Consider the following 55,810-nt stretch of genomic DNA (forward strand, 5'->3'; position numbering starts at 1 on the left):
TGCTCGTTGAGATAGTACTCGCGCTGGGTCTTCTCCATTTGTCGTTTGACACGAGAACGGATGCGCTTCTCGACCTGCAGCACCGAGATCTCGCTCTCCATCAGACCCAGCACCTTCTCCAGGCGCGTGGTGACCGACAGCGTCTCCAGTATGCCCTGGCGATCTGCGATCTTGACCGCGAGATGCGAGGCGACCGTATCGGCGAGCTTGGCGAAATCGGTGATCGCCTGCACGACGCCGACGACCTCGGCCGAGATCTTCTTGTTGAGCTTCACATAGCTCTCGAAGTCGGACACGACCGAGCGCGCCAACGCTTCCGCCTCGACCGATTTCGCGTCGGTGTCCGCAAGCGCGACGGCGGTCGCCTCATAATAGTCGGCGCGGTCGGTGTACTTCGCCACGCGCGCACGCTCGAGCCCTTCGACCAGCACCTTCACGGTGCCATCGGGAAGCTTCAGGAGCTGCAGCACGCTGGCAAGCGTACCGGTCTCGTAAATCGCATCGGGCGCCGGATCATCGTCGGACGCGTTCTTCTGCGTCGCGAGCATGATCAGCGCGTCGTTCTTCATCACCTCTTCGAGTGCGCGGATCGACTTCTCGCGACCGACGAAGAGCGGAACGATCATGTGCGGGAAGACGACGATGTCGCGCAGCGGCAGCACGGGATAGGCGTGTGCTTCGCCATGAACGATTGTTGGCCGGGGTTTTGGATTGGTCATGGCCTTTTCCTTTTGCTTTGCCCCCTTGCACGCAGCCCGCGATCATGCGCAACCGCCACAAGGTGCCGAGGTGATCCGCAGAACCGGTCGGTCCTCTACAAGTTGGACCGGCTCGCCGGAACGGAACTGAGGCGAATCTTGAAGAGAATTTTCGCTCGCCGCCGACATTAGGTGGCTATCGACCCGGGGGGTGTCAAGTCATTGAAAAACGCGCGCCATCAGGCGCTTACGCAACGCGGCAAGCGACGCAACACCGGCTGCGGAACCACGGCTCCGCAGCCAACTCGAGGAGACGATTGGAGCTTTCCAGCGCCGTCAGATCAGGCGCTGGCGTTCTCGACGGCACGATCGGACCGATCGGCATAGATGTAGAGCGGACGCGCCGTGCCTTCCACGACTTCGCGGGAAATCACGACTTCTTCCACACCTTCCAGGCCCGGCAGGTCGAACATGGTCTCGAGCAGGATCGCCTCGAGGATCGAACGCAGGCCTCGCGCGCCGGTCTTGCGCTCGATCGCCTTGCGGGCGACCGCGCCAAGCGCCTCGTCGGCGAAGGTCAGCTCGATGTTCTCCATCTCGAACAGCCGCTGGTACTGTTTCACCAGCGCGTTCTTCGGCTCCGTCAGGATCTTCTTCAGCGAGGTCTCGTCGAGATCCTCGAGCGTCGCCACGACCGGCAGACGACCGACGAACTCGGGGATGAGGCCGTACTTCAGGAGGTCCTCAGGCTCGACGTGACGGAAGATCTCGCCGGTCCGGCGATCCTCCGGCGCGAGCACCTGGGCGCCGAAGCCGATCGAGGTCGACCGACCGCGCGCCGAGATGATCTTCTCGAGGCCGGCAAAGGCGCCGCCGCAGATGAACAGGATGTTGGTGGTATCCACCTGCAGGAACTCCTGCTGCGGATGCTTGCGGCCGCCCTGCGGCGGGACCGAAGCCACCGTGCCTTCCATGATCTTGAGCAGCGCCTGCTGCACGCCCTCACCCGACACGTCGCGCGTGATCGAGGGGTTGTCGGACTTGCGGCTGATCTTGTCGATTTCGTCGATGTAGACGATGCCGCGCTGGGCGCGCTCGACGTTGTAGTCGGCGGCCTGGAGCAGCTTCAGGATGATGTTCTCGACGTCCTCGCCGACATAGCCGGCTTCGGTCAGCGTCGTCGCATCGGCCATCGTGAACGGCACGTCCAGGATGCGGGCGAGCGTCTGCGCGAGCAGCGTCTTGCCCGAGCCGGTCGGACCGATCAGCAGGATGTTCGACTTCGCGAGCTCGACGTCGTTGTGCTTGGTCTGATGGTTGAGGCGCTTGTAGTGGTTGTGCACCGCGACCGACAGGACCTTCTTCGCATGGCTCTGGCCGATGACGTAATCGTCCAGCACCTTGCAGATTTCCTTCGGCGTCGGAATACCGTCGCGCGACTTGACCAGCGAGGATTTGTTCTCCTCGCGGATGATGTCCATGCAGAGCTCGACGCACTCGTCGCAGATGAAGACCGTGGGACCCGCGATCAGTTTGCGGACTTCGTGCTGGCTCTTGCCGCAGAACGAGCAATATAGCGTGTTCTTGGAGTCGCTCGTGCCGACCTTACTCATTCATATCTCCGTCCGCGGTTCGATCCCGTTCCGCTCGATCGCTCCATTCCGACACGATGGTCGGCATGAAGCTTAAGTAGAGCAAATTCCGTACCAAAAAAGATCCTACGCTTTACTACATTCCGTGCGAATCACGGTGGCTCGATTCTCCCGCGATCATAGCCGATCAATCGTAGCCAACCATGCTGTCACCCGACTATCAAGAATTCGCTAATCGGGGGTCGCCGGCTACCCGTGACAATACCGTGATTTCCGGTCTTGGCACGGGCGAAGTGATGGAAAACACCCCGGCGTTGCTGGATTGCCACGAAAAACAAGCACGAAAGCGGAACTTTCTGCTTGTCGCAGGGCGCAAAACCGCGTTTTGCGCCGTGCGCACGCGCACCTAACGTGAACGCTGCCCTGAGGGGTCCACGGCAAACCGAGGGCTCGTCGTGACGCTTCAGTAGTGCTACGGGGCCTTCGCCGGCGCCGGCTCCTCGGCGCGCTTATCGATCACCTTGTCGACCAAGCCGAACTCCTTGGCGTCGTTCGCAGTGAGGAACTTATCGCGTTCCAGCGCATCCTCGATCGACTTGTAGGTCTGGCCGGTGTGCTTGACGTAGATCTCGTTGAGCCGCTTCTTCAGGTTCAGGATCTCCTGGGCGTGCAGCATGATGTCGGTTGCCTGGCCCTGGAAGCCGCCGGAGGGCTGGTGCACCATGATGCGCGCGTTCGGCAGCGAGAAGCGCATGTCCTTCTCGCCGGCGCAAAGCAGCAGCGAGCCCATCGAAGCCGCCTGACCGGTGCACAGGGTCGAGACCGGCGGGCGGATGAACTGCATGGTGTCGTAGATCGCAAGGCCCGACGTCACCACGCCGCCCGGCGAGTTGATGTACATCGAGATTTCCTTCTTCGGATTTTCCGCCTCGAGGAACAAGAGCTGCGCGACGATCAGCGTCGACATGCCGTCCTCGACCGGGCCGGTCACGAAGATGATGCGCTCCTTCAAGAGGCGCGAGAAAATGTCGTAGGCGCGCTCGCCACGGTTGGTCTGCTCGACCACCATGGGCACGAGGTTCATGTAGGTTTCAACCGGATCGCGCATGAGTCACCTAGGGTTTCGGAGACGGACATCGCCGGGCAGGCTTGCCAGCTTGGCTGGATTTGCCGGAAGGCGAATGGACGTCCTGTGATGCAGGAACTTGGGTAAGAAGTAGAAAGGCGTAGCGACAGATATAGCCCATTTCGCTTCTGACAAGTGCGCAGCGCATTAAGGCTTAATCCGTGACGGCAGTTGAAGCTGATTCGCACAAAGAGGCCCAGCCGGCCACCTGGCTAGCTGGGCCTCTTCGCTCATCATCCTTAATAGCGGGCTATCCCAAACCCTTCAGGCCGCGGTCTTTTCCGCGTCGTCGTCCTTGTAGAGGTCCTCGCGCGAAACCTTCTTCTCGGTCACGTTGGCGAGCTCGAGGATGAAGTCGACCACCTTGTCCTCGTAGATCGGCGCACGAAGCTGGGCCAACGCCTGGGCATTGTTGCGGTAGAAGTCCCAGACCTCCTTTTCGCGGCCGGGCATCGAGCGCGCGCGCTCGATCACGGCGCGGCCGACCTCGTCATCGGTCACGGTGATCTTGTTCTTCTCGCCGATCTCGGAGAGCACCAGGCCAAGCCGCACGCGGCGATCGGCGATCTTGCGATACTCCTCCTTCGCCTTGTCCTCGGTGGTGTCCTCGTCGGCAAAGGTCTTGCCGGCGGAGTCCATCTCGGCCTTGACCGAGTTCCACATCAGATTGAACTCCTCGTCCACCAGCGAGGGCGGCGCCTCGAAGCGATGCGCCTCGTCGAGGCGGTCGAGCAGCGCGCGCTTGACGCGCTGGCGCGTGGCGGTGGCGAACTCGGCAACGAGGCGCTCGCGCGCGGCCTCTTTGAGCTTGTCCAGCGATTCCAGGCCGAGCGACTTGGCGAACTCGTCGTCGATCGCAAGGTCCTGCGGCGCCTCGATCAGGGTCGCGGTGGTCTCGAACTCCGCCGGCTGGCCGGCGAGCTTGTCGTTCATGTAGTTCTTCGGGAACGACACCTTCAGCGTGCGCGTCTCACCCGCGCCGATGCCGATGAGCTGCTCCTCGAAGCCCGGAATGAAGGTGTTGGAGCCGATCAGGACCTGGATGCCCTCGCCGGTGCCGCCTTCGAAGATTTCGCCGTTGATGCGGCCCGTGAAGTTGATGGTAACGCGGTCGCCCGACTCAGCCTTGGTGCCCTCGCCCTTGGCGGCATAGGTGCGGTTGGAATCGGCGATGCGCTTGATCGCCTCGTCGACATCGGCGTCGGTGACATCAGCAACTGGCTTCTCGACCTGGAAGCTCTTGAAGTCGGCGAGCGCGATCGCCGGCACTACTTCGATGGCGACCGTGTAGGTCAAATCCGTCTTGCCGCTCAGCAGTTCCTCGACCTCGGCCTGTTCGCTCGGCATGGTGATTTTCGGCTCGGTCGCAAGGCGAAAGCCGCGCTCGGAGAACAGCTGCGTGTTGGTGTCGCGGATGGTCTGGTCGATGGTCTCGGCCATGACCGAGCGACCATAGACCTTCTTCAGGTGCGCGACCGGCACCTTGCCCGGACGGAAGCCGTTGATACGGACCTTGTCCTTGAGGTCGACGAGCTTGGCGCCGGCCTTGGCGTCGAGATCAGACGCGGGAACGCTGATCTTGAACTCGTGCTTCAAACCTTCCGAGAGGGTTTCTGTGACCTGCATGGCGTCCAATCTTCTTTTCGTTCGGCCCCGGCACGTCGCGCGTCGGGACGCTGTCGTTAATCGATCCGGCGCGAGGCAAACGCCTCCACGCCGGTGGTTCATCGGACCCGCTCCAGGCGGATGATCATCCGCGCGGAAGCAGGCCTCGTAATCCGTGCAAACGCGATAAGCGCTTGGTGCGGGCGGAGGGACTCGAACCCCCACAACTTTCGTCACTGGAACCTAAATCCAGCGCGTCTACCAGTTCCGCCACGCCCGCGTGAATTCGCATCAAGACCGGCCGCGATGCCGCGGGCGGCCGGGCTTATAGCATGTGCCTGACTGTTCGCAGCAAAAAAATGGCCTGATGGAGGCAAGCTTCAAGTAGGCACTGCGGCTGGACTTATCCAGCACGGCGTGGTCCGGATCGTGCCATGACAACGCGGATCCATGCTCCCCATCGGCGCGAGGTTTTGGCCGGCTTAGGGGCCTCGGCAGCCGGGCTGATCGTGGGCGGTGCAGGCCCATCCGTCACGGCCCAGCTCGCGCTGCAGGCGAGACCGGCAACGCTGGCTTTGAGACCGGGTCAGCCGGCTACACCAATCTGGGAGCTGGCCACCGTAAGCCACCTCAGAGACGTGCGTCTCAAGCGTTTCGACCGCTGCCAGGTGGTCTTCAGCAACAACCTCCCTGTGCCGATTGCGCCAGTCTGGTACAGCCTCCACGCGCCGATGGCCGCCGACCCGCTCCGCGGCCGCGCCCCGGCAGCGCCGGATGCGACAGAAACATCAATTATTTCAGTGCCTAATGCAGGCACCCTGCTGGCCGACTTCCGCCTCTTCGAGCACCGCCTGCAGCAGCCCGCACGCGCGCTTCCGATCATCGTGGCCGAAACCGGCCCGGTCGCCGTCGATCGTGATGAGCTCCTGCTGATCCAGGAATGGCGCCTGCGGCCGGATGGCACCGCGGTCCCGCCGGGCCAGGACCCGAAGGACACGACGCCGCTTTACACAATCAACGGCAAGACTTCATTCGAACTCTCAGCTTCGGCGGGCGAGCGGCTGCGGCTACGCTTCATCAACGGCTCGCAACGCTCTGTTCTCGCAATCAAATTGGAAAACCACGAAGTCCGTGTGATGGCCCTCGACGGCCAGCCGGCCGAGCCGTTCCCCGCGCGCAACGGCGCGTTGGTGCTGGCCCCGGGTGCGCGGGCCGACGCTTTCGTGGATGCGGCCAGTTCGGCCCCGTTTATGCTGCATGACGGCAAGGCGGTGCGCCAGGTCGGACACCTGACTGTCTCCGGGAAGCTGGAGCGCGCTCCGCTGCCGCCGCCGCAGCCGCTCCCGCCGAATGATCTGCCCGAGAAGCTCGATCTACGAGCCGCCCTGCGGTTCGATGTCGCGCTCGGTACGGCCGATGCCGGCTGGGCACGGCCCGCGACCTTCTCCACCGCCTCCGCCCCTGCCTTCCGCGCCAAGACCGGCCGCACCGTGGTGCTGGCGCTGCAGAACCCCGCCCCGGTCACCACCGTGTTTCACCTGCACGGCCACCATTTCCGGCTGCTCGACAAGCTCGACGACGGCTGGAAGCCCTATTGGCTCGACACGCTCGCGATCGAGCCTGGCCAGACCCAGCGCATCGCGTTCGCCGCGACCTCGCCCGGACGCTGGCTGATCGAATCCGTCGTGACCGACTGGGCCGCGCCGCGGCTGGTGCGCTGGTACGGGGTGGAGTGAACGTTCAGTATTCGATGCCCAGCGCGTCATAGATCCGCCGGTGCACGGCCGGCAGCGTCTCGGTCAGATCCTCCGCGATCAGACCCGGCCCAGCTTCGCTTCCCGCCTCGCCGTGCATCCAGACGCCGATGCTGGCGGCCTCGAACGCCGGCACGCCTTGCGCCAGGAGCCCGGCGATTATCCCGGACAGCACGTCGCCGGCGCCGGCCGTGGCGAGCCAGGGTGGCGCATTGGCGGCGATGGTGGCGCGGCCGTCGGGGGCGGCGATTGTGGTGTCCGGGCCCTTCAGCAGCACGACGGCGCCGCAGCGCTCGGCGGCGGCGCGGACGCGCTCGAGCTTGGAGCGGCCGGGATGCTTGTTGCTGAGGTCGGAGAACAGGCGCGGAAACTCGCCTTCGTGCGGGGTCAGCACCACCGCATTGTCCTGCGAGGACTTGATCGATTCGAACAGGCGCTCGGGGGTTGCGGCAAAGCTGGTCAGCGCATCCGCATCGAGCACCAGATGCCGCTGCGCGGTAAGCGCGGTGTGGACGAGATCGCAGGTGCGCTCACCGATGCCCGCACCGGGGCCGATGATGCAGGTGTTGTAGCGTTTGTCGCCGAGCAGCTCGCCGAACTCGACCGCGGTATCGACGGGGCGCACCATCACCGCGGTGAGCGCGGCAGCATTGATCGCGAGCGCATCGCGCGGGCTCGCCAGCGTCACGAGGCCCGCGCCGGCGCGCAGCGCGCCGCGCGCGGCGAGCCGTGCCGCGCCGGTCGCGGCTGCATCGCCCGAGACCGCGAGCACGTGACCGCGCGCAAATTTGTGGCCATCGATGCGCGGCACCGGAAAGGCCGCGCCCCAGAGATCCGGATCGTTCTCGAAGGTCTGCGGCGCGATCTCCTCCAGCACCTGCGCATCGATGCCGATGTCGGCAACGCGCACGCGGCCGCAATGCATGCGCCCGGGCAACAGCAGATGCGCCGGCTTCTTGCGGAAGAAGGTGACGCTCTCGGTGGCGTTCACCGCCACGCCCATCACGGCCGCGCTGGTGCCGTTGATGCCGCTCGGCAGGTCGACCGCCAGCACCGGGGCACCGTTGGCGTTGATCGCCTCGATCATGGCGCGCGCTTCGCCATCCACGGTGCGGCTGAGGCCGGCGCCGAACAGCGCATCGATGATCAGCGCAGGCCTGCCGATCGCCTGCGGGTTGAACGGCAGCACCGGGTGCTTCCAGCCGCGCGCGGCCGAGGCGGCATCGCCCTGGAGCTGGTCCCGCTCGCACATCAGGATCACCGAGACCTCGCGCCCCTGCGCGGCGAGCTCGGCCGCGGCCACGAAACCGTCCCCGCCATTGTTGCCGGGGCCGGCGACGATCAGGATCGGCCCCTCCTCCACCAGCGCATGGGCGGCCTCGGCGACCGCCTGGCCGGCGCTGAGCATCAGCTTGAAACCGGGCGTGCCGGCCGCGATGGCAAGCTGGTCGGCTCGCTGCATTTCGGCGTTGGTCAGAACTTCCATGCCACTTCCTAGTACAAACGCCTCTTGAACAGGCATCTTTTGCGCCGATCCGGCGGTGGGAACGTCGAAATGCACATATATTGAACCGTTTGCCTATTTTGCGGTCTTCGGTATTTTGTGCAGGTCGGCACCATCACTCAGAGATGCTCGTTAAAAGGCTGATAACGCTCCGATAATCAGGGCATTTGCAACTTGGCATAGACCCTGCTTTCGAGGAAGCCGCTTCGGTTCGTCGTGCTCACTGACATCTTGAAGGGCGTGGCCGGCCGTTGTTGCCGGACGGGTCAGGGATCCCGGCACAGAGAAGACAAGATCGTGCGTTGAGAAATGCGCGTCCTGACGAAGACGTTGCTATTGGATCGAAAGGCCGGGAGTCGCGCAGTGAAGAAAATCGAAGCCATCATCAAGCCATTCAAGCTCGACGAGGTGAAGGAAGCGCTTCAAGAAGTCGGTCTGCAGGGCATCACCGTCACCGAGGCCAAGGGCTTTGGCCGGCAGAAGGGTCACGCCGAACTTTACCGCGGCGCAGAATACATCGTCGACTTCCTGCCGAAGGTCAAAATCGAGATCGTGATCGGCGACGATCTGGTCGAGCGGGCCATCGACGCGATCCGCCGCGCCGCGCAGACCGGCCGCATCGGCGACGGCAAGATTTTCGTCTCCAACATCGAAGAGGCGATCCGCATCCGAACCGGCGAATCCGGGCTGGACGCTATCTGAACCGGGTGCTATCCCGCATTTTGCGACACTCTGACAAGAAATAAGGCTGCTTCGGCGGCCTGATTTCGTTTGTGCGGTCGCGCGCGAACTCGCCAAAAGCGAGAACAATCTTGCTCACCTGGAAACCGACCCGCAGAGCCATAAGGGGTATGCATGAAGACCGCCAAAGACGTCCTGAAATCGATCAAGGACAACGACGTGAAGTACGTCGACCTGCGCTTCACCGATCCGCGCGGCAAGTGGCAGCACGTCACGTTCGACGTCAGCATGATCGATGAAGACATCTTCGCCGAAGGGACGATGTTCGACGGCTCCTCGATTGCCGGCTGGAAGGCGATCAACGAGTCCGACATGTGCCTGATGCCCGATCCGGTGACCGCGACGATCGACCCGTTCTTCGCCGAGACCACCATGGTCATCACCTGCGACGTGCTCGAGCCGACCACCGGCGAGCCCTATAACCGCGACCCCCGCGGCATCGCCAAGAAGGCCGAGGCGATGGTGAAGTCGATGGGCGTGGGCGACGCCGTGTTCGTCGGCCCCGAAGCCGAGTTCTTCGTGTTCGACGACGTGCGCTTCTCCTCCACCCCCTACAACACCGGTTTCCGCCTCGACTCCTCGGAGTTGCCGACCAACTCCGACACCGAATATGAAGGCGGCAATCTCGGCCACCGCGTCCGCACCAAGGGCGGCTATTTCCCGGTTCCGCCGCAGGACTCCGTGCAGGACATGCGCTCGGAAATGCTCGGCGCCATGGCCAAGATGGGCGTCAAGGTCGAGAAGCATCACCACGAGGTCGCTTCCGCCCAGCACGAGCTCGGCATGAAGTTCGACACGCTGACGCTGATGGCCGACCACATCCAGATCTACAAATACTGCATCCACCAGGTCGCGCACATCTACGGCAAGACCGCCACCTTCATGCCGAAGCCGGTCTACGGCGACAACGGCTCGGGCATGCACGTGCACCAGTCGATCTGGAAGGACGGCAAGCCGGTGTTCGCCGGCAACAAGTACGCCGACCTGTCGGAGACCTGCCTCCACTATATCGGCGGCATCATCAAGCACGCCAAGGCGATCAACGCCTTCACCAACCCGTCGACCAACTCCTACAAGCGTCTGGTCCCGGGCTATGAAGCCCCCGTGCTGCTCGCCTATTCCGCGCGCAACCGCTCGGCGTCGTGCCGCATCCCCTACACCGCTTCGCCGAAGGCCAAGCGCGTCGAGGTGCGCTTCCCCGATCCGCTCGCCAATCCCTATCTCGGTTTCGCCGCGATGCTGATGGCCGGCCTCGACGGCATCAAGAACAAGATGGATCCGGGTCCGGCGATGGACAAGGACCTCTACGATTTGCCGAAGGAAGAGCTGAAGCAGATCCCGACCGTGTGCGGCTCGCTTCGCGAGGCGCTCGAAAACCTCGACAAGGACCGCGCCTTCCTCAAGGCCGGCGGCGTGTTCGACGATGACTTCATCGACGCCTATATCGAGCTGAAGATGACCGAGGTCGAGCGCTTCGAGATGACCCCGCACCCGGTCGAGTTCGACATGTACTATTCGGGCTGATCGGCCTGAACCATCCGCGACATGCAAAAGGCGCTTCCGGAAGGAGGCGCCTTTTCGTTTGAGGAGGCTCGACAGCTACCACGTCGCCGTGAACGCCCGCTGCAGCTCGGCCGGAGCCGTGGCGCCCGCTCGCGATCAGCACCTCGCCGCTTTCTGTTACGGGTTGTCAGGTCGCGGCATCAAATGGTCGAGCAGGCCGGTGGGGAGCGGAAACACCACGGTTGACGAGCGTTCACCGGCGATGTCGTGCAGAGCTGCGAAGTAACGCAGCTGCATTGCCTGAGGCTCTTGCGCCAGGGTCCGGCCGGCTTCGACGAGCTTTTCGGCGGCCTGCTGCTCGCCCATCGCATTGATCACCTTGGCTCGCCGCAAGCGCTCCGCCTCGGCCTGTTTGGCGATCGCGCGAACCATGGTTTCGTTGATATCGACGTCCTTGATCTCTATGCCGGTGACCTTGATGCCCCAGACGTCAGTCTGCTTGTCGAGGATCTCCTGGATATCGGCGTTCAACCTGTCGCGCTCGGCAAGCATCTCGTCGAGCTCATGCTTGCCGAGCACCGAACGCAACGTGGTCTGGGCGAGCTGGCTGGTCGCCGCCATGTAGTCGCCGACCTTGATGATGGCGCGCTCGGGGTCGACGATGCGGAAGTACAGGACGGCGTTGACCTTGACGGAGACGTTGTCCCGCGAAATCACGTCCTGCGGCGGCACCACCTGCACCATCACCCGCAGATCGACCTTGACGAGTTGCTGCACGATCGGGATGAGGAGTATCAGGCCCGGGCCCTTCACACCGGTAAAGCGGCCGAGCGTGAAGACGACGCCGCGCTCGTATTCGCGCAGGATTCGAATGGCCTGCGATAGAAACACGATGACAAGCAGCGCAAGCGCCGCATACGTCAGATATTCCAGCGTCATGATGTACCTCCCTCGCCTGTCCGGGCGGGTGTGCGGCGTATCAGCAGCGTCAGGTCGACGACATTGGCGACCTCCACCGTCTCTCCGGGCTTGAAGGTTTCGGCGCCGCGCGCCTGCCAGCGCTCACCATGGGCGAAGACATGACCTTCGTTCCCGTTCCAGTCGAGAACCTCGGCGGGCAAGCCGCGCATGGCCTGTGCGCCGACCAGCGCAGGAGCTTTGCGGACGCGCCGAAGCGAGCCGAGCACGATCAGAGCAAAGCCGCTGAACACGACCGCAGCGGTGCCGATCACCCACCAGGACAGTTGGTATCCAGGCGCCTCGCTCCTGAAGAGCATCATTGCTCCCAGCACGAAAGCGATGATCCCGCCGAAGCCGACCACCACGGTCGGGTTGAAGGCTTCGACGGTGAGAAGCACGAGTCCCACCAGCATCAGGGCGAGGCCGGCATAGTTGATCGGCAGCAAATTGAGCGCGTAGAGGCCGATCAGCAGGCAGATCGCGCCGATAACTCCGGGGGCGACGGCTCCGGGAGACATGAACTCGAAGATCAGGCCGTAGATGCCGACCATCAGGAGAATGAACGCCACGTTCGGGTTGGTGATGACCGCCAGGAACCGGGATATCCGTCCGGGCTCGATGGCTTCGACGACAGCATCCTTTGTTGCGAGGCGTCGCGTCCTGCCGCCTGCGAGCTCCACCACACGGCCATCAACCTGCCGCAGCAATTCAGCCTGATCGCGCGCGACGAGATCGATGGCATGTGCCTCCAGCGCGCCGTTGGCGGAGAGTGTTGCGGCCTCGCGGACCGCCCTCTCCGCCCACTCCGCATTGCGGTTGCGCAGCTCGGCGAGGCTTCGGATGAAGGCGACGGCATCGTTCGTGGCCTTCGCCGTCATCGCGTCCTTCGGCTCATCCTTCTTGTCTTTGCCATCCTTGTCGGGTGTGCCGCTCGGCAGGCCCGGCAGCGGCCCGCCAATCTGGACCGGCGTCGCTGCACCGATGTTGGTACCTGGTGCCATCGCCGCGATGTGGGTCGCGTAAAGGATATAGGTCCCCGCACTCGCCGCGTGGGCGCCGGAGGGAGCGACGTAGCCAATGACAGGGACGGGCGAGGCGAGCACATCCGCGATGATCTCGCGCATGCTGGAATTGAGCCCGCCGGGCGTGTTCATCCTCAGAAGCACGACCTCGGCGCGCCGTTCGCTCGCCGTGGCCAAAGCCTCCCGGACGTAGCTGGCTGACGCCGGGCCAATCGCCCCGTCGATCGAAACAACAAGGGCTACGCGCTTGCTCTCCTCCGCTGAGCTGGGAAGGAGGCAGCAGATCAAAGCCACGACGGTGATCGCCGCAACGAGGGCCGCCTTCATGGTCTGCACGGCACGGGCTCCCTTGCAGAGCATATGGTAATTCTTCTCATGAACCTCAATGCTGCGCGTGGAGATCAACGTTGCGATTGTGCAACGCAATGGGAATGCCCATGCAGGATTGCCGATGCGCTCGGCCTCGGCGAGCGTACGTTGAACCGAAAATTCCAGGACTCACGCACGAGCCGCCGCAATCCTTCATCATGCGCAGCCGTGTCGAGCACGCGCGCACCCTGCTGGAATCGACGACGCAGCCGATCAAGACGATCGCGCGCGCTGCCGGCTATGAGGATGAGAGCAGCTTCCGCAAGCTGACACTGATGTCACGCAATCCTATCGTGCGCGACGGATGGAGCGGGCGGTGTGAGGCTGGTGCCGGTGGCATGACCGATGGACGCAGTCCGGTCGCGGCGCTCTCGCTGGGCACAGCCTGAGCGCATCTACGATTTAACACGGTAGAGAAATCCTGCGCCACGGAGCGGCCATCAGCTTTCGTTCTGCATCTGACTCCAATTCGTTCTCGAAGAACAAATCAGAGCCGCAAAAACCAGGGCGGAGCAATTCCTACTGATTGGTTTACTCCGTCGGAAATTCGGGATGCACCTTGGATAAACAGTCCTCGTAGGGCGGATTAGCCGAAGGCGTAATCCGCCTACTGCGTGCGACGCTCACGCACGTTCGCCAAAGTTACCATCCGCGTTGCTATCTCCTGCCAATCCGCCGGAAACAGTCCGGCCTCGACATCTCGGTGAAATGACGAATGCGGCCAATCCAACACGCGGGTCACATATCCGTGCTTGACTGGGTTGATGTAGCAATACTCGATATGGCGTGCATAGTCGGTTTCGTCGCGGATGAGGTGCTCCCAGAACCGGTTCTGCCATACGCCACGCTCCCGTCTTGCGATCTGTACAGCGGTTAAAGGCTCTGTCTTCGGCAGGGACTTCGCGAAGCGCATTTTGATCAATCTCCACCGCATCGAAAAGTCGGCATCGCCGCGGGGAAGCGTCCAGACCGCATGAAGGTGGTCCGGAAGCACGACAAACGCATCGATAGTGAACGAATAGTCCCGACGGGTCGCTGCAACGGCCGCGCGCAGCGCTGCGATGTTCTCGACGAGCAGCCGCTGCCTACGATCATGAAGATTGACCGTGAAGAACCAGCAGCCACCTGGAATAAATGCACGGCGGCATTGCAGCTGCCCCATGAACTAAAGATGGCGGATTACGCCTTCGGCTAATCCGCCCTACTCAGTCCAAGCCGAGTGCGCAACGTGGCAGAAGCTGGATTCCCGGCTCTACGCCGCAACGCTCCGCGTTGCAGCTGGTCCGGGACACGACCGCGGCTACGCCTCCGCCTTCTGCCTTGTCACCAGCGCCTCGCCAAAGGCCTCGAACAGCTTGCGGTTGATCGGATTGTGCTGCGGGTCGTACTCCGCGTGCCATTGCACGCCGAGGGCAAAGCTCGGGGCTTCCGCGATGCGGATCGCCTCGATGGTGCCGTCCTCGGCGATGCCTTCGATCAGCACGCGCTTGCCGGGATCGAGAATGCCCTGTCCGTGCAGCGAATTGACCCGGATCTTCTCGCAGCCGAGAATCGTGGCGAAGGCGCCGCCGGGCGTCAGCTCGACGTCGTGACGGTCGGCGAACACCACGGTCGGATCGGGATGGATCTCGCCGTTCTCGAGCCGGGGCATGCGGTGGTTCATGCGGCCGGGGATCTCGCGGATCTCGGGATGCAGCGAGCCGCCGAAGGCGACGTTCATCTCCTGCAGGCCGCGGCAAATGCCGAACAGCGGAATGCCGCGGGCGACGCAGGCGACCGAAAGGGCCAGCGCGACCTCGTCGCGGTGGATGTCGTAGGGCTCGTGCTTCTCGCAGGGATCGACGTTGAAGCGGGTCGGGTGAACGTTGGCCCGGGCCCCTGTGAGGATGATGCCGTCGACGGTATCGAGCAGCGCCGGGATATCCGTGATGTCGGGGGCTCCAGCGAACATCAACGGCAAGCCGCCGGAGACTTCGGCCACGGCGCGCAGGTTTCGCTCGCCAACCATCTGGACCTGAAATCGATTCTCGACGCGATAGGAATTCCCGATCACGCCGACGACCGGCTTTCTCATCTGTCGTTCCGCGCCTCCCGATAAGAAGATTCCCCAAACATGCCCCTCCGATGGAACAAATTCAACAGAGGGGATCGCGGGACGGCAATGCTATTTTCGCGCAAATGCCTCCCGAGCGTCCAACCCGCCCTCCACGGGCAGACCCGCGGCCCTCAGCGCAATTGCCGCTGTCTCGCCCGGCGCGGTCAGCCAGGGAAGCTTGGCCTCGATTCCGCGCGTCACGGGCTCCCCGAGCACGCCTCCGAAGTCGATCGGCCAGAACCCGTTGGGCACCACCTCGGCGGAGAAGCCGCGGATCGCATAGCCCTCGCCCAGGATTGCCTCTGCCTTGTCGCTGGCGACAAGGCGCGCGGTGTTGGGATCCCTGAGATCGCCAAAGCTCACGAGCACGGGGATGAGCTCTCCTTGCACCGGGACAATGCCGGTCTGCCGGCTCATGTCCTTGAACGACACCCGGCTGCCGCGCGCGGCGCCATAGGCGCGGAGCGCCACATAGTTGATGTCGTCGAGGTCGAGCTTGGCGCCCTGCTGGTGTGCCAGCAAGACCACGATGTTCTTGCCTTGGCCGAGATCGACGAACACGGCCTCCCCGCGCGTCGTGGTGCGGCCGCTGCGGTTATAGTTGCGATCGGGCACGACAGCGAGAATGGCCGACCCGGTCTTGATCCCGGCGGGCGTCGTCACCTCGACCGTTAGGCGGTATTTGTGGTCCGGCCGGTTGATCCGGATCTGGTCGCCGCCTACGAGCAAAGCCAACAGCCCGAGCAGACCGGCCCACTTGCTGATAACGCCCAAGCGCCCCTCACTTCCTTTTCGCCACCGCTCTGCACCGTTCGCGCGGCAGCGTCAAACCGGCGCGTTGCCGCTCTTGATCGCGGGGCTATCGCATTTGAGGGGCTTTTCCCTGCAGTCATCCTTCGAGACGCCCGCTTTAGGCGGGCTCCTCAGGATGAGGGCGGAGTGCGTGGCTACAGTTTCAACAGGCACTGATCCAGATTAGCCTCATCCTGAGGAGGCGCGTAAGCGCCGTCTCGAAGGACGAGGCGTGCGCGCAGGCCGCCGCCAAAAGTGATCTGCGATAGCCCTGCTCTTGATCGGAAGCGTGTTTGTCGAAAGAGTGCCCCATTGCAGCCACCAAAGACAGGATACGATGTGACCTTTCCCGCAGATGAACGATCCCGCTCCCGTGCCGACCTCGCGCGGGATCAGGCCTGGGCGATCGCGGCCGGAGGCATCGGCGTCGTTCTGTTCACCGCGCTGCTCGCCTTCACCTGGTATTTTGCCGCCACCCTGCTGCTGATCTTCACCGGCATGCTGCTCGGCCTCGGTCTCAACGCTCTGGTCAATGCGCTCGGCCGCCGGGTCCAGCTGCCTCACACGATCCGGCTTGCAATCGTCTGCGTTGCGCTCGCTTTGCTGCTCGCGGGCGTCGCCTATCTCGGCGGCGCCACCATTGCCGAACAGGCCTCGCTGCTGAGCAAGACCATCAAGTCGCAGATCACCAATGTCAGGTCCCTGCTCGAGAGCCACGGCATCGACACCAGCTTCTTCGACCTCGGCAACGCTGCCTCGGACCCCGCCGCCAACACCTCCTCGGAGGCAACGCCCGCGCCGGCAACGCCTTCGCGCGCTCCGCTGCCCAGTGCCGGCACGCTCGCCTCCAGCGGCGGGGCGATCGTGAGCCAGACCCTCAAGCTGCTGCTCGGCACCATTCACGGCGTCGGCAACATCTTCATCGTGCTGTTCCTGGGCCTGGCCTTCGCCGCCCAGCCCAGCGTCTATCATGACGGCCTGCTGTTCCTGGCACCGGCGCGGCACCGTACCCGTTTCGCCATCGTCATCGACCGTATCGCTGAAACGCTCGAGCGCTGGCTGATCGCCCAGATCATCGTCATGATCGCGGTCGGTGTCGTAACCTGGATCGGACTTGCCGTCATCGGCATCCCCGGCGCGTTCATCCTAGGAATCCAGGCGGGCCTGCTCGCCTTCATCCCCACGGTGGGAGCCATCATCGCCGGCGTCATCGTGGTGTTGGCGAGCCTCGCCTCCGGCTGGATCCCCGCTTTGTCGGCATTTCTGCTGTTCATGGGCGTGCACGCCATGGAAAGCTACGTGCTGACGCCGATCCTGCAGCGCCAGGCACTCGACATCCCGCCGGCCACGCTGTTCGCGTTCCAGATCCTGCTGGGCGTCGTGTTCGGCATCTGGGGCCTGGCGCTGGCGCTCCCGCTGGTCGCGATCGCCAAGGTCATGATCGACCATGTCAAGACCTACGAGGCGTCGCCTCTCGCGGAGGCGGCCTAGAGCATGATCCGGACCCGGAGGACCGCGTTAGCGCAAAGTGTGGAGCGGTTTCCGATAAGATCATGCTCCCGAGATAAAGCCTCAGGTCGTCAGCACGGTCTCGGTGTGCTCGACCTCGGGAGGCGCGGCAAAATACTGGCCGACCAGGCCGCGCCATTCCGTGAAATTCTCTGAGCCGCGGAAGTCCACAGTGTGGTTCTCCAGCGTCGCCCATTTCACCATCAGCCGGTAACGCTGCGGCTTCTCGATCGACTTGTGCAGCTCGAAGCCGTGAAAGCCCTTGGAGCGGCCGAAAGCGGCCTTGGCCTTGGCAACGGCGGCCTCAAAATCCTTCTCGCTGCCCGGCTTGACGTCAATTTGCGCGATCTCGGTGATCATCGGCTTTCCACCCTTTTTGTTGATGGCCGTGTCTACCGCAGATGGCGACAAAGAAAAAGGCGCTGAAGCGGCGCCCTGCCCGGTCTGGAAATGCAGGCCTGTCAGGCGAACAGCAGGACCGTGCCCGCGACGATCAGCGCACAACCCGCGAACAACACGAACGGCCAGTAGCTGCGTTGCTGCGTGTAGCGGCCTTGCGCACGACGCTCGGTGATCAGCGCGCTCTCGTATTCGTCCGCAGTGGAGAACAGACAGGCGAAACCGCCGCGGGCCGAGGCAGCTTCGGCTTCGAGCGACATCAGGGCGGCTTGCGGATTCCGTCGACGGATCGATTCCATGACCACGATGGTAGGGATCGAATGGTAAACAGAGATTTACCGCAAGCCCGCCCTGCATGCTCACGCGGTGACCGGACGCGCCTGCGATGCGCCGGTCCGCGCCGCGCTCTGGCGGCGCCAGTTCTCCAGCGACAGCGGCAGCTCCTCGGCCGCCTCGACGCGGTTGCGGCCGCCGCGCTTGGCCTGGTAGAGCGCGGTGTCCGCCGAGGCCAGCAGCACCTCCAGCTCGGTGCCGGCCGGACCTCCGGCAACGCCGATGCTGACGGTGGTATCGACCGGACCTTCGTCGACCACGACGCCGGAGGTCTCGAACGCCTCGCGCACGCGCTCGGCGACCAGCACGCCCTCCTCCAGTGAGCATGGCAATAGCGCGGCGAACTCCTCGCCGCCGATGCGGCCCGACAGGTCGGAGATGCGCAAATTGCTGACCACGACGGTGGAGAACAGCTTCAGCATCTCGTCGCCGGCGGGATGGCCGAAGCGGTCGTTGATCGATTTGAAATGGTCGATGTCGAAGATCATCACGGTCACCGGCCGCCCGGCCTTGGCCTCGCGCTCGATCACGCGCGCACAGGCCTCCGAGAAGCCGCGCCGGTTGAGCATGCCGGTCAAGGGATCGGTCGACGCCGCCGTCCGGTGCGCGGTGACGGTGCGTTCCGACACCAGCATGAAGATCACGAACACGGTACCGACGGCGTAGAGAATGAGCTCGACCGCGAACACGGTGACCCAGATGCTCGAGGAGAAGCCGGCATCATGCGGGCGCAGGAAGCTGCCGATCAGGATCGGCAGCATCAACACGCAGCCGTGCATCACCGGCATCACGAAGGCGGGCCAGCGCCGTTGCACGCTCTTGCGCCGTTCGGTCCAGAGCTCGCTCGCAGTCAACGCCGCGTACACCGAGACGATGCCAGCACCGACGAGCATGCGCAGCATCGATGCCGTGGGATCGAGCAGCGTCGCAGCAGCGACCCAGGCGAGCGCGCCGAGCACGAGCCCCGGCCAGTTCGGGTTGCGGCCGTGGAAGACGCGCGCCGCGTTCCAGACCATGCCGCAGGCGACGAAACCGACCGCGTTCAATGCAAGGTAAATGTGCGGCCCCAGCCTGTCGCCCGCCGCGGTCCATAGTGCGACGGAGGCGGCACCGAGCAGATAGGCGGTGCCCCACCATTTCAGCGCCGGGCTGTTCTCCTGCTTGCCGAAAAATACCATCATGGCGCCGAGCAGTGCGGCGACCATGGTGGCGACCAAATAGAGCGTGATGCTATCGAGCGACATCATGTCGGCCCCCTCTAGAACATAGCAGTTACGCGATCGGCCCAGCCGATTTGCGCGCCCTTCCGAAGGCGACGCTAGGTCTCGCGGGTTCCATTCAGGTTTTCGCCGGTCCCTAAGTTTTCGGGAAACACGCCATCAATTTGCATACAAACGAACAACAAAAAGGGCGCTGAAATCAGCGCCCTTTTGCATCTCATTGAAGCCGCTTTCGCGGCGAATGCGATAAAAGCGATTAACGCTTCGAGAACTGGAAGGACCGGCGGGCCTTGGCCTTGCCGTACTTCTTGCGCTCGACCACGCGCGAGTCGCGGGTGAGGAAGCCGCCCTTCTTGAGCACGGAGCGCAGCTCAGGCTCGAAATAGGTGAGCGCCTTGGAGATGCCGTGACGGACCGCGCCGGCCTGGCCGGACAGGCCGCCGCCGGCGACGGTGCAGATCACGTCGTACTGGCCCGAACGCTGGGCCACGGAGAACGGCTGCTCGATCATCATGCGCAGCACGGGACGGGCGAAATAGACCTCGACCTCGCGCGAGTTGACGGTGACCTTGCCGGCGCCCGGTTTGATCCAGACGCGGGCGACCGCGTCCTTGCGCTTGCCGGTGGCGTAAGCGCGGTTGAACTTGTCGACCTTCTTCTCGTGCTTGGGCGCCTCGGGCGCGGCCGCCGTCTTGAGCTGCGAGAGCTGGTCGAGCGACTGAATGGATTCGGCCATGTTATGCGGCCCTCGTGTTCTTGCGGTTCAACTTGGCGATATCGATCTTCTCGGGCTGCTGCGCCTCGTGCGGATGATCGGCGCCGCCGTAGACACGGAGGTTGCCCATCTGCACGCGGCCGAGCGGACCACGCGGGATCATGCGCTCGACGGCCTTCTCGAGCACGCGCTCGGGATGACGGCCTTCGAGGATCTGGCGCGCGGTGCGCTCCTTGACGTGGCCGACATAGCCGGTGTGCTTGTAGTAGGTCTTCTGCTCGCGCTTGCGACCGGTGAGGACCGCATGCTGCGCGTTGATGATGATGACGTTGTCGCCGCAATCGACGTGCGGGGTGTAGGTCGGGAGGTGCTTGCCGCGCAGGCGCATGGCGACGATGGTGGCGAGGCGGCCGACGACCAGACCCTTGGCGTCGATCAGCACCCACTTCTTCGTCACCTCAGCCGGCTTTGCCGAAAAGGTTTTCATGTCGGAGTTTCCGTGGACGGGAGATATCGGCGCGAACACCGCACCAGACTGCGCGCGGTTCTAGAGAAGAGCGGCGCAACGGTCAATGCCCCAGAGCCGAAAACAACTAAGCAAACTCAATAACTTAAAAATATGGTGCGATATTACCTGTAAAAAGCTCAAACGTTTGGAATGGAATAGGTCGAGGTGACATGGGCGATCGGATCGGGTGAGGTCCCGGACAAGAGGTTCACCTCCCCGACCGCAAGGCGCTTGCCGAGCTTGAGCAGCCGGGCCTCGGCCAGCACGTCCTGCCCGGGCTGGCCCTTGCGCAGGAAGTTGATGTTGAGATTGGTGGTGACGGCGAGCCCGATCGGCCCGATCGCGGACAGCAGCACCACGTACATCGCGAAATCCGCGAGCGCCATCAGCGTCGGCCCGGACACGGTTCCGCCGGGCCGCAACATCCGTTCGCTGTAGCGCTGGCGCAAGAGGCTGGTCTGGCCGTCCGCGCTCTCGATCGTGATGTCGTCACCGCTGAAGGCCTGGGGAAACTCGTCACGGAGGAACCGCTCGAGCTCCGCCACGCTCATTTTCGCTAACGCCATGCCGTCCCCACCCTCGCTTCGCCTGCCCTGTTACATTAAGTTATCGGTGTCATCCAATTGCAATCATCTAGCGGAAGTCGCGTCAATGTCCGTTCAGGCCGCCCGCGCCCCCTCCCCGCAACCGCCGATCCTGCTGCGCGAGATCGTCGGCAGCGTCGCCGTGCTCACGCTGAACCGACCAGCCGCGCGCAACAGCCTTTCCGAGGCGATGATCGGACAGCTGCATGCGAGCCTCAACGCAATCGCGGAAGACAAGCACATCCGCGCGGCCGTCATCGCGGCCAACGGCCCCGCTTTTTCCGCCGGCCACGACATAAAGGAACTGACCGCGCGCCGCACCGATCCGGATCGGGGTCGGGCTTATTTTGCGCAGATCATGACGGCCTGCAGCGCGATGATGCAGGCGGTCGTGCATCTGCCGAAGCCCGTGGTCGCGGCCGTCCAGGGCATCGCGACCGCTGCCGGCTGCCAGCTCGTCGCCAGCTGCGATCTTGCGATCGCATCGCACGAGGCGAAGTTCGCTACACCCGGCGTCGATATCGGCCTGTTCTGCTCGACCCCGATGGTGGCGCTGTCGCGCAACGTCCCGCGCAAGCAGGCCATGGAGATGCTGCTGACGGGCGAGCCTGTCACGGCCGACCGCGCCCGCGAGATCGGGCTCGTTAACCGTGTCGTTCCCGCCGGCACCGAACTCGGCGCCGCGATCGAGCTCGCGCAACAGGTCGCGTTGAAATCCGCCTACACGATCAAGCTCGGCAAGGAGGCCTTCTACCGCCAGGCCGAGATGAGCCTTGCAGACGCCTATCGCTATGCCGCAGAGGTGATGACCGAGAACATGATGGCGCGCGACGCCGAGGAAGGCATCGGCGCCTTCATCGAGAAGCGCGCGCCGACATGGCGGGATGAATGACCCCCGCCAACAAGAAAAGATAAGTGATGAACCACGACGCCTATCCCGACAATTATATCCGCGGCATCCTCAACAGCGTGAAATCGATCGCGATGGTCGGGGCATCACCGGTCAATGTGCGGCCGAGCTATTTCGCGTTCAAATACCTGATGCAGCGCGGCTACGACATGATCCCGGTCAATCCCGGCCATGTCGGCAAGGAGCTGCTCGGAAAGCCGTTCGTCGCATCACTGTCGGATATCGGCCGCCCCGTCGACATGGTCGACATCTTCCGCAACTCGAGCCACATCATGCCCGTGGTCGAGGAGGCGCTCACGCTCGACCCGCTGCCGAAGGTGATCTGGATGCAGCTCGGCGCGCGCGACGATGCGGCGGCCGCGAAAGCGGAATCAGTCGGGATCAAGGTGGTCATGAACCGCTGCCCCAAGATCGAATATGGCCGCCTGTCGTCAGAAATCTCCTGGATGGGCGTGAATTCGCGCACGCTCAGCTCCAAGCGCGCGCCGGCGCCGACGCAGGGCATGAGGCTGTCCCTCAATCGGATGAGTGTTGGCGGTGGCGACACCGCCGCATCGGATCGCGCTGCGAAGAACAAGAGCGAGCAAAGCTGACGCGATTGCGAAGGCTTCGTTTCGCAAACGCGACAATGCGCAGCACGATCGTTCCCAAAATGATTCCGATGTGACGCCGCGCCTTGACGGCGGGCACGGCGCCGATCAGCATGCCGCGCGAATTTCAGGCCACAAGAACAGGACGCCCAAATGAGCGATCGCCTTCCGGGATTTTCAACGCTCGCCGTGCATGCCGGTGCACAGCCCGACCCCACCACCGGCGCGCGCGCGACTCCGATTTATCAAACGACCTCTTTCGTCTTCAACGATGCCGATCACGCCGCCTCGCTGTTCGGCCTGCAGGCGTTCGGCAACATCTATACCCGCATCGGCAATCCCACCAATGCGGTGCTGGAAGAGCGCGTCGCCGCACTCGAAGGCGGCACGGCCGCGCTCGCGGTCGCTTCCGGCCATGCCGCGCAGGTCGTGGTGCTGCAGCAGCTGCTTCAGCCCGGCGACGAATTCATCGCCGCGCGAAAGCTCTATGGCGGCTCGATCAACCAGTTCACGCACGCCTTCAAGAGCTTTGGCTGGAACGTGGTGTGGGCCGATCCCGACGATATCGCGAGCTTCGAGCGTGCGGTGACGCCGCGCACGAAAGCGATCTTCATCGAGTCCATCGCCAACCCCGCCGGCAGCATCACCGACATCGAGGCGATCTCGACCGTGGCACGCAAGGCGGGCGTGCCGCTGATCGTCGACAACACGCTGGCTTCGCCCTATCTGATCCGTCCGATCGATCATGGCGCTGACATCGTCGTGCACTCGCTGACGAAATTCCTGGGCGGCCACGGCAACTCGCTCGGCGGCATCATCGTCGATGCCGGCACCTTCGACTGGTCCACGGGCGGCAAGTACCCCATGCTCTCGGAGCCGCGCCCGGAATATCACGGCATCCGGCTGCAGGAGACCTTCGGCAATTTCGCCTTCGCGATCGCCTGCCGCGTGCTGGGCCTGCGCGACCTCGGACCGGCGTTGTCGCCCTTCAACGCCTTCATGATCCTGACCGGCATCGAGACTCTGCCGCTGCGCATGCAGAAGCACTGCGACAATGCCAAAGCCGTTGCCGAATACCTCGCGGGACATCCGGCGGTGGCCTCGGTGAGCTATGCCGGGCTGCCGAGCGACAAGTACAATCAGCTCGCGCGCAAATACGCACCAAAGGGCGCCGGCGCGGTGTTCACCTTCAGCCTGAAGGGCGGCTATGACGCCGGCGTCAGCCTGGTGTCGAAGCTGCAGTTGTTCTCGCACCTCGCCAATGTCGGCGACACCCGCTCGCTGGTGATCCATCCGGCCTCGACCACGCACAGCCAGCTCGACGACGCCGCCAAGATCAAGTCCGGCGCCGGCCCGGACGTGGTCCGGATCTCGGTCGGTATCGAGGACAAGGAAGACCTGATCGCGGATCTGGAACAGGCGCTGGGGACGTAGCGCCTGGGAACGACGGCGGCCGTTTTGGCCGCCGTCGGTTAACCCTCATTAACCATATCTGCCTCATACATCGTGCTTGGATCGCCCCTTTGATTCGGAGCCGACGATGCTGCGCTGGATGGTGCCCGCTCTGGCTGTGATGCTGACGGCCTCGGCGGCCATTGCCGCCGATCTGCCGGCGACGCCGAAGCGGCGCGCGGCCGGGCCGCCGCAGGACCCACCTCAGGTCTATGTCGAGACCGATCCGGATGCGCTGATCTCGCCGGCCTACGGCATCGGCAGCTACATCCGCAACCTGCCGGGCACGCCGCTGCTGCCGGGCTCCCACACCTTGCCTGGCTATTACGGCCGCCCCTGGAGCTACGATTATCAGGGCGCCTATTACGGCGGGAAACAGGTCGATTATTTCTGGCGCCTGCCCTATGCGTGCGGCGTCTACGGCTATTGCTGATCAGCCGGGCTGATGGTGATCAGCCGGGCTGACCCACGGGGACCGCGCGCGGCTGCGCCTGCACAGACTGCCGTGACGCCAGCCGCTCCACCTGCATCACTGCCAGCGTCAACACCACGATCGCAACCGCCTGGTGGGTCAGCGCGAGATCGATCGGCACCTGGTTGAGCAGCGTGAGGATGCCGAGCACCGCCTGCATGCTCACCGCTGCGAACAGCCACAACGCGCCGCTCGCGGCCGCACCTGCACGCGAGCGCACCGCGTCGATCGCATGCAGCAGCGCCAGCACGATCAACACGTAGGCGGTCATGCGGTGCTCGAACTGCACCGTCAGCACATTGTCGAACATGTTGCGCCACCACGGCGTCTCGAACCACAGCCGTTCCGCCGAGGGGATGAGCGCCCCATCGATCTCAGGCCAGGTGTTGTAGGCCCGCCCGGCACGCAAGCCCGCGACCAGCGCACCGAAATAGATCTGCACGAAGGTCACCGCGAGCAGCACCGCGCTCGTGAACCGCAGCCGAGCCGGCGCCGCGATCTGCGGCCGCTGCTCGAGCCGCCGCACCGTCCAGACGATCCCCGCGAAAATCAGGAGCGCGAGCGAAAGATGCGTCGCCAGCCGATATTGCGACACCTCGGTGCGTTCCGTCAGGCCCGAGGCCACCATCCACCAGCCGACCGCCCCCTGGAGGCCGCCGAGCGCAAACAGCAGCCACAGCCTGCGCTTCAGCTCACCCGACAGTCCGCCGCGCCAGAGGAAGAACAGGAACGGCAGCAGATAGGCGACGCCGATGAAGCGGCCGAGCAGCCGGTGGCTCCACTCCCACCAGAAGATCGTCTTGAACTCGGACAGGCTCATGCCTGAATTCAGCTCGCGATATTGCGGGATCTTCTTGTAGGCCTCGAACGCCTCGGCCCATGCCGCTTCCGACAGCGGCGGAACACTGCCCGTGACCGGCTTCCATTCGACGATCGATAGGCCCGATTCCGTCAGCCGTGTCGCACCGCCAACCAGCACCATCAGTGCGATCAGCGCGGCCACACAGATCAGCCACCAGCGCACGGCGCGATGCGGCTCGGATGGGGCGGAATTCGTCGTCATTTCAAGGACAAAACCAAGCCTGTGGCGAAGAGACTTGAACCCGGTTGAGTGCCCCTTATAGTCCCCCGCTCCCGCAGCGCAAGTAACGCGAAAGCCTTAAAGTTCCCGCCATGACGATCCGCACCCGCAAGTTCCTCGGCGCCATCCTGCTCCTGGTGCTGGCCACCGTTTGGGCCCTGCTCGGCATGGCGGCGGCGCAGATGCCGTGGATCGCCGAATCCGGCTGGCGGCAGGCGATCTACTACGTCGTGGTCGGCATGGGCTGGGTGCTGCCGGCGATGCCGATCGTGAGCTGGATGCAGCGGCCCGATCGCCTCAGGTCTGGCTCGTAGCGCTCCCGGTCGGCCGCACCGGCGCAAAAGCGGCGCCCGACACCAGCACGCGCAGCATCCGCAGCGAGCGCACCCGCCCGTCCCAGGAGATGCGCGGCAGTGCGCGCAAGTTCGTCCGTCCCTCCGCCTCCACGATACCCGGGATCGTCGAGGCCGCGCTGGCGAAGCCCGCCTGCTCCGCCATCACGACGTGGCTGCGCCGGAACGAAGCGCGGTCGCCGAACGGATAGGCGAAATGCCTGATCTCGCGGTTGAAAGCCGATTCCGCCACGGCCTTGCCCATCGTCATCTCGCGCAGTGCGGCCGCGTCCTTCATGTTGGCCAGCATCGGATAGTTCACCGTTGCGCTGCCGATCGTCACGAGCGGATCGCCGGCGAGCCTGGCGAGGTCCTCCCAATCCATCGACGCCTCGCGCGAGAGCGCGGCGAGGTCGATCCGGTAGCGCGTACAGAGATCGGCGATCGCGGCCGACAGATCCGCCGGCGGCAGCGAGCGCAGCCAGCTCTCCAGATGCGAGAACAGCGCCTGCTTCCCGGCCTTGTCGGCGACCGTGAAGCGCTGCTCCTTGTCGCCCATCATCAGGTCGATGCGGCTCTCGCGCGCGATCACCTGCTCCAGGGCGAGCCACCAGGCCTCGCCGACGCCGTCGGGAAAAGCGGTCGGCACATAGATCGTAAAAGGCACGGCGTGACGCGCCAGCACCGGATAGGCGAAGGTGATGAGATCCTTGCCGGCGCCATCGAAGGTCAGCGCCACGAAGCGACGCTTCTCCGGCAGCATCACCGCGCGCCGGCAGACCTCGTCCATGCCGAGAAAATCGTAGTTCCACCGCTTCAGCGCGCGGATGGCGCGATCGAGGAATTGCGGCGTAATCTCGTGCTCGCGCAGCGGCTGAAATCCGCGCCGCCGAGGCCGCACGTAGCGGAAACGCAGGATGGCGCCGGCACCGCGACTGCGCAGCATGGCCTGGCCGGTGAACCAGGCCAGCTCGAGGCGCAGCCGTTCCAACCATCTGTCGTCGGAAGCCAAAATCCCACCCTTCGCGCGCGCCGGCGGTCAGTTCCCTCGCCCCAGTCATTACCCTTTGTTGACCTTTGTTTGCAAAGGTCGGCCACGGGCCGAAATACGTATTCTCGATTTCTCGACAGGTTTCGCGAATGACCATGGCTGCGGCGATGCAAAGCCGGACGGCAGAAGCGCCAGCGCGGTCGAGAGCGAGCCGTATCGCGCGAGTGGAGATCGTCACGGATCTCGCCGAGGCCGAGGCGGTCTGGCGCGGCTTCGAGGCGAGCGGCCATCTTTTCACGCCCTACCAGCGCTTCGACCTGCTCGACCCCTGGCAGCGGCTGGTCGGCGCCCGTGAAGGTGCCCGGCCGTTCATTGTGATCGCCCGCGACGCCGATCGGCGCCCGCTCCTGCTGCTGCCGCTCTCGCTGCGGCAGGGCCACGGCGTGCGCACCGCCGGCTTCATGGGCGGCAAGCACACCACCTTCAACATGGGCCTGTGGAACGCCGAGTTCGCAGCAGAGGCCGCCAGCGCCGATCTCGATGCACTGCTTGCGCCGCTCGGCGAGCACGCCGACGTGCTCGCACTGACACAGCAGCCCGAGCGCTGGCACGACCAGCAGAACCCATTTGCAGCCCTGCCGCGGCAGCGCCCGATCAACGGCTGTCCGCGATTGGTGATGGAGCCGAGCGGCCCGCCGGCATCGCGGATCAGCAATTCCCTGCGCCGACGCCTCAAGAGCAAGGAGAAGAAGCTTCAGTCCCTCGCCGGCTACCGCTATCACCTGGCGACGTCCGAGGCAGACATCATCCGCCTGCTCGACTGGTTCTTCCGTGTCAAGCCGGCGCGGATGGCGGAGCAGAAGCTGCCGAACGTCTTCGCCGAACCCGGCGTCGAGCAGTTCGTCCGCAGCGCCTGCCTCGCGCCGCGCGGCGAAGGTCATGTAATCGACATCCATGCGCTGGAATGCGACGAGGAGGTGATCGCGATCTTCGCCGGCGTCGCCGACGGCGAGCGCTTCTCGATGATGTTCAACACCTACACGATGTCCGAGCACGCCCGCTACAGCCCCGGCCTGATCCTGATGCGCTACATCATCGACCGCTACGGCGAACGCGGCTACCGCTCGCTCGACCTCGGCATCGGCTCGGACGATTACAAGCGGATGTTCTGCAAGGACGACGAGGCGATCTTCGACAGCTTCGTCCCCCTGACCTCGCGCGGCAAGCTCGCGGCCATGGCGATGTCCTCGCTCAGCCACGGCAAGCGGCTGGTGAAGCAGAACCAGATGCTGTTCGACATGGCCCGCCGGCTACGGCAGGCGTTCGGGTAGCTCTTTCCACTTGCACGGCTGTCTTCCCTTCTCCCCTTGTGGGAGAAGGTGGCGCGAAGCGCCGGATGAGGGTATGCCTCCGCGAGCTCGAATGGAAAGGTGAACTCGCGGAGAGATACCCCTCACCCGTCTCGCCGCTAACGCGGCGAGCCACCCTCTCCCACAAGGGGAGAGGGTAAGAAAGCCTACGCCGCCACCACGCGCGGCGTCTCGGCGGCATCGGACGGCTGCACCGGCTTGCTCAGCATCGCCACCGCGCTGAAGCCGACGGCTCTAAGCTGCTCGCACATCTGCGCGCGCGCATCCGCCGCCATCGACGCATCGGGCACCACGACGGCGCGGGCATGGGCCGTCAACAGGTCGGCCGGCAGGTCCGAGGCGCTGCCGGCGTCGATCAGCACGTGATCGTAAGCCCGCAGCAGCGCGTCGATCGCGAGTGCGACGCGCGGCGACTGCAGCAGGCTGCGGTCGAAGCCGGGACGGCCGGCCATCACCAGATGCAGCCGCGACAGCTTGTCCCGGGTGATGACTTGCGCGAACGAGGCCTCGCCCTGCATCAGCTCGGCAAGGCCGGGAGCCTGCGCATCGGCGGAGACTGCGGCAATGGTCGGCGAGGAGGCGGCGAGATCGACCACGACGACGCGTGCATCGCGCGCCAGGTTCCGCGCCAGCGTCAGCGTCGACAGCGTGATGGCGTCGCCCGGCGCCGTGCCGAGCACCGTAACCTTCTTGGCCGCAGCGCCCGCGGCACGCAGATCGTCGGCCAGACGCTCGATTTCGGCGAATTCACTCGTATCCAAATCGGCCGCCATCTCCGGCTGCAGCGGCGCGGGCTCCGCCAACACCGGATCGAGCATTGGTTCGCCGCCCCTGTCGACCACGGGCTCGATGGCCCGCTGAACGACCAGCGGCTCCTCGCGCACCGGCGTCTGCGCGGAGCCCATTGCCGCGCCCGGCGCGGTCTGGCGCAGCAGCTCGCCGGTGACGACGACGCCGGACGAGAGCAGCAGCGTTGCGATCGTTGCGATCAGCACGATCGGCAGCTTCTTCGGATAGGCCGGCGTGTTCGAGACAATGGCGCGCGAGATGATGCGGCCGTCGGTCGGCGCCGTGTCGATGGTCTCGCGGGTGTTGGCCTCGCGGTACTTGGCGAGATAGGTCTCGAGCAGATCGCGCTGCGCCTTGGCCTCGCGCTCCAGCGCACGGAGCTGGACGTCCTGGCCGTTGGTGGAGGCCGCCTGCTTCTTGAGCTGCTCGAGGCTCACGGTGAGGCCATCGACCCGACCGCTGGCGATCCGGGCGTCGTTCTCGAGCGAGCGCGATATCTTGGCGGCTTCGTCTCGAATCTGATTGTCGAGGTCGCCGAGCTGCGCCTTCAGCTCCTTGATCCGGGGATGATTGCCGAGCAGCGTCGACGATTGCTCGGCGAGCTGCGCCCGCAGCGTCACCCTCTGCTCCGACAGCCGGCGCATCAATTCGGAGTTCACGACCTCGGACGCCTCGATCGGCTTGCCGCTCTGGAGCATCTCCTTGATCAGCCGTGCCTTGGATTCCGCATCCGCCTTCATCGAGCGCGCATTGTTGAGCTGGGTATTGACCTCGCCCATCTGCTGGTTCGACAGCGTGGTGTTGTTGGTTCCGACGAACAGGCTGGACTTGGAACGGAAGTCCTCGACCCGCGCCTCGGCGTCCGAGACCTTCTTGCGCAAACTCTCGATCTCGCCGGCCAGCCATTGGCTGGCGTTCTTGGCCTGCTCCTGGCGCGCGGCCTGCTGCAGCACGAGATAGCCGTCGGCGATCGAGTTGGCGACGCGCGCGGCGAGCTCGGGATCGGCGGACTGGAATTCGACCACGATCACGCGCGACTTGTCGACGGCGTAGGCCGAAAGTCGCTCGTAATAGGAATCGAGCACGCGCTCTTCCGGCGTCATCGCGAACGGATCGCGGACGATACCGACGAGCGCGGCAAGCGACTTCAGCGGCGAGATGCCCTGCAACACCGGGTCGAATTCGGGGCGCTCGGCGAGCTTGTTCTTCTTGATGATCTCGCGCGCCAGATCGCGCGACAGCACCAGTTGCACCTGGCTGGTGACGGCCTCGGCATCGAGCGCCTGCCGCTCCTCGGTGCGGTCGCTGTTCGGACGCAGGAACACGTTCTCGCGGCCGTCGATCAGAATCCGGGTTTCAGATTTGTAGCGCGGCGTGACGAGATTGACGATGGCGAGCGAGGCAACGAGCGCCAGCACCGTCGGCACGATGACCCAGCCGCGCTTGCGCGCCAGGGCCGCACCGAGCGCGTGCAGGTCGATGTCGCCGGATTCGACCTGCCCAGGCTTGGCGATGACAGGCGCGGGCTTCGCTTCGATCTTGGCCTCAACCTTGGCTTCGATCTTTTCGGCTTCCGCTTCGCGTTTTTCGGCCCTCGTTTCGCTCTTCGGCGCAGCTTCGCCTTTGGACTTCGCGACGGCCCGCGCGATCACAGCCTTGTCCTTGCCGGCACGCCAGAACGCTAAACGCATCGAACACTCCCGCAGGGCAATGCTGCGACTCTACCTCAACCGGGGCGATTACACTCCATTAAGGTTGCCGCTGGGTTAATCGTGACGACCCGCGCCTTGTGCACGTCGACCCGTCACCGTTTGTTAACCACGAGGCCCCTTAATCCATCTCGATTTTTCACGAGAATTGTTCGGCAAGTCGCCGTCGAGCTGGTTTTGATCATGCCCCCCTCTCCCGACCGGCCGCTTCGCATCCTTCACGCCGTGCGCGCTCCGGTCGGCGGCATCTTCCGCCACATCCTCGACGTCGCCAACGGCCAGGTCGACCGCGGCCATCATGTCGGCATCCTCGCCGACAGCCTCACCGGCGGCGAGCGCGCCGACAAGGCGCTGACCGAGCTTGCGCCGCGCCTGAAGCTCGGCGTCCACCGCATGGCGATCCGCCGCGAGCCGTCGCCCGATGACGTCCTGGTATGGCTCCGCATGCGGCGGCTCATCGCCACGCTCAAGCCCGACGTGCTGCACGGCCACGGCGCCAAGGCCGGTGCCTTCATCCGCATGCGGCGGCGCTCGGACGACACGATCCGGATCTACACCCCGCATGGCGGCTCGCTGCATTATCCGCTCAACACCTTCAAGGGCGAGTTCTACGCGCGGCTCGAACGCGCGCTGATGGGCTCGACGGACCTGTTCCTGTTCGAGAGCGTCTTTGCCCGCGACACCTATCAGCGCATCGTCGGCATGCCCAAGGGCGTGGTGCATTGCGTCTTCAACGGCGTGACGCCGGAGGAATTCGAGCCGGTCATAACCGCCGAAGATGCGACCGACCTCTGCTACGTCGGCGAGTTCAGGCACATCAAGGGCGCCGACCTGCTGGTCGATGCCGTGGCGCGCCTGCACGAGGGCGGCAAGAAGGTCACGCTCACGCTCGGCGGCGACGGCGAGGAGACGGCCGCGCTGAAGGCGCAGGTCGAGCGGCTCGGCCTGGCGAACGCCATCCGCTTCATCGGTCACGTCAAGGCGCGCTACGGCTTCTCCAAGGGGCGGCTGCTCGTCGTCCCCTCGCGCGGCGATTCCATGCCTTATGTCGTGATCGAGGCCGGGGCCGCGGGCATTCCGATGATCGCATCCAAGATCGGCGGCATTCCCGAGATCCTGGGCGTCGACAGCCCCGCACTGTTCGGCCCGAGCGATCCCGAGGCCATGGCGGAGGCGATCGCCGCAGCGCTGGACGATCCGCAAACCACCGCGCAACGCGCACTTTCCTTGCGCGAGCGCATCTCGGCGCACTTCTCGCAAGCCGCGATGGTCGAGGGCGTGCTCGCCGGCTATCGCGACGCATTTGCCAATCATTAACCATCCTTAAGTCCAGCTTTAGAGAATCTTCCGATTTGTTCGATAATCGAAGCGCCAGGGTATGCTTGCCCGGGCGCGCAATGCCGTGCCGCGGGTTCTGGAATGGACGTGAACGCCCGTGGAACCGCTCAACGCACGCTCGATGCTCGATGCCGCGGCCAGCGCTGCGGCAAAGCCTGCTGACCAGCCCTTCGTGGAGCGCCGTCGCCGGCTCTCGCCTGCCGCGCTCGACGTAGTCAAGCAGAAGGTCGCCCGCGCCTATTCGCCGATCGTGATCGCCGGCTTCGTGCGCCTTGCCGATTTCGCGCTGCTGAGCCTCGTCGGCATCGCAATCTATCTCGGCTACGTCATGCCGCTCGCGGGGGCGTTCAGCTGGATCTATCCAGCCGAGGTCATCGCCGTCGCCATCGCCGCCGTGGTCTGCTTCCAGGCTGCCGACATCTACCAGGTGCAGCTGTTCCGTGGTCAGCTCCGGCAGATGACGCGGATGATCTCGTCCTGGTCGTTCGTCTTCCTGCTCTTCATCGGCATCTCCTTCTTCGCCAAGTTCGGCAGCGAAATCTCGCGGCTGTGGCTCGCCGCCTTCTACTTCCTCGGACTCGCCGCGTTGATTGCCGAGCGCCTGGTGCTGCGCGCGCTGGTCCGCGCCTGGGCGCGCCAGGGCCGGCTCGACCGCCGCACCATCATCGTCGGCTCCGACAGCAACGGCGAGCAGCTGGTCGAGGCGCTGAAGGCGCAGGAGGATTCCGACATCCACGTGCTCGGCGTGTTCGACGACCGCAACGACAGCCGCGCGCTCGACACCTGCGCCGGCGCGCGCAAGCTCGGCAAGGTCGACGACATCGTCGAGTTCGCCCGCCGCACCCGCGTCGACCTCGTGCTGTTCGCGCTGCCGATCTCGGCGGAGACCCGCATCCTGGAGATGCTGAAGAAGCTCTGGGTGCTGCCGGTCGACATCCGCCTCTCCGCGCACACCAACAAGCTGCGCTTCCGGCCCCGCTCCTATTCCTATCTCGGCGAGGTGCCGACGCTCGACGTGTTCGAGGCGCCGATCACCGATTGGGACCTGGTGATGAAATGGCTGTTCGACCGTATTGTCGGCAGCCTTGCGCTGCTCGCAGCCCTGCCGGTGATGGCGTTGGTTGCGCTCGCGGTGAAGCTCGACAGCCCCGGCCCGGTGCTGTTCCGACAGAAGCGGTTCGGCTTCAACAACGAGCGCATCGACGTCTACAAGTTCCGCTCGATGTACCACCATCAGGCCGACCCGACCGCCTCGAAGGTGGTGACCAAGAACGATCCGCGCGTCACCCGCGTCGGCCGCTTCATCCGCAAGACCAGCCTGGACGAGCTGCCGCAGCTCTTCAACGTGGTGTTTTCAGGCAATCTGTCGCTGGTCGGCCCCCGCCCGCATGCGGTGCAGGGCAAGCTACAGAGCCGACTGTTCGACGAGGCCGTCGACGGCTATTTCGCCCGCCACCGCGTCAAGCCGGGCATCACCGGTTGGGCCCAGATCAACGGCTGGCGCGGCGAGATCGACAACGAAGAGAAGATCCAGAAGCGCGTCGAGTTCGACCTCTATTACATCGAGAACTGGTCGGTGCTGTTCGACCTCGTCATTCTCCTGAAGACGCCGATCTCGCTGCTGACCAAGAACGAGAACGCGTATTGAGTTTCTCTGTCATGCCCCGCGTAGGCGGGGCATCCAGTACTCCGTAGCGCCAGTGGTTTCCACGATAGGCGCCGCGGAGTACTGGATCGCCCGGTCAAGCCGGGCGATGACGGCTGTGTTGTGGCGCATGAGTTGCGTAAGCGTATGAGCGTGTGATGGCGTATGCGGCGACAGCCGGTGGAGTGAACGTAGCCGCACCGGGCGTGCTGGCGTTGCAGCGCGCGCTGGTGTGGCTGGTCGGCGCCTCTGGCGCCATCGTCTTCATCGAGCCGAGCCCCTACGAGATCGCGACCCTGCTCGCGACCGTCGCCTTTTTCGCCACCGGGCTGCGGCTGCGGCTCGTGCTGATGCCGCTGCTGTTGACGCTGATCCTGCTCAATGTCGGCTACACCATCAGCGCGATTCCGCTGTACGAGCGGACGGGGGTGGTGAGCTGGATCGCGACCTCCTGGTACATGGCGGTGACCGTGGTGTTCTTCGCCATGGTCATCTCCGAGGACACCGAGGCCCGGCTCGACATGCTGCGCCGCGGCCTCGTGGTCGGCGCTATGATTGCCTCGCTGCTGGCGATCGCCGGCTACTTCCACCTGGTTCCCGGTGGCAACGACCTCTTGACGCTCTACGGCCGCGCGCGCGGCACCTTCAAGGACCCGAACGTGCTCGGCGCCTACCTGATCCTGCCGGCGCTGTTCGCGCTTCAGAGCGTGGTCTCCGATAAATTGGCCAAGGCATTCCGCAACGTCATCGCCTTCGGCATCATGTCTCTGGCGATCCTGCTCGCCTTCTCGCGTGCGGCCTGGGGCGGCCTGGTGCTGACCTCCGCCTTCATGCTGGCGCTGATGGTGCTGACCAGCCGCACCAACGCGCAACGCTCGCGCATCGTCATCATGGCGATCGTCGCCGCGGTGCTCGGCCTCGCGCTGATCGCCGTGCTGCTGTCGTTCGATTCCACGGCGGAGATGTTCAAGCAGCGCGCGAGCTTCGGCCAGAGCTATGACGAAGGCCGCTTCGGCCGGTTCGGCCGGCACATCCTGGGTGCGGAGATGGCGCTCGATCTGCCGTTCGGCATCGGTCCACTGCAATTCAACCGCTACTTCCCCGAGGACACCCACAACTCCTACCTCAACGCCTTCATGTCCGGCGGCTGGCTCTCCGGCGTGTGCTATCCCGCGCTGGTGTTCACCACCGTCATCATGGGTTTCCGCCACGTCTTCATCCGTGTGCCGTGGCGGCGCGCCTACCTCGCGATCTTTTCCGCCTTCCTCGGCACCGTCGGCGAAAGCTTCGTGATCGACACCGACCACTGGCGGCACTTCTGGATGATGCTGGGCGCAGTGTGGGGGATGATCGCAGCCGCGCAAGCCTACAAGCTCAGGTCCGGCGAGGGCGCTTCTTCAGCTTGAGATCCGGCCGCTTTTCCGGCGGCGTGTCGAGCAGACCTTTCAGTGCCTCGGTCGCCGCGAGCGTGCCCTTGTATGCTTCATTGGAGAAGCGAAGCAGCAGCCGCAATTCCTCGTCGGAATAGCCGTTGCAGACGTTCTCCATCGCCTGCTGCATCGGCACGTAATACTGGCCGAGGCCGGCGATCGCCTCCGGCACGACCGTGATGAAGACCTTGCGACGATCCTTCTCGTCTCTTTCGCGCCGCACCAGGCCCGCCTTTTCGAGCCGGTCGACAACACCGGTGATGGCACCGGTGGTCAGGCCGGTGACCTCGGCGAGCCGCCCTGCCGTGACGCGGCCTTCGAGATACAGGATGTCCATGCATTCGAGATCGGAATTGGCAATTCCGGCAACGTTGGCAACGGTCTGTCCGTAGAGCACGCCCTGCGCGGAGGACCTGCGCATGGCGTCCTCGAGTTCCTGCAGCAGCGCAGCGCGCGCCTTCGTCCTTGACAAGGCCCACCTCATCTCTTAGGCAATATATATCTTAGTCACTAAGATAATTAGTGACCGTAATTTCTCCTAGCACCACGGAAACGTCGGGAGCAAGCCATGGCCCACCGTCCCCGCAAGGCGCTGATCATCGGCGCCGGCATCGCCGGCCCCGTCGCCGCGATCCTGCTGCGCCGCGCCGGCATCGAATCCGCGATCTACGAGGCCTGGCCCTATTCGAAAGGAATCGGCGGCGGCCTGCAGATCGCACCGAACGGCATGCATGTCCTGGAGGAGATCGGGCTGGCGAAGCAGCTGATCGGCCACGGATCGGTCGCGGAAGCCTTCGACTTCTATTCGCAGGACGGCGAGAAGCTCGGCTCGATCAACCGCGACCTGGCGCGGCGCTTCGGCCAGCCGGCCGTCAACATCGCGCGCGCCACGCTGAACGAGATCCTGATCGACAAGGCCTGGTGCGCCTCTGTCTCGCTCTATTTCGAAAAGCGCCTGATCAAGATCGAGGATCGCGGCGACCAGCCGATCATCGCCTACTTCGCCGACGGCACCACCGCCGAAGGCGACTTCCTGATCGGCGCCGACGGCGTGCACTCGGTCGTGCGCCGCCAGGTGGTGCCTGACGGCCCGCAGCCGTTCGACACCGGCCTGATCGGCTTCGGCGGCTTCGTGCCGCATGCCGTGCTCGACGGCAGATCCAGCGGCCAGCACGTCGAAACGACCTTCGGACAGAGCGGCTTCTTCGGCTACGGCTATTGCAGCTCCGATCCGAAAGACGGCGTGATGTGGTGGAGCACGCAGCCGGCGCACGGCATGGACGCGGCGACGTTCCGCGCGCTCGACCATGCGACGCTGAAGCAGCATCTGCGCAGCTTCCATCACGGCTGGCATGATCCGATCCCCGCCATCATCGAAGCGGCCGAGAACATCGTGGTCACCGACACGCTCGACGTCGCGACACTGCCTACCTGGTCGCGCAAGCGCTCGCTCTTGATCGGCGATGCCGCGCACGCGACCAGCCCCCATGCCGGCCAGGGCGCCTCGCTGGCGCTGGAGGACGCGTTGCGCTTCGCGCGGCTGATGCAGGAGGGCCAGGAGCTCGGCGCCACCTTCCAGGCCTTCGAGGCCGAGCGCCGCCCGCGCACCGAGAAGATCGTCGCGATCGCCCGCCGCAACGGCAACAGCAAGCGCGAGTTCAGCGCCACCGGCGCCTGGATGCGCAATCAGATGCTGAAATGGCTGCTGCCGCTGGGTGCCAAGGGCATGGACTTCATGTACGCGTATGATGCCAGGGCGGTGTGACAGAGACGGTGCCGTAGGGTGGGCAAAGCGCAGCGTGCCCACCACCGAGAGATGGTGGGCACGGCGCGTTGCGCCTTTGCCCACCCTACGAGAGCCAACCTAGCTCTCCACTTTGAACGTCAGCCCGGCATTGTCCTGCAGCCGCTTGATCAGCTTGTGCTGCATCGCTGCGCCCGGCGTCCAGAAGCCGGCGGGAACGTCGCTCGCATCGCGCAGCAGGCAGATGGCGCATTCGGAGATCATCTTCGAGGTCGAGCCGTAGCCGGGATCGCGGTCGCCGGTGACGCCGGCGCGGACCATGCGGCCGTCGGGGGCGATCGCGACATAGAGCAGGTTGAACAGGCCGTTCTCCCGCTCCTCCTTCGACGGCCCCTCGCCCGGCTTCGGCGCGTTCGGGCCGGTCTTCTCGGCATTGGCCGCCATCACGCGCTTGGCGTTGGCCTCGCCCTTCTCGCCGGGGCCAGTCAGCACCATCTCGTCGTAGACGAAGTCCTTCCCGTAGGGAAAGCCCATCAGCATGTTGGAGCGATGGACGTTGCGGGTGTTGATCAGCGCCATCATGAACGGCGCGGCCCAGGATTGCAGGTCCTCCTCGAAGACCGCCCTGTTGCCCTTGGGCTGCTTCGGGCCGGTGAAATCAGGCGTCAGCGCGAAGTGGTCGTTGAGGATGGCGACGAGGCTGAGGTCTTTGGCGACGGCATCGAAGGTCGCCTTCGCGCTCGCCGCGGTGCCGCCTGACAGCGTGCCGCGCATGTCGCGCACGCGGCCCTTCACGCGCGGGGCCGGCGCGCCGAACACGCGCTTTGCCTCCTCCTGCACGAAGAAGGTGCCGAGCTCGAACGGCACGGAATCATAGCCGCAGGAGAACACGATACGCGCGCCGCTCGCCTTGGCCGCCGCCTCGTACTTGTCGATCATCTGCCGCATCCAGACCGGCTCGCCGCAGAGATCGAAATAATCCACACCCGCAGCGACGCAGGCAGCTAACAGGTCCTCGCCGTAGAACTGGTAGGGCCCGACCGTCGTGATCACCGATTTGGTTTGCGCCACCATCGCCTTCAGCGACGCCGCATCCGACGCATCCGCCACGATCAGCGGCGTGTCGGCCGGCGCGCCGATCGCATCGCGCACCGATTTCAGCTTGTCGAGGCTGCGGCCCGCCATCGCCCATTTCAGCGCCTTGTCGTCCTTGTAATGCGCCGCCAGATATTCGGCGACGAGCTGGCCGGTGAAGCCGGTCGCGCCGTAGACGACGATGTCGAATTTCGCAGAGCTCATGATCGGCCTTTACTTCTTCGCGTAGCTCACGCCCATGCCGGCACGGACGTCGCTTTGAATGCCATAGGGCGGGATCGGGTAGCGCAGGCCGTTCTTCGCCAGCGCCTTCATGCCCTCGATTGCCTTGGCGAGATGCGAGGGCTTCAAGGCCATCAGCATCTCCTCGTCCGGCACGCCGCCATAGCGCCGTTCGGCATAGCATGGCAAGGACAGGCTGGGCTCCCCGGTCTTGAGCGCCCGCCCCCAGGAATCCGCGCAGGCGGTCTCGCCGACCACGCCCCATTCGAACTTCTTGTAGCCGGTATATTGCAGCCCGTTGATCAGGATGATCATCTGCCCCGGCGTCGCATAGACGAGGCAGATATCGGGAGGATCGAGCCGGCCGCTCGCGAGCGGGCTGACGGCGAGCGCCTGATAGTGCCCGAACGGAACCACGTCCAGCGCCGCCTGGCGCTTGCGCGCGTCCTCCGCCGTGCCGTGCCAGACCCCGACATAGTTTTCGCCGGCGAGCCATTTCTCGTCCTGCGGCGCAAGACCGATCACCGCGCGGCATTGGGCGCCTACGAGATCGTCGGCGGTGATGCCGACGGTCCAGCCCAGGCGCGCAGCCATGCTGACAATCTGATCGGTGGTGTGAATTGCGTTCGGGCGGCGGATCTTCGGGATCGCCTCCATTTCTGCGACGCTCGCGAACAGCTTCATGCCGATCACGTTCGTCTTCAGCCGCAGCAGGCTGTTGAGATCGGCGACGAGGCCGGCAAGGTCGATCCTGCCCGTACTCTGCTGTTGCATGGCTTCCTCCGCGCCGGCGATGGTGCGCCGCGTATTCTTGTTTTGCGGCTTTGTTCTAGTCCCTGCCCGGTCCCGGAAGCAACTCGGAGATCCTGCCCATCAGACGGTAAGCGGTAAGACCGATCCACTCGCGCACCGCAACTTCGGTTCGTCTCAAGCCGTCCGCGCCCATGTTGGTGAAGGAGAATAGATCCTCACGTCCTCCCATCCGCCAGTCCACCGGATAGGCCTCGACGTCAAATCCGGCCTTGCGGAAGATTCCCATCGAGCGCGGCATATGGAAGGCCGACGTCACCAGGAGCCAGCGCTCGCCGGGCTTTGGCGATACCAATTGCTTGGTGAAGATCGCATTCTCCCAGGTGTTGCGGGAGTTACGCTCGAGGATCAGGCGGTCCTTCGCGATGCCGAGATTCTCCAGGATCGGCGCGGAATAGTCGGCCTCCCTGGCCTCGCTCGACACCAGGTTCGCGGAGCCGCCGGTGAAGACGATGCGCGCATTGGGGTAGCGGCGCGCAAGCTCGGCCGGCGCAAACAGACGATCGGCCGCGTGCGCGACGACCGGCGTGCGATGCGCCGCCGACAGATCGGTGTCGACCGAGCCGCCGAGCACGATGATGCCGTCGGGCGCGCCGCGCGAGGCGTCCCACGCCGGGAAGCGCGACTCCAGCGGGTAGATCAAGAGATTGCCGAGCGGCGAGAACGCCGCGAGCGCCAGCAGCACCAGCGTGGTCACGGCAAGCCGGCGGCCAAACGCGGCAAAGCGCGTCGCCATCAGCACGACAGACACAATTCCGAGCTCGACCAGAAGATTGATCGGCAGCAGCGCGACGCCGATGGTCTTGGAAAGAGCGAAAAACAGAGGAGCCTCGCTGGAATGATCGTGCCTGCCATGCGCGGGCTTGGTCGGCACGGCCTTGTTCGGAAATCCTTCTTGAAAGAGGATCGATCGCCGGGTCAAGCCCGGACCGATCAAACCAACCGGACGCGGCAAATGACCCATCATCACCTGCATTCCAGCCCCGAAACCTGCCATTGGGGCTTCTTCGAAGCCGCACTCGAGCCCGTCCTCACCGTGGCCAGCGGCGACGAGGTGACGGTCGACACCATCAGCGGCGGTCCCGACATGCTGCCTGATCGCGACAGGTTTCACATTCCGCCCGAGATGCACCAGGTTCATGCCAAAAACGAGCGCATGCTGCCGGGCCACATCCTCACCGGTCCGATCGCGGTCGAAGGGGCCGAGCCCGGCGACGTGCTCGCGGTCGAGATCCTCGACGTGCAGCTCCGGCAGGATTGGGGCTGGAACATGATCAAGCCGCTGTCCGGCACCCTGCCCGACGATTTCCACAAGACGCGGATCCTGAACATTCCGCTCGACCGTACCAGGATGGTCGGCCGCATGCCGTGGGGCCTCGACCTGCCGCTGAAGCCGTTCTTCGGCGTGATGGGCGTATCGCCGCCGCCAGCCTGGGGCCGCATCTCCTCGCTGATCCCGCGCGCGATGGGCGGCAATCTCGACAACAAGGAGCTCGGCGCAGGTGCGACGCTGTATCTGCCGGTGTTCGTGCCGGGGGCAATGTTCTCCTGCGGCGACGGCCATGGCGTGCAGGGCGACGGCGAGGTCTGCGTCACCGCGATCGAGACCGCGCTGCAGGGCCGCTTCCGCCTGACGCTGCGCAAGGACCTGAAGCTCGACTACCCCCGCGCCGAGACGCCGACGCATTACATGACCATGGCGATGGACCCCGATCTCGACCAATGCGTGGTGCGCGCGCTCCGCGACATGATCGCGCTGCTCGGCGAAACGCGAAATCTGTCGCGCGAGGATGCCTACACGCTGTGCAGCCTCGCCGCCGATCTCCGGGTGACCCAGACCGTCAACGGCGCCAAAGGCATCCATTGCATGATCGAAAAGGCGATCGTGCACGGCTGAGCCGCCGCGCCCTTTCCTGACCTGCCGACATCACGCCGCCGCCCGGTCTTCCCGGCGGCGCGTCGTGATGTGTCCGATTCTCAAGCGATTCCAATCACGTGAGCTTCCGCCCCAGCGCTGATTTGACTTCCACCCCCCAACCTAAATAGAGTCTTAATCGTTACTTTTATGTACCCGAGTAAGAGGCTAGCGTTCGGGCCATGGCCACCGAAAAAGCCGAGACTGACCGCATTCCCGTAACCTTGGCGCTCTCGACCATCGCGTATCTGGAGAAGCTGGTGAGACAGGGCACCCACGGCACCAGCGTTCCCGGCGTCGCACGGACATTGATCGAGGAAGGCATCCGTCTCGCCATCAAAGACGGTCTTCTGTCGATCCGCGACAATGGCAGGACGTGAGCGCGCTCGGTACGTGAGGCGGACGGATCTCGAGACCGCGGATGGCCGACATCTGCAACCTGGGATCGCCGACAAATGCCTGTTCTCTCACCGACCTGGACCGACGAACGAATCGAACTCCTGAAGCAGCACTTCGAGGCCGGCCTCTCCTGTCGCGAGATCGCCGCCGACATCGGCGTCAGCCGCAACGCGGTGATCGGCAAATTGTCGCGGCTGAATCTGACGCGCGGCCGGACGGTCGACGACCGAAAGGTCCAGGACAAAGGCCTGGCGCCGGCGCGGATGCGCAAGGCCGTGCCGCGGCTGCAATACGAGATGCTCGCCACGCTCTATGGCGAGACCGATGCGCCGGTGTTTGCCGGCCCGATCGACGAGGCCAACCGCTGCTCGTTGCTAGAGCTGTCGGAGAATCGCTGCCGCTGGCCGATCTCGACGCCGGGCGCAGCCGATTTCTGCTTCTGCGGCAACACGGCGCCGGACGGCCAGCCCTATTGCGCCGGCCACAGCCGCCTCGCCTACCGGCCGCCGGCGCGCACCCGCGTGATACGCGGCTGATGTTGCGGGCATCTGGACAACAAAAAACCTCCGGCGGGGCATCGCCGGAGGTTTCTGGAGGCTTAGCATGAAGCTAAGAGCCGCAACTTTCGTATCTGGCTGGCAGTGATATAGCTTAGTAGCTCAAGTAAGTAAATAAGTTTGACACGACGGAATCGCATGGCTCGCCTTCGTGTTCCGCAACGGCATTCGATTTTCCGAAACTCTTGCCCATGAAAAACCCCGGCGGTTTCCCGCCGGGGGTCTCCGATCGATTTGCGGGATCGAGGATCAGAAGTTGCGCTGAGCGCGCAGCAGCATGCTCACCGAGTCCTGGTCCTTCAGCTCGTACACGGCCGCCGGCTTCGCAGCGCTGGCAATGCCCGGGCTCGCGATGAAGCCGGAGTACTTCTGGTCCAGACGCGACCAGCTCAAGTCGGCAGTGAACGCCAGGCCCTTGACCGGGGTCCACACGGTGTTCACACCGACCACTGCGAAGTTGAAGTCCGGATTACAGGTCGAACCGGCCAACCCGATTGCGGCGAAGTTGGTGCAGATCAGGGCCTTGCCCGTGTTGCCGTACTTCAGCTGGGCGTAGCCACCGTAGATGGCGCTGGCCCAGTTCGGGCTCCAGTTGTGGGTATAGCCGCCACGGAAGCCCCAGGTCTTGACGGTATCGATGCCGGTACCAGTTCCGAACACGCCGTCGGCGAGACCGGCGAACCCGGTGCTCTGATACGCGCCGTTGCCGCTGCCGCTGAACATGAAGAAGCTCTGCGGGAACAGGCTCTGGAAGTTGTAGCGGGTCGCACCATCGGTGTAGACGGCCTGCAGGTTGATGACGTCACCCGCGCCGGTCGGGATGTTCTTGATCGACAAGGCGCCCTGCACGGCCCAGCCCCACTTGTCGGAGGGATGACCGGTGACTTCAGTCGCGCCGTAATAGGCTGAATGCAGCTCATGGGCCGCGACCGAGATCTGCGCCAGACCCCAGGCCTGGTCGACACGAACCTGACCGATCACCTCGGGCATGCGCGTGCCGCCCCAGGCGCTGGCGCCATAGACGCCGGTCACGAACTGCGCCGCCGTACCCGACGACACGTTCCAGAGGTTCGACTGACCATTGTTCGCCGAGGTCTCGTCCTGCAGCGCGAACGAAGCAGTGATGCCCTGGCCGAAGTCAGCCGTGTAGGCAACCTGGTTCACGCCGTTGACGTGGTTGGAGCCGCCCGGAAGGGTATCGGGGCCGCCGGCCGGATAGCTCTGCCAGGGAGCGTCGAAGATCGAGACCGTGCGGCCGAAGGTGAAGCCCGCGAACTGGATGAACGCATGGTAGAGACCGAGCGAGGCCGAACTGGTCGAGAACGCCGACGGGTTGCTGCCGGTGACGTTCGTGGAGTCGTAGCTGACGACCAGGTCGGCGTAGGTGCGAACAACGCCGTATTCGGTCGCCGTGCGGGTATCGACGTTGAAGTCCAGACGAGCGCGGCTGTAGTAGTAGTTGGTCAGACGGTTGTTGGACCCGCCGTTCACACTGCTCGAGCTGTTCCTGAAGCCATAGTCGCCGCCGCCGCCGAGAAGCATGTCAGCGCGGATGTAACCACCAAACTTGATGCAGGTATCGGTGCCCGGCATGTAGTAGAAACCCGCGCCGTAGAGCGAGCAGATCTTCACGTATTCGACTGCCTTGGCCTTGACCGGAAGATCAGCCGCCTGAGCTCCACCAACGGCGATCAGTCCCGCCGCAGTGCCGAGCAAAAGGCTCTTCACCACTTTCATTTAAAACCTCCAAGTTGCTCATTTCACGGAGACCGGACCGTGAGGCCCCCCAGATCCCCGTCTCTTCATCAAATCCGCTCGGCCGCTTCGCGTTTTCGGACGTACCTGCATTCGCGAGGGACGTGAGCGAACCACCTGCAACGGGACGATCGAGAACCCCCCACCGTCGGGATCAATATGCCCGCGCCGTTCCGTTAATCAAAATAGTTTATTAGATCAGCTTTGTGGTTTCACTAACCCTGTGGCCGCAACGCAACAGCGGTGTTGAGCCAAAAAGCCTGATCGGGTCATATTTGTAGTTTTCGTGACACCATTACCCTGCTCTGCACTTGCGTCAGAGCAGAGTTGCGTGGACTATGCCCGCCGAAAATGAGCCGGAAAGAGAATCAGCTTGCGGGAGTGACGCTGTGTCCGCGACGAGGAAGGAAGGCGCGCGCCTGCGCACCATCGGCAACCTGGATATCATCAGGCGATTCACCTGGGAGATATCGTCGATCAACATGTATCTCGAGGAGCTGCGTCAGTTCTGGGCGAGGACGCTCGGCATCAGCGGACCGCAATGGCTGATCCTGATGGCCATCTCGGACCTCGACAAGGACGACGGCATTCCGGTCAACGTCGTGTCCAAGCTCCTCCACGTCGATCCGTCCTTCGTCACCACCCAGTCCAAGCTGCTGGAGAAGAAGGGCCTTTTGCGCCGCCGCCCCTCGCCGACCGACGCGCGCGTGGTCCGGCTATCCCTGACCGAGAAAACGCAGAAGCACCTGGCGAGCCTCAACGAGCAGTACAAGACCATCAAGGAATTCGTCTTCCAGGAGTTCGACGAGGCCGAGCTCGCCGAATTCACCACCAAGCTCGCGACGCTGAAGACCCGGCTGGAAAAGGCCTGCGTCCGCCTCAGCCTGGACCTCTGACGGCTCGCCGCTAGATCCGCCCCGCGCCACGGAGCCGCGATTCCAGCCAGTCGAATATATATTCGTTGGCAAGGCTCGGATTGTCGGCATGGGCCTGCGCGGCGCCGGTCTCCGCCGCGGTGAACACTTTCAGCGTGACATCCGAGCTGCCGAGCCGGGAATTCCGGACGAGCTGACGCGCCCGGTCGGCCTTGAGCCAGCCGTCCTCCCCGAGCGTGATCAGCACCGGGCAGTCGGCGCTGGAGGCCATCAGCGGCGCATGCGGCACAGGGACGATGCTGACGTCGCTCATCGCGAATCGGCTGGCGAAAAAGGCCCGCTCGTGCAGATCCCACAGGCCGCCGTCGCAGACGGCGGCGGCAAGCCGCGGCTCCTGCAGCACCGCGCGCGCCACGAAGGACGAGCCCCAGCCATCGGCGATGATCCCGACCCGCGCGAAATCGACGTCCTGCCGCATCTCCAGATAATCCATGACGCCGGGGATCGCGCTCTCGAGATCCTGGCGCCGCAATAGCGCCTCGAGAAAATCGTCGCGCTGGTCGCCGAACAGGTCGAGCGCCAGCATCGAGAAGCCACGCTCGCGCGCGTGCGGCACGAGCTTGAACAGAAATTCTTCCTTGCGGTGGCCGGGCTCGCCGATGCAGATCACGGTCGGCGCCGGCTCCTTCCCCGATGGCGCAGGCAGGAAGTATCCCTGCAGCGAGTGCCCGTCGAGCCAGGGTATCGTCACCACCTCGCCGGCCGGGCTGCGCGCGGCGAGATAGCGGCGCGCGCATTCCTGCATGGCCAGCACGGCGACCCAGCGGCGCTCGTCGGCGGGATCGAGCGGCATCGCTGCGGCACCATAATAGTTCATGGCGCGCAGCCAATTGCGCTGCGCACTGGCGCGGTGGCCCTCCGCGAACGCGGTCTCCGCGCGCTGCCGATTGGTCTGCGCCAGCTTCTTCCACTCGCGGTGCCAGGAGCGGTCGTCGCCGCGCTTCAGCTGCCGCGCGATCATCAGGCATTCCGCGATCGTGGCGCCGCCCTCCTGGGCCGCCGCGAGCAGCCGCGTGAACTCAGCTGAAATGTCCTCTCGCTCCGGGCAAAAGGTCCAGTCGTCGGAGAGGCAGGCGGGCATCATTGGGAGCTACGCTCTAATCGTCGCGTTACCCCGATTGACTAAACCATTTCAAGTCGCCGACCAAGCCGGCGCGCGTGTCATTACAGGCATGTGAGATCAACATCGCTTGAACATCGTCATGACGGATGGGTGACATTCCAACAGCTCATAGTGCGCGACGAACATTGGCAGCAGCTGACACATAGAATTGTCCGAGCATCTCTTGCCATGACGACCATCATAGCCATATTAGCGCGCCTCGTTGGCGCGCTAACGAATATGACCCCTGGCGGCGGCGTGCGCGCACGCCTCTCCTTCGAGACGGCGCTGACGTGCCTCCTCGGGTGCGATGGGTGGGCGCCCCGGCAGCGGCCTCAACCAAGCCGCCAGCCGACCTCCTGCGTAAAACTTTCGAAGAAGGCGCGGTCATAGGCCTGCTCCGGCGCGGCGCGCACGCGCTCGTCGAGAAGCTTGGCGTCCTCGCCGACCAGAATGCGCCACCGCTCCGCCTTGACCCCGTCGAGGATGATCTTGGCGGCTTCTGCCGCCGTCGTCGGCGCATCCTCCAGGAAGCTGCGGGCGCGCTCGGCGAACGCCGCCTGGATGTCCTCGTCCGACATCCCGTCGGCATCCGGCACGCCGGCCGCGACCATGCGCTTGCGGGTCAGCGCGACCTCATCGGCATTGAGCCGCTCCGAGCCGTCGGCGCTCTGCACCTTGCGCGAGTTGGAGACGATCGAGGTGCCGATATGGCCGGGCATCACCACCGAGCATTTGACGTGCGGCGCATGCAGGCGCAAATCGTTGATCAGCGCTTCGGTGAATCCCTTCACTGCGAATTTGGCCGCACTGTAGGCGGTGTGCGCCTGGTTCATGCCGATCGAGGCCCAGAAGCCGTTGACGCTGGCGGTGTTGACGATGTGGGCTTCGTCCGCGGCCACCAGCATCGGCAGGAAGGTGCGCACGCCGAGATAGACGCCGCCCCAGCAGATGTTGAAGGTGCGCTCCCATTGCTCGCGGGTGTTGGTGAACAGGCTGCCGCCGCCGCCAATGCCGGCATTGTTGAACAACAGATGGATCCTGTCGGTCTGCTGCTGCTCGGCGAGCTCATCGCGAAAACGCTTCAGATGGTCCTCGATCGCGACGTCGGCGACGTGCGTCGTGACGCGCAGCCCCTGCGGCAGCTTCTCGGCCTCGCACAGCCGCTTGGTCTCGGCCATCGCGGCCTCCGAGACGTCGCACATGGCGACGTTGCAGCCCTCGGCCACGAGCTGCCGCGCGAGCTCGCGCCCCATGCCCGTGCCGCCGCCGGTGATGACTGCGATCTTTCCAGCAAAATCCTTCATGGGACTTCGGTCCCTCCCCTTGTCGGTGTGTTTCTTGGTCACGGCGCCGCTGACCGCGGCGCGCGCAAACTGTAGCAGCGCGACATCCGCGGGTAAAAGCCGTGCGCTGCCCTCTTCGCCTTCGGTAATTTCGGCGGGCGGACTACGCGCGATGTTGCGCGCGGGCCTTGTGAAGTGGCTCATAGGCGACACGGCCCGGATAATCGATCATTCCTGAGTATTTTCCAGCGGGTTCCCCGTATTTGTCCGGCTTCGGGTTAATGGCAATTTTTCTACAATCCGAATCGCCAAATGGGGGTGGACGCTGGATTGAGTCGGCCAGGCCAGCGTGTTGTTTGCGTGTCACAGGCTCTGGCACTCCGCTTGCATCCTCTTCGTGGTCAGAAACAACCAACGAGGTGATAGGAATGTTCGTGACCGTCGTTGCCGTGCTTTGCCGGCTGGGCGCAGCCAGCTCAGGCAGTTGCGTCGAGGAAATCGTGACCGACAGCAACATGACACCCGAAATTTCGCTGATGCAGTGCGCGATCGGCGCACAAGCGCCTCTCGCGAAGTGGATGGGTGAGCATCCGATCTATCACGCGAACTGGCGCCTCGAGCGCTACAAATGCGTGCCGGGTCACTATGAGATCAAGGGCCACGCCTAAGGCCCCGCAAAACCACTGGTACCGAGACCACGGATACCAGAACGTTCAATCCAAGAGGAAACGCCCGGGGGCCGCTTATTCCCTCCGCGCGGACACAGCGCCAGACCGATCACGGCAGGCGCTCTGTGACAATGATCACGCCCTCCCTCTAAGCCACTTCACGCAAGATGATCGCGCGTGCCCGCCGTCCTTCCGGCGTCGGCATCAGCGCGAAGTTGTGCGGTTGCTCGCGCAATAGATGCAGCTCGACCGGCACGCCCACCGCCCTCGCCCTTGCGGCAAGATCGACGCTGTCGGGATAGAGAAGATCGCGGGTGCCCGAAAAGATCGTCATCGGTGCGAGCGCGTGGAAGCCGCCGTTGAGCGGGCTGACGAAGGGATGGCCGACCTCAAGCTCGCCGGCATAGAGCCGCGCCGCCTCGACGATGCCCGGAATATCCTGGATCGGATCGCGCGCCGCGATCGCAACCTGCTCCGGACGGCCGACCGAGGCATCGGCCGCGGGCGAGATCAGCAGCAACCGGCTCGGCTGCCGATGACCGCGATCGCGCAGCCATTGGCAGGCGGCGAGCGCAAGCCCAGCGCCGGCCGAATTGCCGACGACCGTCACTTTTGCATCGCCAGCGTCTTCCAGCAGCATGCGCAGCAGCTCGGCCGTCGCCGGCACGACGTCCTTGGCGGTCGCCCGCGGCGCCAGCGGGTAGATCGGCACGACGCAGCAGATTCGCGCCTTGCGCGTCATCTCACCGATGAAGCGCCAATGCGCCGGCGCGATCTCGTTGATGTAGCCGCCGCCATGCAGGAACATGACGTAGTTGCAGCCCTCGTGGCCTGACGCCGGCTCGGTGTAGTAGACCGGCCAGCCGCCCATCTTGGTCAGCGTCACCTCGACGTTGCCGACCCCGATCGGCTCGTGAGAGGCCGGCGCCAGCGCCAGCTTCTGCACACGCGCCAGCACCGCCTCGGCGGATGCGAGCTGCTGCTTGTAGGGAAGCTGCCGCAGCAGCAGGTTGAAGGCCCGGCTTTGCAGGCTTGGTGCTGGATCGCGCGGCGCCCGCGCGCCGAATACGCAGCCGCCCGGACAGAATTGGAAGGCCGATACAAGTCTCGCAACGCTCATCGCCACATCCCCATGTTTCGACCCGGCGACGAAGAGGGTTGCCGACCCGCCGCCATTGGTCGATATAATGCGAGCATTCACTCGCTTTTCCTACTCGCATTCAGATCACAAGTCCGTGGCCCGCAAACCGTCCACAACACCCCGGAAAAATGCCTCGCAGGAGCGATCCCGTGCCACCGTCGACGCGCTGGTCGAGGCAACTGCTCGCATTCTGGTCAAGGAAGGCTTCGAGAAGGCCAGTACCAACCGCATCGCCGAGATCGCCGGCGTCAGCGTCGGCTCGCTCTACCAATATTTTCCCAGCAAGGAGGCCCTCGTCGCCGCCGTGATCGATCGCCACAATGATGCGATCATGAATGTCGTCCGCGCCGCCTTCGCGGAGGTCGCCGACCTGCCGATCGAGATGGCCGTGCACCGCCTCGTCACCGTCGCGATCGAGGCCCACCACATCGACCCGAACCTGCATCGCGTCCTCGCCGAGCAGATCCCCCGCTCCGGTCACCTCGCGGAAGTCGAAGCCTACAGCCACGAAATCCACGCCCTCGTGCGCACCTATCTCGAACGCCACCGCAAGGAGATGCGCAAGATCGATCCCGCGCTCGCAGCATTCATGTGCGTGAGCGCGATCGAAGCCATCGCGCACAACACGGTGCTGAACGGAGAGATGCTGTCGGAGAAGATGGTGAAGGTGCTGGTGGACGAGACGACGCGGATGGTGGTGGGGTATTTGAGGTAGCGGAGCCTGAGATTACGGAAATCGGTGACAGCGCGCCCATTTGGATGAGGCAGCGTCCTGCGCCCTGAGAGGCGCCAGAATGCAGTCCAGCACTGTCACCGTAATGTCCGAACACGACGGATCGAGGAAGCGCCCACTTCGCCAGGCCCGATGACACAAAGCGCACGCGTTTGTTCGGGACCAAGTTACCATGCATAGTACCGGGGCTCTCGGCGGGCCGCTTGACTCAGGTCAATATCCCGCTGGCCTCAGCGCGCCAACATCTCGTATGGGTGTTGTATGCCTGCCATCTAGCGTGAGCGATCCCGGCGGAGTGCCGGGGCGCGGACATCGATCGTGAATCGTGACACGACGGAAAGCAGAATGAAGCTCGCGCTTGCGCTGCCACCACCGCAACGTGATTTGCGTCTCGACCTGTTTCGCGGCCTCGCCAACTGGGCGATGTTTCTCGGCCATGTGCCCGGCACAGTGCTGGTGTGGTGTTCGTTCCGAAATTATGGATTCAGCGACGGGGCCGACCTGTTCGTGTTCATCTCCGGCTACACCTCGGCGCTCGTTTATACCCGAAAAATGGAGCGAGGCTTTGTGTTCGGAACGAGCAGGCTCTTCAGGCGCGTATGGCAAATCTACACCGCCCATATCGTGCTATTCATGATCTACCTGGCTTTCATCCATTTCCTGTCGGAGAGGTTCAACGCGCCTGATCTGATCGATCTGTTCAACGCCGGACCGGTCACTAGCGCGCCGATCGAGATGATGACGCAGGGGCTTTTGCTGCGATACAAGCCTCTGAATTTGGACGTGCTGCCGCTGTACGTCGTCTTGATGGGCCTGTTTCCTCCGATCCTCTGGTTGATGTTGAGATTTCCCGACGCCGCCATGATCGGGTCGGTGCTGTTATATCTGGCTGCGCGGCAATTCCATTGGAACCTGCCTTCCTATCCGTCGGGAAGCTGGTACTTCAATCCGCTGGCGTGGCAGCTTCTGTTTGTTACGGGCGCATGGCTCGCGTTGACCGGTGCGGGGCGTCTGCATTTCTTGCTGCGGTCCAGGTTCGTGCTGGTTGTTGCGGTTGCCTATTTGATTTTTGCGGCGATCATGACGTTAGCTGCTCACCAGCCTCAGCTCCGGGCCTTGTTTGCGCCTGCCTTGTTCGAGCTTTTCAATCCCAACGACAAGACCAATCTGGCGCCCTACCGCTATCTTCATTTGATGGTGCTGATTATCCTTGGTGCCCGGTTCATACCGATCGATGCGCGCGGGCTACAAGCCACCATCTTGCGACCCCTGGTAAAGTGCGGCCAGCAGTCCCTCGAAGTGTTCTGTGTGGGCATTCTCCTGGCCTTCATCGGGTACTTCATCCTGCAGTTGGCAGGGAACGGCATCCTCGCTCAACTGCTCGTCGGAGCTGCGGGAATCGCGATCATGACGGCGGTTGCCTACTACAGATCCTGGTCAAAGCGAGTAGAGAAACCTTCACATGAGAGTCCGGTGGATGGAAAGAGGGCGCCGGAAAGCACCGGCCCCCTCGAGCATCTTGTAGTGCGCGCCGCCGGAACGGTGCCGCAGGTCGCTTGCGGGACGGGTACGCAGCAGCAGCCGTTAAGGGAAGTTTGACAACCGCGCCGGCCGTCAAGATCGCGATCGAGGCCCATTCCATCGACCCGAATCTGCACCGCGTCCTCGCCGAGCAGATCCCCCGCTCCGGCCACCTCGCCGAGGTCGAGGCCTACAGCCACGAAATCCACGCCCTCGTGCGCGCCTATCTCGAACGTCACCGGAAGGAGATGCGCAAGCTCGACCCCGCGCTCGCAGCGTTCATGTGCGTGAGCACGATCGAAGCCATCGCGCACAACACGGCGCTGAACGCAGCCGAGATGCTGTCGGAGAAAATGGTGAAGGTGCTGGTGGACGAGACGACAAGGATGGTGGTGGGGTATTTGAGCTGGGTGGGCGACAAGCCAGGGCACTTGCGATCTAGCTCCGCACGATGCTTCTTGAGCTTCGCATCTGGCCTGATGACGATCGCACTGCTCGCGTCCAAAGCTGATCGTATTTGCGCCACTCATCCTCCGCCGGGACGCGACCGCGTCAGTCGTCGCGCGCTAACTCGCCTCGCTAATTTAAATATTTAAATATATTTAATTTTGACAAATTAAATCATTATTATGCTCCGCGATGTCGGTATGTCATCACCGTTTTGCGCGTCTTGAGGAACGCGACCTCTGAGCTTGCATTGTCGGCTTGATCTTCAATCGTTCACGAGGTCGACAATGCATCTTCTCGTCAGAATGGCGGCGATTGCGACAGTCCCTGCTTGGATCGGATTGAACGCGAACGGCGCTGCAGCACAGGATTTCCATGACCGGTGGTCCATCATTCCGAAGGCTCAGGCAGAGCCGGCGCCTGCTGGACCCGAACAGCCGAAGAAGGATCAGATTGAGGCGCCACCTCCAACCGCACAAGAGCCATCGGCTGATCGCTCTGGCATGCGATCTTTCAATCGAGTCTTTTCGGGAAAGGCCTCCTATTATTCATATTCCAAAGGCAAGACAGCGAGCGGTTCGACATTCAATCGGAATCACCTCACGGCGGCGCATCGCAGCCTGCCGTTCGGCACCAAGGTCCGCGTGACCCATGGAGGAAGCAGCGTCATCGTCACCATCAACGACAGAGGCCCGTTCATTCGTGGCCGCGTCCTCGATCTCTCGCTCGCTGCCGCGCGCAGCTTGGGGATTACGAATCGCGGCGTAGCTCAGGTTCGTGCCGAGGTGTTGTAGCGGATGACCTTTGAAGGGCGGTGATATTGTAAACCCGACGCGCTTGTGGATATGACCCCTCAAGTACTCGCCGCGGAGATGGAGCGGACGCGGGTGGGCGAAACCACGCGGATGGCGGGTAGTTGAGGTAGGTGGCGCAACCTCAGCGAATGTGCCCTTTGGGAAGCCTGCGGAAACCTCCAGGATAACAAGTAGTCTATCGCCGATGCTGCGCAACGCCGACATGTCGGCGGGCAGACCAAGGCCGTCAGGCTTCCTTCTTTTTCACGCTGATATTGCCGTCGCCCTCGATATAGGCCTCTATCACGTCCGCGGGGCTCGCTATGCCCTCCTCGCGAAGTTTGCTCATCAACTCATCCATCGTCACCAGCTCCTGCCGCATGTGGCGCCGGAGGACCTGCCCGTCTTTGATGAGGAGGAGCGGCGCCGGGTGAGCAAGCCGCTCCACGAAAGGCACGTGATACCCGATCCAGTCGATGGCAAGATTCCAGAAAATGATGGTGGCAACGAGCACGATACCTTCTGTGATCGAGTGGTATTCACCCGCCATGCCATTCTGCGCCGCGTCCGCCAGCAGCACGACGAGAAGCAGATCGGGGATGCTGAGCCCGCCGGTTTGTCGCTTCAAAACGAAGCGCATCAGGGTGAAGACGCCAAGGTACATGATGGTGCCCCGCACGACCATTTCCATGATGGAATGCGTCGGGACGAAGATCTCGTTCCACGATAGCTGAAACATGTGTTGCCCTCGCACCTAAATGGAAGCGTCCTGATACCACGTATCGATGGTCCGCCATGAGGCGGCTGATCGTAGCGTCTTCTGGAAGGCTGAACCGTACTGGCGTGATGGCACGGAGATGGTTGCGGACGCTGTTGGGCGAGACGACGCGGGTATTTGAGGTCGGTGGGCCCTTAGGGCACGATCTGCTCAAAAGGTCAAAAATGATAGTTCACGCCGACTCGGGCGACGTGGAAATCTGCCCGGCCGAAATTTGCGGTGTATCTGGACAAGTTCGGACCGATGCCCGTTGCGAGTGCGTTGGCCGTCACTGACGATTTGCCGAGGTCAACGTAGAGATATTCGGCCCTGAAGCTCCAACCAGGCGCAAAGCGCCATTCACCGCCTCCGCCGACCGTCCAGCCAGTCTGAATGCGGGAATTGTTCCCCGTGAAGCAAGTCGATCCGATCGTACAGCTGAATGAAGTGCCGGCGACGGAGACACTCAAAGCGCCCCCCGGTCCGTTCACGATGTAGTCGTCAAATGTCGCTACTCGACCAAAAGCAAAGCCGCCGGTCCCATACAGAAGAACGCTAGGCGTGACCAGCGCCCCCAGACGACCACGAACGCTCCCCCACCAGTCAATCTTTTGCTCAGCCGAGATGGTCTGTGTGAAGGCTGGGGGTAGAATCGGCGTTGTTTCACGACCGCCGCCGCGCAAGCTGGATCCGCTCAAGTCAGCTTCTACGCCGACTAACCACTTGCTATCGAGTTGCCAATTGTAGCCGGCTTGCAAGCCTCCCGTTACACCACTCATCGAAAAATCGTGAGGGCTGGGAGCAACCTGCCCCGCAAAGGGAGGCAGAATCGGAACTCCAGGATTGAAGATGAAAGCGGAGGCCGCGTCACTCGTAAAATTGACGGACCGGTCTGCCCATGCGCCGCCAACGTTGCCGCCAGCATAAAATCCCGTCCAGCTTGGGCTGGAGTCAGCCGTGCGCGCTTTCGTGAAAATTGCAGGGCTTTGGTCAGCAGCTTCCGCCCCCGAAGCGACACTCGCCAAGACTGCTACAGCAGCCAGTGCTCTTCTCACGGGACGCCCCTCCGCGATTCCAAAGTGCCCAAATTCTTAAATCATGTTGACGCTGGATGCTGTGACGCGAGGGCAACACCTGCGGAACGTTGCAAAATCAACCGCAAACGGCCGGCCCGCGGTCAACCGACGGCCCGGAAAGGAATTCCGTTCTTGAGGAATTTGGTCGGAGCGAGAGGATTTGAACCTCCGACCCCTAGTCTCCCAGCCTAACGTACAACTTATACTTGCATTAACCTCTCTCTTCAATAAAGCTTGAAGTAGTGCCAGTAGATTTGCGACGTCAATACTTACAAAGCTTAGACGTAGCCATCCGGTCATCCGTTTGCTTGGCACGTCCAGACTAGGGGTCAAAACGCCGCTGGGTATCATTTTGGAGCTACATAGCGGGCGCTGATGCAATCAGATCAGTCAGGATTCCAGTAAGCGCGTTGTACGCCTCTGTTGATCGCAAGCGCATTTCAATCGCGATGCGGCGCTTCAATTTCAAGAGGTCACCCTTGATGTACTTGTCGCGCCTCATATCTTCCAGCAGCCGCTTGCCGTCACACTGATCGCGCCACTTGTCATCCCATCGCGCAGCCAATTCGGCGACTTTTGCATCAAATCTCTTCCGATATTCAACTTCAAATTCACCCGGCTTGAACCCACTGAGCTTTGACACAATAAGCCCGATTTGAGAGAGCAACGCTGGGGCGGCGTTCCCGGCATCGCGATCCAACTGCTTCATGTCAAAGCAAATTGATTCCAACTCAAATTGCTTGAACACCTCCCGAGCAGCAACACTGTTAAGTTGCTCCATCGCTAACGCCTTCATCTTTTGCGTTGTTTCGGTGACATTTTGTAGTGGACTGTCCGCGAACTCTTTTTCTCTGCTCAAATCGGTAATAATCTCGGGCTCAAGCAAGTAGTTTTCCAAACAGAAACGCTTCAGTTGTCGGAGCCGAACATGCGTGCTGTCCGTCAATGAAGTCGGCTGGCGGTCATGATCAAATAAGAAATAGTGAAGTCCGATCTCAACGCCGTTCCGCTCGGCAGTCTGTAGCTCGCGAATATCGCTTTCTAGAACACCTCGACCACCAAGCTGCTTGACCTTCAGTCGGCGCACAATTGCATCGAAACCAGCCTGTAGGATTTCGATGTCATGAATTCCTTCGACGGACAGCGTGCCCCGATAAAGCAGAGCCTCGCTCTCGGAGCTTCCTAGGCGACGCAACGCGTCGCGAATCTCACCTTGGTCCTGCTGGCGAACCTTCGCGAGTGAAGTCCCGCTGCGCAGATGAAACAACGCACATTCATTTCGTTCAAAGGCACCCGCGAGTATTTCGGCGGAATGGGAGCAGACGATAGCTTGCATATTGTTCTTGATTGCAAATTCATCAACGTAAAACTGGAGCAGGTCGCGGCACACCGCCGGATTTAGGTGCAATTCGGGCTCGTCCAACAGCACAAGCCCATTTTTTTCTATGTTTCGCGATATCAACAGCGACGTTAGGATGAGCCCTTTCTCGCCGCTACTCAGACCGTCAATATCGAACGACTCGTTTGTTTCGGTATCCCGTATGGGTATCGAGAGCATCCCGATGTTGTTCACTCCAATCTCTCCGAGTGAGCGACCTTTTAGTACACGCTGAAAAATCAGATCGAATTGTTTTGCAAGTTCATCTCGTCCCGATGCGCGGCCAATAATTGTATTGAAGATCATGTTCTTCAATCGATTGTACTTCAGTTGCGGC

Annotated in this window: 54 protein-coding genes, 1 tRNA gene and 1 pseudogene (2 of these 56 running past the window's edge); 25 read left to right on the plus strand and 31 right to left on the minus strand. The window is 63.6% G+C overall.

Annotation, left to right across the window (positions count from 1 at the left end; genetic code table 11):
- Window positions 1-719: the 5' end (the start) of an endopeptidase La gene (gene lon, locus I6F16_RS21590; protein ID WP_036010279.1), read on the minus strand. 1,705 nt of this gene lie to the left of the window's left edge; 719 of the gene's 2,424 nt are visible here — the first part of the coding sequence; the start codon lies at window positions 717-719; the stop codon falls past the left edge of the window.
- 320 nt (window positions 720-1,039) lie between these two features.
- Complete coding sequence (gene clpX / locus I6F16_RS21595; RefSeq protein WP_008547851.1) at window positions 1,040-2,311, minus strand: ATP-dependent Clp protease ATP-binding subunit ClpX; 1,272 nt, start codon at window positions 2,309-2,311, stop codon at window positions 1,040-1,042.
- Window positions 2,312-2,493: 182 nt separating this feature from the next.
- On the opposite strand from clpX, the gene I6F16_RS21600 reads away from it, so the two are divergent.
- The gene (locus I6F16_RS21600; protein WP_141697650.1) at window positions 2,494-2,700 is read left to right on the plus strand and encodes a hypothetical protein; all 207 of its coding nucleotides are present in this window, start codon (window positions 2,494-2,496) and stop codon (window positions 2,698-2,700) included.
- Between the two features lie 62 nt (window positions 2,701-2,762).
- On the opposite strand, the gene I6F16_RS21605 is transcribed toward I6F16_RS21600, so the two are convergent.
- The 3 genes from I6F16_RS21605 to I6F16_RS21615 form a co-directional block, all read right to left on the minus strand.
- On the minus strand, window positions 2,763-3,398 hold the full coding sequence (locus I6F16_RS21605; protein ID WP_025036638.1) for an ATP-dependent Clp protease proteolytic subunit: 636 nt from the start codon (window positions 3,396-3,398) through the stop codon (window positions 2,763-2,765).
- Between the two features lie 282 nt (window positions 3,399-3,680).
- Window positions 3,681-5,042: a trigger factor gene (tig, locus tag I6F16_RS21610; RefSeq protein ID WP_225113091.1), complete on the minus strand. Its 1,362-nt coding sequence runs from the start codon at window positions 5,040-5,042 to the stop codon at window positions 3,681-3,683.
- A 174-nt stretch (window positions 5,043-5,216) separates the two neighbouring features.
- Window positions 5,217-5,301 (minus strand) — tRNA-Leu (locus I6F16_RS21615).
- Window positions 5,302-5,455: 154 nt separating this feature from the next.
- On the opposite strand from I6F16_RS21615, the gene I6F16_RS21620 reads away from it, so the two are divergent.
- Window positions 5,456-6,757, plus strand: a complete 1,302-nt coding sequence (locus I6F16_RS21620; RefSeq protein ID WP_225173984.1) for a multicopper oxidase domain-containing protein — start codon at window positions 5,456-5,458, stop codon at window positions 6,755-6,757.
- Window positions 6,758-6,761: 4 nt separating this feature from the next.
- Here the strand turns inward: I6F16_RS21620 and I6F16_RS21625 are convergent, their stop codons facing one another.
- Window positions 6,762-8,261 carry an NAD(P)H-hydrate dehydratase gene (locus I6F16_RS21625; protein ID WP_225113089.1) on the minus strand — a complete coding sequence of 500 codons (1,500 nt, stop codon included), beginning with the start codon at window positions 8,259-8,261 and terminating at the stop codon, window positions 6,762-6,764.
- A gap of 381 nt (window positions 8,262-8,642) precedes the next feature.
- Between I6F16_RS21625 and I6F16_RS21630 the strand changes: the two genes are divergently transcribed.
- Window positions 8,643-8,981 (plus strand): P-II family nitrogen regulator, encoded by a 339-nt coding sequence (locus I6F16_RS21630; protein ID WP_007603495.1) that lies wholly within the window; start codon window positions 8,643-8,645, stop codon window positions 8,979-8,981.
- A gap of 153 nt (window positions 8,982-9,134) precedes the next feature.
- A complete protein-coding gene (glnA, locus tag I6F16_RS21635; RefSeq protein WP_036010292.1) occupies window positions 9,135-10,544 on the plus strand; it encodes a type I glutamate--ammonia ligase in 1,410 nt (469 codons plus the stop codon).
- 156 nt (window positions 10,545-10,700) lie between these two features.
- Here glnA and I6F16_RS21640 read toward each other — a convergent pair whose 3' ends face one another.
- The gene (locus I6F16_RS21640) at window positions 10,701-11,462 is read right to left on the minus strand and encodes a slipin family protein (protein ID WP_225113088.1); all 762 of its coding nucleotides are present in this window, start codon (window positions 11,460-11,462) and stop codon (window positions 10,701-10,703) included.
- Window positions 11,459-12,841 carry a nodulation protein NfeD gene (locus I6F16_RS21645; RefSeq protein ID WP_225113087.1) on the minus strand — a complete coding sequence of 461 codons (1,383 nt, stop codon included), beginning with the start codon at window positions 12,839-12,841 and terminating at the stop codon, window positions 11,459-11,461. The genes I6F16_RS21640 and I6F16_RS21645 overlap by 4 nt, the downstream gene beginning before the upstream one ends.
- A 191-nt stretch (window positions 12,842-13,032) precedes the next feature.
- On the opposite strand from I6F16_RS21645, the gene I6F16_RS21650 reads away from it, so the two are divergent.
- Window positions 13,033-13,263, plus strand: a complete 231-nt coding sequence (locus I6F16_RS21650) for an AraC family transcriptional regulator (protein ID WP_057029460.1) — start codon at window positions 13,033-13,035, stop codon at window positions 13,261-13,263.
- 234 nt (window positions 13,264-13,497) lie between these two features.
- On the opposite strand, the pseudogene I6F16_RS21655 reads toward I6F16_RS21650, so the two are convergent.
- The 3 genes and pseudogenes from I6F16_RS21655 to I6F16_RS21665 all read right to left on the minus strand — a co-directional run bounded on the left by I6F16_RS21655 (window position 13,498) and on the right by I6F16_RS21665 (window position 15,743).
- Window positions 13,498-14,036, minus strand: a pseudogene (locus I6F16_RS21655) (transposase).
- Window positions 14,037-14,174: 138 nt separating this feature from the next.
- A complete protein-coding gene (locus I6F16_RS21660; protein WP_036025392.1) occupies window positions 14,175-14,948 on the minus strand; it encodes a gamma-glutamyl-gamma-aminobutyrate hydrolase family protein in 774 nt (257 codons plus the stop codon).
- 90 nt (window positions 14,949-15,038) lie between these two features.
- Complete coding sequence (locus I6F16_RS21665; protein ID WP_109143560.1) at window positions 15,039-15,743, minus strand: hypothetical protein; 705 nt, start codon at window positions 15,741-15,743, stop codon at window positions 15,039-15,041.
- Between the two features lie 357 nt (window positions 15,744-16,100).
- Here I6F16_RS21665 and I6F16_RS21670 point away from each other — a divergent pair, with 357 nt between their 5' ends.
- On the plus strand, window positions 16,101-17,252 hold the full coding sequence (locus I6F16_RS21670) for an AI-2E family transporter (RefSeq protein ID WP_036010309.1): 1,152 nt from the start codon (window positions 16,101-16,103) through the stop codon (window positions 17,250-17,252).
- A gap of 81 nt (window positions 17,253-17,333) precedes the next feature.
- Here I6F16_RS21670 and I6F16_RS21675 read toward each other — a convergent pair whose 3' ends face one another.
- The 6 genes from I6F16_RS21675 to I6F16_RS21700 form a co-directional block, all read right to left on the minus strand.
- The gene (locus I6F16_RS21675; RefSeq protein WP_025036647.1) at window positions 17,334-17,630 is read right to left on the minus strand and encodes an antibiotic biosynthesis monooxygenase family protein; all 297 of its coding nucleotides are present in this window, start codon (window positions 17,628-17,630) and stop codon (window positions 17,334-17,336) included.
- 101 nt (window positions 17,631-17,731) lie between these two features.
- Window positions 17,732-17,968 (minus strand): hypothetical protein, encoded by a 237-nt coding sequence (locus tag I6F16_RS21680; protein WP_036010312.1) that lies wholly within the window; start codon window positions 17,966-17,968, stop codon window positions 17,732-17,734.
- A 60-nt stretch (window positions 17,969-18,028) separates the two neighbouring features.
- Entirely contained in the window at window positions 18,029-19,249 is a 1,221-nt protein-coding gene (locus I6F16_RS21685) for a GGDEF domain-containing protein (protein ID WP_036025401.1), read from the minus strand.
- Window positions 19,250-19,478: 229 nt separating this feature from the next.
- On the minus strand, window positions 19,479-19,958 hold the full coding sequence (gene rpsI, locus I6F16_RS21690) for a 30S ribosomal protein S9 (protein WP_018642439.1): 480 nt from the start codon (window positions 19,956-19,958) through the stop codon (window positions 19,479-19,481).
- Window position 19,959: 1 nt separating this feature from the next.
- Window positions 19,960-20,424, minus strand: a complete 465-nt coding sequence (gene rplM, locus I6F16_RS21695; RefSeq protein WP_018642440.1) for a 50S ribosomal protein L13 — start codon at window positions 20,422-20,424, stop codon at window positions 19,960-19,962.
- 158 nt (window positions 20,425-20,582) lie between these two features.
- Complete coding sequence (locus I6F16_RS21700; RefSeq protein WP_024341189.1) at window positions 20,583-21,011, minus strand: PaaI family thioesterase; 429 nt, start codon at window positions 21,009-21,011, stop codon at window positions 20,583-20,585.
- 85 nt (window positions 21,012-21,096) lie between these two features.
- Between I6F16_RS21700 and I6F16_RS21705 the strand changes: the two genes are divergently transcribed.
- The 4 genes from I6F16_RS21705 to I6F16_RS21720 all read left to right on the plus strand — a co-directional run bounded on the left by I6F16_RS21705 (window position 21,097) and on the right by I6F16_RS21720 (window position 24,414).
- Complete coding sequence (locus I6F16_RS21705) at window positions 21,097-21,921, plus strand: enoyl-CoA hydratase (protein WP_225113084.1); 825 nt, start codon at window positions 21,097-21,099, stop codon at window positions 21,919-21,921.
- A 26-nt stretch (window positions 21,922-21,947) separates the two neighbouring features.
- Entirely contained in the window at window positions 21,948-22,532 is a 585-nt protein-coding gene (locus I6F16_RS21710; protein WP_036010322.1) for a CoA-binding protein, read from the plus strand.
- A gap of 150 nt (window positions 22,533-22,682) precedes the next feature.
- The gene (locus I6F16_RS21715) at window positions 22,683-23,963 is read left to right on the plus strand and encodes an O-acetylhomoserine aminocarboxypropyltransferase (protein WP_036010324.1); all 1,281 of its coding nucleotides are present in this window, start codon (window positions 22,683-22,685) and stop codon (window positions 23,961-23,963) included.
- 106 nt (window positions 23,964-24,069) lie between these two features.
- On the plus strand, window positions 24,070-24,414 hold the full coding sequence (locus tag I6F16_RS21720) for a hypothetical protein (RefSeq protein ID WP_036025406.1): 345 nt from the start codon (window positions 24,070-24,072) through the stop codon (window positions 24,412-24,414).
- A gap of 19 nt (window positions 24,415-24,433) precedes the next feature.
- Here the strand turns inward: I6F16_RS21720 and I6F16_RS21725 are convergent, their stop codons facing one another.
- Window positions 24,434-25,516: a COX15/CtaA family protein gene (locus I6F16_RS21725; RefSeq protein ID WP_036039101.1), complete on the minus strand. Its 1,083-nt coding sequence runs from the start codon at window positions 25,514-25,516 to the stop codon at window positions 24,434-24,436.
- A 110-nt stretch (window positions 25,517-25,626) separates the two neighbouring features.
- On the opposite strand from I6F16_RS21725, the gene I6F16_RS21730 reads away from it, so the two are divergent.
- Window positions 25,627-25,848 (plus strand): DUF2842 domain-containing protein, encoded by a 222-nt coding sequence (locus I6F16_RS21730; RefSeq protein ID WP_036010340.1) that lies wholly within the window; start codon window positions 25,627-25,629, stop codon window positions 25,846-25,848.
- On the opposite strand, the gene I6F16_RS21735 is transcribed toward I6F16_RS21730, so the two are convergent.
- Window positions 25,832-26,878, minus strand: a complete 1,047-nt coding sequence (locus tag I6F16_RS21735) for a polysaccharide deacetylase family protein (RefSeq protein ID WP_225113083.1) — start codon at window positions 26,876-26,878, stop codon at window positions 25,832-25,834. The genes I6F16_RS21730 and I6F16_RS21735 overlap by 17 nt on opposite strands.
- A 128-nt stretch (window positions 26,879-27,006) precedes the next feature.
- Between I6F16_RS21735 and I6F16_RS21740 the strand changes: the two genes are divergently transcribed.
- Window positions 27,007-28,188, plus strand: a complete 1,182-nt coding sequence (locus tag I6F16_RS21740) for a GNAT family N-acetyltransferase (protein WP_225113082.1) — start codon at window positions 27,007-27,009, stop codon at window positions 28,186-28,188.
- A 185-nt stretch (window positions 28,189-28,373) separates the two neighbouring features.
- Here the strand turns inward: I6F16_RS21740 and I6F16_RS21745 are convergent, their stop codons facing one another.
- Entirely contained in the window at window positions 28,374-30,707 is a 2,334-nt protein-coding gene (locus I6F16_RS21745) for an exopolysaccharide transport family protein (RefSeq protein ID WP_225113081.1), read from the minus strand.
- Between the two features lie 201 nt (window positions 30,708-30,908).
- On the opposite strand from I6F16_RS21745, the gene I6F16_RS21750 reads away from it, so the two are divergent.
- The 3 genes from I6F16_RS21750 to I6F16_RS21760 all read left to right on the plus strand — a co-directional run bounded on the left by I6F16_RS21750 (window position 30,909) and on the right by I6F16_RS21760 (window position 35,114).
- The gene (locus I6F16_RS21750) at window positions 30,909-32,042 is read left to right on the plus strand and encodes a glycosyltransferase family 4 protein (protein ID WP_225113080.1); all 1,134 of its coding nucleotides are present in this window, start codon (window positions 30,909-30,911) and stop codon (window positions 32,040-32,042) included.
- A 118-nt stretch (window positions 32,043-32,160) separates the two neighbouring features.
- Complete coding sequence (locus I6F16_RS21755) at window positions 32,161-33,711, plus strand: undecaprenyl-phosphate glucose phosphotransferase (protein ID WP_225113079.1); 1,551 nt, start codon at window positions 32,161-32,163, stop codon at window positions 33,709-33,711.
- A 155-nt stretch (window positions 33,712-33,866) separates the two neighbouring features.
- Complete coding sequence (locus tag I6F16_RS21760; protein ID WP_225173985.1) at window positions 33,867-35,114, plus strand: O-antigen ligase family protein; 1,248 nt, start codon at window positions 33,867-33,869, stop codon at window positions 35,112-35,114.
- On the opposite strand, the gene I6F16_RS21765 is transcribed toward I6F16_RS21760, so the two are convergent.
- Window positions 35,083-35,559 carry a MarR family transcriptional regulator gene (locus tag I6F16_RS21765; RefSeq protein WP_050995948.1) on the minus strand — a complete coding sequence of 159 codons (477 nt, stop codon included), beginning with the start codon at window positions 35,557-35,559 and terminating at the stop codon, window positions 35,083-35,085. The genes I6F16_RS21760 and I6F16_RS21765 overlap by 32 nt on opposite strands.
- A gap of 147 nt (window positions 35,560-35,706) precedes the next feature.
- Between I6F16_RS21765 and I6F16_RS21770 the strand changes: the two genes are divergently transcribed.
- Window positions 35,707-36,903, plus strand: a complete 1,197-nt coding sequence (locus tag I6F16_RS21770) for an FAD-dependent monooxygenase (protein WP_225151832.1) — start codon at window positions 35,707-35,709, stop codon at window positions 36,901-36,903.
- Window positions 36,904-37,002: 99 nt separating this feature from the next.
- Here I6F16_RS21770 and I6F16_RS21775 read toward each other — a convergent pair whose 3' ends face one another.
- From I6F16_RS21775 to I6F16_RS21785, 3 genes are read right to left on the minus strand one after another with little or no spacing between them, the layout of a single operon-like run.
- Complete coding sequence (locus tag I6F16_RS21775; protein WP_225113076.1) at window positions 37,003-38,181, minus strand: saccharopine dehydrogenase NADP-binding domain-containing protein; 1,179 nt, start codon at window positions 38,179-38,181, stop codon at window positions 37,003-37,005.
- A 9-nt stretch (window positions 38,182-38,190) separates the two neighbouring features.
- Window positions 38,191-38,973, minus strand: coding sequence for a DUF169 domain-containing protein (locus tag I6F16_RS21780; protein WP_225113075.1), 783 nt, complete (start codon window positions 38,971-38,973; stop codon window positions 38,191-38,193).
- Window positions 38,974-39,028: 55 nt separating this feature from the next.
- A complete protein-coding gene (locus tag I6F16_RS21785; protein ID WP_036010382.1) occupies window positions 39,029-39,796 on the minus strand; it encodes a YdcF family protein in 768 nt (255 codons plus the stop codon).
- 168 nt (window positions 39,797-39,964) lie between these two features.
- Between I6F16_RS21785 and I6F16_RS21790 the strand changes: the two genes are divergently transcribed.
- From I6F16_RS21790 to I6F16_RS21800, 3 genes are all read left to right on the plus strand, one after another.
- Complete coding sequence (locus I6F16_RS21790) at window positions 39,965-40,906, plus strand: acetamidase/formamidase family protein (protein WP_225113074.1); 942 nt, start codon at window positions 39,965-39,967, stop codon at window positions 40,904-40,906.
- Window positions 40,907-41,106: 200 nt separating this feature from the next.
- Entirely contained in the window at window positions 41,107-41,304 is a 198-nt protein-coding gene (locus I6F16_RS21795) for a hypothetical protein (protein WP_024341172.1), read from the plus strand.
- A 75-nt stretch (window positions 41,305-41,379) separates the two neighbouring features.
- Complete coding sequence (locus I6F16_RS21800) at window positions 41,380-41,859, plus strand: GcrA family cell cycle regulator (protein WP_225113073.1); 480 nt, start codon at window positions 41,380-41,382, stop codon at window positions 41,857-41,859.
- Window positions 41,860-42,129: 270 nt separating this feature from the next.
- Here I6F16_RS21800 and I6F16_RS21805 read toward each other — a convergent pair whose 3' ends face one another.
- Window positions 42,130-43,617 carry a porin gene (locus I6F16_RS21805; protein WP_109143549.1) on the minus strand — a complete coding sequence of 496 codons (1,488 nt, stop codon included), beginning with the start codon at window positions 43,615-43,617 and terminating at the stop codon, window positions 42,130-42,132.
- A gap of 407 nt (window positions 43,618-44,024) precedes the next feature.
- Between I6F16_RS21805 and I6F16_RS21810 the strand changes: the two genes are divergently transcribed.
- Complete coding sequence (locus tag I6F16_RS21810) at window positions 44,025-44,531, plus strand: MarR family transcriptional regulator (RefSeq protein ID WP_036010395.1); 507 nt, start codon at window positions 44,025-44,027, stop codon at window positions 44,529-44,531.
- A gap of 10 nt (window positions 44,532-44,541) precedes the next feature.
- Here the strand turns inward: I6F16_RS21810 and I6F16_RS21815 are convergent, their stop codons facing one another.
- Entirely contained in the window at window positions 44,542-45,654 is a 1,113-nt protein-coding gene (locus tag I6F16_RS21815; protein ID WP_036010398.1) for an alpha/beta hydrolase, read from the minus strand.
- 353 nt (window positions 45,655-46,007) lie between these two features.
- The gene (locus tag I6F16_RS21820) at window positions 46,008-46,979 is read right to left on the minus strand and encodes an SDR family NAD(P)-dependent oxidoreductase (RefSeq protein WP_036010412.1); all 972 of its coding nucleotides are present in this window, start codon (window positions 46,977-46,979) and stop codon (window positions 46,008-46,010) included.
- Between the two features lie 407 nt (window positions 46,980-47,386).
- On the opposite strand from I6F16_RS21820, the gene I6F16_RS21825 reads away from it, so the two are divergent.
- Window positions 47,387-47,626, plus strand: a complete 240-nt coding sequence (locus I6F16_RS21825; protein ID WP_025036674.1) for a hypothetical protein — start codon at window positions 47,387-47,389, stop codon at window positions 47,624-47,626.
- A 148-nt stretch (window positions 47,627-47,774) separates the two neighbouring features.
- Here the strand turns inward: I6F16_RS21825 and I6F16_RS21830 are convergent, their stop codons facing one another.
- The gene (locus I6F16_RS21830; RefSeq protein WP_225113071.1) at window positions 47,775-48,746 is read right to left on the minus strand and encodes an alpha/beta fold hydrolase; all 972 of its coding nucleotides are present in this window, start codon (window positions 48,744-48,746) and stop codon (window positions 47,775-47,777) included.
- A 115-nt stretch (window positions 48,747-48,861) separates the two neighbouring features.
- Here I6F16_RS21830 and I6F16_RS21835 point away from each other — a divergent pair, with 115 nt between their 5' ends.
- From I6F16_RS21835 to I6F16_RS21850, 4 genes are all read left to right on the plus strand, one after another.
- Window positions 48,862-49,482 carry a TetR/AcrR family transcriptional regulator gene (locus tag I6F16_RS21835; RefSeq protein ID WP_036010401.1) on the plus strand — a complete coding sequence of 207 codons (621 nt, stop codon included), beginning with the start codon at window positions 48,862-48,864 and terminating at the stop codon, window positions 49,480-49,482.
- A 363-nt stretch (window positions 49,483-49,845) separates the two neighbouring features.
- Window positions 49,846-51,099: an OpgC domain-containing protein gene (locus I6F16_RS21840; RefSeq protein WP_063822468.1), complete on the plus strand. Its 1,254-nt coding sequence runs from the start codon at window positions 49,846-49,848 to the stop codon at window positions 51,097-51,099.
- Window positions 51,096-51,617 carry a hypothetical protein gene (locus I6F16_RS21845; protein WP_225173986.1) on the plus strand — a complete coding sequence of 174 codons (522 nt, stop codon included), beginning with the start codon at window positions 51,096-51,098 and terminating at the stop codon, window positions 51,615-51,617. Before I6F16_RS21840 ends, I6F16_RS21845 begins: the two co-directional genes overlap by 4 nt.
- Before the next feature lie 138 nt (window positions 51,618-51,755).
- A complete protein-coding gene (locus tag I6F16_RS21850; protein WP_036010404.1) occupies window positions 51,756-52,262 on the plus strand; it encodes a septal ring lytic transglycosylase RlpA family protein in 507 nt (168 codons plus the stop codon).
- A 247-nt stretch (window positions 52,263-52,509) separates the two neighbouring features.
- Here the strand turns inward: I6F16_RS21850 and I6F16_RS21855 are convergent, their stop codons facing one another.
- The 3 genes from I6F16_RS21855 to I6F16_RS21865 all read right to left on the minus strand — a co-directional run.
- Window positions 52,510-53,001, minus strand: coding sequence for a YetF domain-containing protein (locus tag I6F16_RS21855; RefSeq protein WP_225150112.1), 492 nt, complete (start codon window positions 52,999-53,001; stop codon window positions 52,510-52,512).
- A 197-nt stretch (window positions 53,002-53,198) separates the two neighbouring features.
- On the minus strand, window positions 53,199-54,074 hold the full coding sequence (locus I6F16_RS21860; protein ID WP_225173987.1) for an outer membrane beta-barrel protein: 876 nt from the start codon (window positions 54,072-54,074) through the stop codon (window positions 53,199-53,201).
- A 379-nt stretch (window positions 54,075-54,453) separates the two neighbouring features.
- Window positions 54,454-55,810, minus strand: the 3' portion of a protein-coding gene (locus I6F16_RS21865; protein ID WP_225173988.1) for an AAA family ATPase. Its footprint extends 704 nt past the window's final position; 1,357 of the gene's 2,061 nt are visible here — the last part of the coding sequence; its start codon lies beyond the right edge, outside the window; the stop codon is at window positions 54,454-54,456.

Origin of the sequence: Bradyrhizobium sp. IC4060 (genome assembly GCF_020193715.1) — a bacterium.
Taxonomy (GTDB): domain Bacteria; phylum Pseudomonadota; class Alphaproteobacteria; order Rhizobiales; family Xanthobacteraceae; genus Bradyrhizobium; species Bradyrhizobium yuanmingense.

Excerpts from the sequence above, each read along its gene's own strand:
- I6F16_RS21780 (WP_225113075.1), bottom strand. The coding sequence starts at position 38,973 with ATGCAACAGCAGAGTACGGGCAGGATCGACCTTGCCGGCCTCGTCGCC.
- I6F16_RS21730 (WP_036010340.1), top strand. The coding sequence starts at position 25,627 with ATGACGATCCGCACCCGCAAGTTCCTCGGCGCCATCCTGCTCCTGGTG.
- I6F16_RS21830 (WP_225113071.1), bottom strand. The coding sequence starts at position 48,746 with ATGAGCGTTGCGAGACTTGTATCGGCCTTCCAATTCTGTCCGGGCGGC.
- I6F16_RS21675 (WP_025036647.1), bottom strand. The coding sequence starts at position 17,630 with ATGATCACCGAGATCGCGCAAATTGACGTCAAGCCGGGCAGCGAGAAG.
- I6F16_RS21750 (WP_225113080.1), top strand. The coding sequence starts at position 30,909 with ATGCCCCCCTCTCCCGACCGGCCGCTTCGCATCCTTCACGCCGTGCGC.
- I6F16_RS21765 (WP_050995948.1), bottom strand. The coding sequence starts at position 35,559 with ATGCGCAGGTCCTCCGCGCAGGGCGTGCTCTACGGACAGACCGTTGCC.
- I6F16_RS21700 (WP_024341189.1), bottom strand. The coding sequence starts at position 21,011 with ATGGCGTTAGCGAAAATGAGCGTGGCGGAGCTCGAGCGGTTCCTCCGT.
- I6F16_RS21825 (WP_025036674.1), top strand. The coding sequence starts at position 47,387 with ATGTTCGTGACCGTCGTTGCCGTGCTTTGCCGGCTGGGCGCAGCCAGC.
- I6F16_RS21680 (WP_036010312.1), bottom strand. The coding sequence starts at position 17,968 with ATGGAATCGATCCGTCGACGGAATCCGCAAGCCGCCCTGATGTCGCTC.
- I6F16_RS21715 (WP_036010324.1), top strand. The coding sequence starts at position 22,683 with ATGAGCGATCGCCTTCCGGGATTTTCAACGCTCGCCGTGCATGCCGGT.
- clpX (WP_008547851.1), bottom strand. The coding sequence starts at position 2,311 with ATGAGTAAGGTCGGCACGAGCGACTCCAAGAACACGCTATATTGCTCG.
- I6F16_RS21805 (WP_109143549.1), bottom strand. The coding sequence starts at position 43,617 with ATGAAAGTGGTGAAGAGCCTTTTGCTCGGCACTGCGGCGGGACTGATC.
- I6F16_RS21790 (WP_225113074.1), top strand. The coding sequence starts at position 39,965 with ATGACCCATCATCACCTGCATTCCAGCCCCGAAACCTGCCATTGGGGC.
- I6F16_RS21775 (WP_225113076.1), bottom strand. The coding sequence starts at position 38,181 with ATGAGCTCTGCGAAATTCGACATCGTCGTCTACGGCGCGACCGGCTTC.
- I6F16_RS21600 (WP_141697650.1), top strand. The coding sequence starts at position 2,494 with ATGCTGTCACCCGACTATCAAGAATTCGCTAATCGGGGGTCGCCGGCT.
- I6F16_RS21705 (WP_225113084.1), top strand. The coding sequence starts at position 21,097 with ATGTCCGTTCAGGCCGCCCGCGCCCCCTCCCCGCAACCGCCGATCCTG.
- I6F16_RS21625 (WP_225113089.1), bottom strand. The coding sequence starts at position 8,261 with ATGGAAGTTCTGACCAACGCCGAAATGCAGCGAGCCGACCAGCTTGCC.
- I6F16_RS21710 (WP_036010322.1), top strand. The coding sequence starts at position 21,948 with ATGAACCACGACGCCTATCCCGACAATTATATCCGCGGCATCCTCAAC.
- I6F16_RS21620 (WP_225173984.1), top strand. The coding sequence starts at position 5,456 with ATGACAACGCGGATCCATGCTCCCCATCGGCGCGAGGTTTTGGCCGGC.
- I6F16_RS21855 (WP_225150112.1), bottom strand. The coding sequence starts at position 53,001 with ATGTTTCAGCTATCGTGGAACGAGATCTTCGTCCCGACGCATTCCATC.
- I6F16_RS21850 (WP_036010404.1), top strand. The coding sequence starts at position 51,756 with ATGCATCTTCTCGTCAGAATGGCGGCGATTGCGACAGTCCCTGCTTGG.
- I6F16_RS21840 (WP_063822468.1), top strand. The coding sequence starts at position 49,846 with ATGAAGCTCGCGCTTGCGCTGCCACCACCGCAACGTGATTTGCGTCTC.
- I6F16_RS21770 (WP_225151832.1), top strand. The coding sequence starts at position 35,707 with ATGGCCCACCGTCCCCGCAAGGCGCTGATCATCGGCGCCGGCATCGCC.
- I6F16_RS21740 (WP_225113082.1), top strand. The coding sequence starts at position 27,007 with ATGACCATGGCTGCGGCGATGCAAAGCCGGACGGCAGAAGCGCCAGCG.
- rplM (WP_018642440.1), bottom strand. The coding sequence starts at position 20,424 with ATGAAAACCTTTTCGGCAAAGCCGGCTGAGGTGACGAAGAAGTGGGTG.
- I6F16_RS21685 (WP_036025401.1), bottom strand. The coding sequence starts at position 19,249 with ATGATGTCGCTCGATAGCATCACGCTCTATTTGGTCGCCACCATGGTC.
- I6F16_RS21725 (WP_036039101.1), bottom strand. The coding sequence starts at position 25,516 with ATGACGACGAATTCCGCCCCATCCGAGCCGCATCGCGCCGTGCGCTGG.
- I6F16_RS21760 (WP_225173985.1), top strand. The coding sequence starts at position 33,867 with ATGGCGTATGCGGCGACAGCCGGTGGAGTGAACGTAGCCGCACCGGGC.
- tig (WP_225113091.1), bottom strand. The coding sequence starts at position 5,042 with ATGCAGGTCACAGAAACCCTCTCGGAAGGTTTGAAGCACGAGTTCAAG.
- rpsI (WP_018642439.1), bottom strand. The coding sequence starts at position 19,958 with ATGGCCGAATCCATTCAGTCGCTCGACCAGCTCTCGCAGCTCAAGACG.
- I6F16_RS21795 (WP_024341172.1), top strand. The coding sequence starts at position 41,107 with ATGGCCACCGAAAAAGCCGAGACTGACCGCATTCCCGTAACCTTGGCG.
- I6F16_RS21605 (WP_025036638.1), bottom strand. The coding sequence starts at position 3,398 with ATGCGCGATCCGGTTGAAACCTACATGAACCTCGTGCCCATGGTGGTC.
- I6F16_RS21650 (WP_057029460.1), top strand. The coding sequence starts at position 13,033 with ATGCGCAGCCGTGTCGAGCACGCGCGCACCCTGCTGGAATCGACGACG.
- I6F16_RS21720 (WP_036025406.1), top strand. The coding sequence starts at position 24,070 with ATGCTGCGCTGGATGGTGCCCGCTCTGGCTGTGATGCTGACGGCCTCG.
- glnA (WP_036010292.1), top strand. The coding sequence starts at position 9,135 with ATGAAGACCGCCAAAGACGTCCTGAAATCGATCAAGGACAACGACGTG.
- I6F16_RS21745 (WP_225113081.1), bottom strand. The coding sequence starts at position 30,707 with ATGCGTTTAGCGTTCTGGCGTGCCGGCAAGGACAAGGCTGTGATCGCG.
- I6F16_RS21820 (WP_036010412.1), bottom strand. The coding sequence starts at position 46,979 with ATGAAGGATTTTGCTGGAAAGATCGCAGTCATCACCGGCGGCGGCACG.
- I6F16_RS21815 (WP_036010398.1), bottom strand. The coding sequence starts at position 45,654 with ATGATGCCCGCCTGCCTCTCCGACGACTGGACCTTTTGCCCGGAGCGA.
- I6F16_RS21660 (WP_036025392.1), bottom strand. The coding sequence starts at position 14,948 with ATGAGAAAGCCGGTCGTCGGCGTGATCGGGAATTCCTATCGCGTCGAG.
- I6F16_RS21640 (WP_225113088.1), bottom strand. The coding sequence starts at position 11,462 with ATGACGCTGGAATATCTGACGTATGCGGCGCTTGCGCTGCTTGTCATC.
- I6F16_RS21800 (WP_225113073.1), top strand. The coding sequence starts at position 41,380 with ATGCCTGTTCTCTCACCGACCTGGACCGACGAACGAATCGAACTCCTG.